At 60.3% G+C, this 57,671-nt stretch carries 51 protein-coding genes and 1 pseudogene (1 of these 52 running past the window's edge); 39 read left to right on the top strand and 13 right to left on the bottom strand.

Annotated features, from left to right (window positions below; all coding sequences use genetic code 11):
- The 7 genes from hmpA to cyoE form a co-directional block, all read left to right on the top strand.
- Positions 1 to 1,158 carry the 3' portion of an NO-inducible flavohemoprotein gene (gene hmpA, locus D8U69_RS21695; protein ID WP_130905198.1) on the top strand. It extends 24 nt beyond the left edge of the window, so the window shows 1,158 of its 1,182 coding nt (coding positions 25–1,182); the start codon falls outside the window, past its left edge; it ends in the stop codon at positions 1,156 to 1,158.
- Between the two features lie 261 nt (positions 1,159 to 1,419).
- Positions 1,420 to 1,929 (top strand): disulfide bond formation protein B, encoded by a 510-nt coding sequence (locus D8U69_RS21690; protein ID WP_130905199.1) that lies wholly within the window; start codon positions 1,420 to 1,422, stop codon positions 1,927 to 1,929.
- Positions 1,930 to 2,734: 805 nt separating this feature from the next.
- A complete protein-coding gene (cyoA, locus tag D8U69_RS21680; protein ID WP_056855101.1) occupies positions 2,735 to 3,670 on the top strand; it encodes a ubiquinol oxidase subunit II in 936 nt (311 codons plus the stop codon).
- A gap of 3 nt (positions 3,671 to 3,673) precedes the next feature.
- Positions 3,674 to 5,704: a cytochrome o ubiquinol oxidase subunit I gene (gene cyoB / locus D8U69_RS21675; RefSeq protein ID WP_056855102.1), complete on the top strand. Its 2,031-nt coding sequence runs from the start codon at positions 3,674 to 3,676 to the stop codon at positions 5,702 to 5,704.
- A 3-nt stretch (positions 5,705 to 5,707) separates the two neighbouring features.
- Positions 5,708 to 6,331, top strand: coding sequence for a cytochrome o ubiquinol oxidase subunit III (locus tag D8U69_RS21670; protein WP_130905200.1), 624 nt, complete (start codon positions 5,708 to 5,710; stop codon positions 6,329 to 6,331).
- Complete coding sequence (gene cyoD / locus D8U69_RS21665) at positions 6,331 to 6,666, top strand: cytochrome o ubiquinol oxidase subunit IV (RefSeq protein WP_007916940.1); 336 nt, start codon at positions 6,331 to 6,333, stop codon at positions 6,664 to 6,666. The genes D8U69_RS21670 and cyoD overlap by 1 nt, the downstream gene beginning before the upstream one ends.
- A gap of 10 nt (positions 6,667 to 6,676) precedes the next feature.
- Positions 6,677 to 7,564, top strand: coding sequence for a heme o synthase (cyoE, locus tag D8U69_RS21660; protein WP_056855104.1), 888 nt, complete (start codon positions 6,677 to 6,679; stop codon positions 7,562 to 7,564).
- A gap of 204 nt (positions 7,565 to 7,768) precedes the next feature.
- Here the strand turns inward: cyoE and D8U69_RS21655 are convergent, their stop codons facing one another.
- Positions 7,769 to 9,187, bottom strand: coding sequence for a PLP-dependent aminotransferase family protein (locus D8U69_RS21655; protein WP_130905201.1), 1,419 nt, complete (start codon positions 9,185 to 9,187; stop codon positions 7,769 to 7,771).
- Between the two features lie 151 nt (positions 9,188 to 9,338).
- Between D8U69_RS21655 and D8U69_RS21650 the strand changes: the two genes are divergently transcribed.
- The 10 genes from D8U69_RS21650 (at position 9,339) to D8U69_RS21605 (ending at position 18,633) form a co-directional block, all read left to right on the top strand.
- Entirely contained in the window at positions 9,339 to 10,439 is a 1,101-nt protein-coding gene (locus D8U69_RS21650) for a hypothetical protein (RefSeq protein ID WP_056855108.1), read from the top strand.
- Between the two features lie 42 nt (positions 10,440 to 10,481).
- Complete coding sequence (locus D8U69_RS21645; protein ID WP_056855109.1) at positions 10,482 to 11,762, top strand: biotin carboxylase; 1,281 nt, start codon at positions 10,482 to 10,484, stop codon at positions 11,760 to 11,762.
- Between the two features lie 61 nt (positions 11,763 to 11,823).
- Positions 11,824 to 12,318 carry a RidA family protein gene (locus D8U69_RS21640; protein ID WP_130908102.1) on the top strand — a complete coding sequence of 165 codons (495 nt, stop codon included), beginning with the start codon at positions 11,824 to 11,826 and terminating at the stop codon, positions 12,316 to 12,318.
- An 84-nt stretch (positions 12,319 to 12,402) separates the two neighbouring features.
- A complete protein-coding gene (locus tag D8U69_RS21635; protein WP_130908101.1) occupies positions 12,403 to 12,888 on the top strand; it encodes a cupin domain-containing protein in 486 nt (161 codons plus the stop codon).
- A 210-nt stretch (positions 12,889 to 13,098) separates the two neighbouring features.
- Positions 13,099 to 13,743: a glutathione transferase gene (gene yfcF, locus D8U69_RS21630; RefSeq protein ID WP_056855112.1), complete on the top strand. Its 645-nt coding sequence runs from the start codon at positions 13,099 to 13,101 to the stop codon at positions 13,741 to 13,743.
- A 32-nt stretch (positions 13,744 to 13,775) separates the two neighbouring features.
- Positions 13,776 to 15,116 (top strand): 4Fe-4S cluster-binding domain-containing protein, encoded by a 1,341-nt coding sequence (locus tag D8U69_RS21625; protein ID WP_130908100.1) that lies wholly within the window; start codon positions 13,776 to 13,778, stop codon positions 15,114 to 15,116.
- Between the two features lie 23 nt (positions 15,117 to 15,139).
- Complete coding sequence (locus tag D8U69_RS21620; protein ID WP_130905205.1) at positions 15,140 to 16,012, top strand: branched-chain amino acid aminotransferase; 873 nt, start codon at positions 15,140 to 15,142, stop codon at positions 16,010 to 16,012.
- A 21-nt stretch (positions 16,013 to 16,033) separates the two neighbouring features.
- On the top strand, positions 16,034 to 16,792 hold the full coding sequence (locus tag D8U69_RS21615) for a TauD/TfdA family dioxygenase (RefSeq protein WP_130908099.1): 759 nt from the start codon (positions 16,034 to 16,036) through the stop codon (positions 16,790 to 16,792).
- Between the two features lie 66 nt (positions 16,793 to 16,858).
- Complete coding sequence (locus D8U69_RS21610; RefSeq protein ID WP_130908098.1) at positions 16,859 to 17,818, top strand: diiron oxygenase; 960 nt, start codon at positions 16,859 to 16,861, stop codon at positions 17,816 to 17,818.
- Positions 17,819 to 17,832: 14 nt separating this feature from the next.
- Positions 17,833 to 18,633 carry an N-acyl homoserine lactonase family protein gene (locus tag D8U69_RS21605; protein ID WP_130905208.1) on the top strand — a complete coding sequence of 267 codons (801 nt, stop codon included), beginning with the start codon at positions 17,833 to 17,835 and terminating at the stop codon, positions 18,631 to 18,633.
- Positions 18,634 to 18,748: 115 nt separating this feature from the next.
- Here D8U69_RS21605 and D8U69_RS21600 read toward each other — a convergent pair whose 3' ends face one another.
- The 4 genes from D8U69_RS21600 to D8U69_RS21585 form a co-directional block, all read right to left on the bottom strand.
- Complete coding sequence (locus D8U69_RS21600; protein ID WP_130905209.1) at positions 18,749 to 20,179, bottom strand: PLP-dependent aminotransferase family protein; 1,431 nt, start codon at positions 20,177 to 20,179, stop codon at positions 18,749 to 18,751.
- A gap of 333 nt (positions 20,180 to 20,512) precedes the next feature.
- Positions 20,513 to 21,217, bottom strand: coding sequence for a hypothetical protein (locus tag D8U69_RS21595; RefSeq protein ID WP_056855119.1), 705 nt, complete (start codon positions 21,215 to 21,217; stop codon positions 20,513 to 20,515).
- Between the two features lie 308 nt (positions 21,218 to 21,525).
- Positions 21,526 to 23,046 carry a HAMP domain-containing sensor histidine kinase gene (locus tag D8U69_RS21590; RefSeq protein WP_130908097.1) on the bottom strand — a complete coding sequence of 507 codons (1,521 nt, stop codon included), beginning with the start codon at positions 23,044 to 23,046 and terminating at the stop codon, positions 21,526 to 21,528.
- Positions 23,043 to 23,762 (bottom strand): response regulator transcription factor, encoded by a 720-nt coding sequence (locus D8U69_RS21585; protein ID WP_130905211.1) that lies wholly within the window; start codon positions 23,760 to 23,762, stop codon positions 23,043 to 23,045. The genes D8U69_RS21590 and D8U69_RS21585 overlap by 4 nt, the downstream gene beginning before the upstream one ends.
- 149 nt (positions 23,763 to 23,911) lie before the next feature.
- Here D8U69_RS21585 and msrB point away from each other — a divergent pair, with 149 nt between their 5' ends.
- Positions 23,912 to 24,430 carry a peptide-methionine (R)-S-oxide reductase MsrB gene (msrB, locus tag D8U69_RS21580; RefSeq protein WP_056855122.1) on the top strand — a complete coding sequence of 173 codons (519 nt, stop codon included), beginning with the start codon at positions 23,912 to 23,914 and terminating at the stop codon, positions 24,428 to 24,430.
- Positions 24,431 to 24,472: 42 nt separating this feature from the next.
- A complete protein-coding gene (gene msrA / locus D8U69_RS21575) occupies positions 24,473 to 25,180 on the top strand; it encodes a peptide-methionine (S)-S-oxide reductase MsrA (RefSeq protein ID WP_056855123.1) in 708 nt (235 codons plus the stop codon).
- A 3-nt stretch (positions 25,181 to 25,183) separates the two neighbouring features.
- Here msrA and D8U69_RS21570 read toward each other — a convergent pair whose 3' ends face one another.
- Positions 25,184 to 26,092, bottom strand: coding sequence for a LysR family transcriptional regulator (locus D8U69_RS21570; RefSeq protein ID WP_056855124.1), 909 nt, complete (start codon positions 26,090 to 26,092; stop codon positions 25,184 to 25,186).
- Positions 26,093 to 26,194: 102 nt separating this feature from the next.
- Here D8U69_RS21570 and D8U69_RS21565 point away from each other — a divergent pair, with 102 nt between their 5' ends.
- Positions 26,195 to 27,385: an aspartate aminotransferase family protein gene (locus tag D8U69_RS21565; RefSeq protein ID WP_130905213.1), complete on the top strand. Its 1,191-nt coding sequence runs from the start codon at positions 26,195 to 26,197 to the stop codon at positions 27,383 to 27,385.
- Positions 27,386 to 27,611: 226 nt separating this feature from the next.
- Here the strand turns inward: D8U69_RS21565 and D8U69_RS21560 are convergent, their stop codons facing one another.
- Complete coding sequence (locus D8U69_RS21560; RefSeq protein ID WP_130908096.1) at positions 27,612 to 28,106, bottom strand: adenylate kinase; 495 nt, start codon at positions 28,104 to 28,106, stop codon at positions 27,612 to 27,614.
- 35 nt (positions 28,107 to 28,141) lie between these two features.
- A complete protein-coding gene (locus D8U69_RS21555; RefSeq protein WP_130908095.1) occupies positions 28,142 to 30,058 on the bottom strand; it encodes an alkaline phosphatase D family protein in 1,917 nt (638 codons plus the stop codon).
- A gap of 106 nt (positions 30,059 to 30,164) precedes the next feature.
- On the opposite strand from D8U69_RS21555, the gene D8U69_RS21550 reads away from it, so the two are divergent.
- The 8 genes from D8U69_RS21550 to D8U69_RS21515 all read left to right on the top strand — a co-directional run bounded on the left by D8U69_RS21550 (position 30,165) and on the right by D8U69_RS21515 (position 36,915).
- Entirely contained in the window at positions 30,165 to 30,428 is a 264-nt protein-coding gene (locus tag D8U69_RS21550; protein WP_130905216.1) for a hypothetical protein, read from the top strand.
- A gap of 107 nt (positions 30,429 to 30,535) precedes the next feature.
- Entirely contained in the window at positions 30,536 to 31,516 is a 981-nt protein-coding gene (locus D8U69_RS21545) for a quinone oxidoreductase (RefSeq protein WP_056855129.1), read from the top strand.
- A gap of 13 nt (positions 31,517 to 31,529) precedes the next feature.
- Complete coding sequence (locus D8U69_RS21540; protein ID WP_130908094.1) at positions 31,530 to 32,378, top strand: TauD/TfdA family dioxygenase; 849 nt, start codon at positions 31,530 to 31,532, stop codon at positions 32,376 to 32,378.
- Positions 32,379 to 32,465: 87 nt separating this feature from the next.
- Positions 32,466 to 33,518 (top strand): 3-keto-5-aminohexanoate cleavage protein, encoded by a 1,053-nt coding sequence (locus tag D8U69_RS21535; RefSeq protein ID WP_056855131.1) that lies wholly within the window; start codon positions 32,466 to 32,468, stop codon positions 33,516 to 33,518.
- Between the two features lie 91 nt (positions 33,519 to 33,609).
- A complete protein-coding gene (locus tag D8U69_RS21530; RefSeq protein WP_130908093.1) occupies positions 33,610 to 34,926 on the top strand; it encodes an MFS transporter in 1,317 nt (438 codons plus the stop codon).
- Positions 34,923 to 35,585, top strand: coding sequence for a DsbA family oxidoreductase (locus tag D8U69_RS21525; protein ID WP_130908092.1), 663 nt, complete (start codon positions 34,923 to 34,925; stop codon positions 35,583 to 35,585). The genes D8U69_RS21530 and D8U69_RS21525 overlap by 4 nt, the downstream gene beginning before the upstream one ends.
- Positions 35,582 to 35,908 carry a Rieske 2Fe-2S domain-containing protein gene (locus D8U69_RS21520; protein WP_056855134.1) on the top strand — a complete coding sequence of 109 codons (327 nt, stop codon included), beginning with the start codon at positions 35,582 to 35,584 and terminating at the stop codon, positions 35,906 to 35,908. Before D8U69_RS21525 ends, D8U69_RS21520 begins: the two co-directional genes overlap by 4 nt.
- Entirely contained in the window at positions 35,905 to 36,915 is a 1,011-nt protein-coding gene (locus tag D8U69_RS21515; RefSeq protein ID WP_056855135.1) for a putative sulfate exporter family transporter, read from the top strand. Before D8U69_RS21520 ends, D8U69_RS21515 begins: the two co-directional genes overlap by 4 nt.
- Before the next feature lie 237 nt (positions 36,916 to 37,152).
- Here D8U69_RS21515 and D8U69_RS21510 read toward each other — a convergent pair whose 3' ends face one another.
- Positions 37,153 to 38,160 (bottom strand): AraC family transcriptional regulator, encoded by a 1,008-nt coding sequence (locus tag D8U69_RS21510; protein ID WP_130908091.1) that lies wholly within the window; start codon positions 38,158 to 38,160, stop codon positions 37,153 to 37,155.
- Between the two features lie 364 nt (positions 38,161 to 38,524).
- Between D8U69_RS21510 and D8U69_RS21505 the strand changes: the two genes are divergently transcribed.
- From D8U69_RS21505 to D8U69_RS21470, 8 genes are all read left to right on the top strand, one after another.
- Positions 38,525 to 39,091, top strand: a complete 567-nt coding sequence (locus tag D8U69_RS21505) for an alpha/beta hydrolase (RefSeq protein ID WP_056855260.1) — start codon at positions 38,525 to 38,527, stop codon at positions 39,089 to 39,091.
- A gap of 137 nt (positions 39,092 to 39,228) precedes the next feature.
- Positions 39,229 to 41,232: a DUF1302 domain-containing protein gene (locus D8U69_RS21500; RefSeq protein ID WP_056855137.1), complete on the top strand. Its 2,004-nt coding sequence runs from the start codon at positions 39,229 to 39,231 to the stop codon at positions 41,230 to 41,232.
- A 41-nt stretch (positions 41,233 to 41,273) separates the two neighbouring features.
- A complete protein-coding gene (locus D8U69_RS21495; protein WP_130908090.1) occupies positions 41,274 to 42,632 on the top strand; it encodes a DUF1329 domain-containing protein in 1,359 nt (452 codons plus the stop codon).
- Positions 42,633 to 42,725: 93 nt separating this feature from the next.
- A complete protein-coding gene (locus tag D8U69_RS21490; RefSeq protein ID WP_130908089.1) occupies positions 42,726 to 43,802 on the top strand; it encodes a YCF48-related protein in 1,077 nt (358 codons plus the stop codon).
- A 16-nt stretch (positions 43,803 to 43,818) separates the two neighbouring features.
- A complete protein-coding gene (locus D8U69_RS21485) occupies positions 43,819 to 46,338 on the top strand; it encodes an MMPL family transporter (RefSeq protein ID WP_130908088.1) in 2,520 nt (839 codons plus the stop codon).
- A gap of 7 nt (positions 46,339 to 46,345) precedes the next feature.
- Positions 46,346 to 48,124 (top strand): acyl-CoA dehydrogenase C-terminal domain-containing protein, encoded by a 1,779-nt coding sequence (locus tag D8U69_RS21480; RefSeq protein WP_130905224.1) that lies wholly within the window; start codon positions 46,346 to 46,348, stop codon positions 48,122 to 48,124.
- 19 nt (positions 48,125 to 48,143) lie between these two features.
- Entirely contained in the window at positions 48,144 to 49,787 is a 1,644-nt protein-coding gene (locus tag D8U69_RS21475) for a fatty acid--CoA ligase (protein ID WP_130908087.1), read from the top strand.
- A gap of 321 nt (positions 49,788 to 50,108) precedes the next feature.
- On the top strand, positions 50,109 to 50,450 hold the full coding sequence (locus D8U69_RS21470) for a potassium channel family protein (protein ID WP_130908086.1): 342 nt from the start codon (positions 50,109 to 50,111) through the stop codon (positions 50,448 to 50,450).
- A gap of 138 nt (positions 50,451 to 50,588) precedes the next feature.
- On the opposite strand, the gene D8U69_RS21460 is transcribed toward D8U69_RS21470, so the two are convergent.
- The 4 genes from D8U69_RS21460 to D8U69_RS21445 are packed head-to-tail and all read right to left on the bottom strand — an operon-like array spanning position 50,589 to position 55,721.
- Positions 50,589 to 50,810, bottom strand: coding sequence for a formate dehydrogenase subunit delta (locus D8U69_RS21460; RefSeq protein WP_056855144.1), 222 nt, complete (start codon positions 50,808 to 50,810; stop codon positions 50,589 to 50,591).
- On the bottom strand, positions 50,807 to 53,689 hold the full coding sequence (gene fdhF / locus D8U69_RS21455; protein ID WP_130908085.1) for a formate dehydrogenase subunit alpha: 2,883 nt from the start codon (positions 53,687 to 53,689) through the stop codon (positions 50,807 to 50,809). The genes D8U69_RS21460 and fdhF overlap by 4 nt, the downstream gene beginning before the upstream one ends.
- A complete protein-coding gene (locus D8U69_RS21450) occupies positions 53,686 to 55,245 on the bottom strand; it encodes a formate dehydrogenase beta subunit (RefSeq protein ID WP_130908084.1) in 1,560 nt (519 codons plus the stop codon). Before D8U69_RS21450 ends, fdhF begins: the two co-directional genes overlap by 4 nt.
- Positions 55,245 to 55,721: a formate dehydrogenase subunit gamma gene (locus D8U69_RS21445; protein WP_056855147.1), complete on the bottom strand. Its 477-nt coding sequence runs from the start codon at positions 55,719 to 55,721 to the stop codon at positions 55,245 to 55,247. Before D8U69_RS21445 ends, D8U69_RS21450 begins: the two co-directional genes overlap by 1 nt.
- Positions 55,722 to 55,752: 31 nt before the next feature.
- Here D8U69_RS21445 and D8U69_RS29520 point away from each other — a divergent pair, with 31 nt between their 5' ends.
- From D8U69_RS29520 to D8U69_RS21435, 3 genes and pseudogenes are all read left to right on the top strand, one after another.
- Complete coding sequence (locus D8U69_RS29520) at positions 55,753 to 55,923, top strand: hypothetical protein (protein ID WP_156386278.1); 171 nt, start codon at positions 55,753 to 55,755, stop codon at positions 55,921 to 55,923.
- Positions 55,924 to 56,269: 346 nt separating this feature from the next.
- Positions 56,270 to 56,757 (top strand): annotated as a pseudogene (locus D8U69_RS21440) (type VI secretion system tube protein Hcp).
- Positions 56,758 to 56,767: 10 nt separating this feature from the next.
- On the top strand, positions 56,768 to 57,671 hold a 904-nt coding region (locus D8U69_RS21435), incomplete at its 3' end, for a hypothetical protein (protein ID WP_130908083.1).

Below are 57,671 nucleotides of genomic sequence, written 5' to 3'. Positions count from 1 at the left end.
ATCGTCAAATCCACTGTGCCGCTGCTGGAAAGCGGTGGCGAAGCGCTGATCACCCACTTCTACCGCATGATGCTGTCCGAGTACCCGCAAGTCCGCCCGCTGTTCAACCAGGCCCACCAGGCCACGGGTGATCAGCCGCGTGCGCTGGCCAACGGTGTGCTGATGTACGCGCGCCATATCGACCAGCTCGACCAATTGGGCGATCTGGTGGCGAAGATCATCAACAAACACGTGGCCTTGCAGATTCTTCCGGAGCACTACCCGATTGTCGGCACCTGCCTGTTGCGCGCAATCGCCGAAGTGCTCGGCGAAGAAATCGCCACGCCGGAAGTGATTGCGGCGTGGGGCGCGGCTTACGGTCAACTGGCGGACATCCTCATCGGTGCTGAAACCAGCATCTACGACCAAAAAGAGCAGGCACCGGGCGGCTGGCGTGGGGCGCGGGAATTCATCGTCGCGGCCAAGGTCGAGGAAAGCGCGGAAATCACCTCGTTCTACTTCGAACCGGTGGACAAAGGTTTGATTCTGGCAGCAGAGCCGGGTCAGTACATCGGCATGAAACTGATCCTCGATGGCGAAGAGATTCGCCGTAACTACTCGCTGTCGGCCCTGGCGAACAAAGGTCAATATCGCATCAGCGTCAAGCGCGAGGCCGGTGGTCGTGCCTCCAACTTCCTGCATGATCAATTGCACGTGGGTTCGACCATTCAGCTGTTCCCGCCATCGGGCGAGTTCACCCTGACCGCCAGCGACAAGCCGTTGGTGCTCATCAGCGGTGGCGTGGGCATCACCCCGACCCTGGCGATGCTCGAAGCGGCGTTGCAGACCGAGCGGCCGGTGCACTTCATCCACTGCGCGCGCAATGGCAGTGTTCACGCCTTCCGTGACTGGATCGACGGGCTGGCCGAGCGTCATCCGCAACTCAAGCGCTTTTACTGCTATGCCGAAGACGACGGCGTGAGCCCGGCGGCGCACAAGGTTGGCTTGCTGAGTCAGGAACAGTTGGGCGAATGGCTGCCGCAGGAACGCGATGTGGATGCTTACTTCCTCGGGCCGAAAGGTTTCATGGCGGCGATCAAACGCCACCTCAAGGCCCTGGGTGTGCCGGAGAAGCAAAGCCGCTACGAGTTCTTCGGGCCGGCTGCGGCACTGGAGTGAGCGTTTTGGCGCGGTGAAGCAATCTCACCGCGTTGCCTTTACCTCGGTTGATCGTTCCCACGCTCTGCGTGGGAACGCCTCCACGGACGCTCTGCGTCCGCTTTATGGGACGCAGAGCGTCCTTTGCTGCGTTCCCAAGCAGAAGATGGGAACGATCAGTTAATCCCTTCTTAACCCGCTTATCGTCTATTCCCCCGGCATCCCCCGGCTCGCGTCCAGCGTGTAGACTGGCGGTTAATCGATATCTTCAAGGGAAACGCGATGAGCGAGGAAACAATGCGGTTGGGGCGTGAACGGCGCTTTCTGGTATTGCTGGGCATCATCTGCCTGGCGCTGATCGGCGGTGCGCTGTACATGCAAATCGTACTGGGCGAGGCGCCATGCCCGCTGTGCATTCTGCAGCGTTATGCGTTGCTGTTGATCGCGATCTTTGCCTTTATCGGTGCAGCCATGCGCAACCGTCGCAGCATCACGGTGTTTGAAACCCTGGTGGTGATTTGCGCCCTGGCAGGCGTCGGCGTAGCGGGGCATCACGTCTATACGCAGTTCTACCCGGCGGTCAGTTGTGGCGTCGATGTGTTGCAGCCGATAGTCGACGACTTGCCCTTGGCGAAGATTTTCCCGCTGGGCTTCCAGGTCGACGGCTTCTGCTCCACGCCGTACCCGCCGATTCTCGGTTTGTCGTTGGCGCAATGGGCTTTGGTTGCCTTTGTGCTGGTGGTGATACTGGTGCCGCTGCTGACCATACGTAACCGCAAAGCGCTGCGCTGAGATTAAAAAAACGCCCCGGTCCTTGCAGAGAGGGCCGGGGCGTTTTTGTGTTTTCGGGGGGTGGCTGAAAAGTCCCTGACAGGGCGCAAGCAGAGGTGCGATACGTGTGCGACATGTTGTCACAGCTTTTGTGTCGCAGTGGCCTTCAAGGCTGCGGATTGGCACGCGGTCCGGCAATGAAATTGGTCTGTTTCGCAGTGTGTCGACTTTGCCCGCCATCCGGCTGGAGCAGGCAGTTTTAACAGGCTCTGGCGATTTGCCAGAGCCCTTGTCATCTGGGGGCTTGGGCCAGATCGAGCGTCGCCGCCAACGCGCTGAAGCTGTCTGAATCGCGGGTGGTAGACCTACAAATTTTGGTGTTTTTGTTGAGAATCAATTTCGATAAGATGCGCCACTTTTACGAATTTGGCGAAGCATTGTTGCGGCTCGGGATATAAATTATTTCGGGATGAGACATGGTTTAAAAAACGCTACATAACTACAATCGCCCGCACTGAATTCCCGGCGCTGCTCACCCTCGCGAGGTGCTTGAGCAGAATCAGGGTGTCGAGAGGCCGGGCGGCTTCATGCGACTCCCAGGTGTCGGTGCCTCCAACTATCCGCACCAAATGGAATTGGTCTGTAACAAGGCCTTTGACCACGAATTCGAATAAGAACTCACCGCTGGCCCAGGATTTGTCGAAACGCGTCTGACGCTCGACGGGCAAGCCCTTATTCAATCCAAGAAAATGCCAACCCTTGGCAGGGTGAAGTGTTGGCGATCAAAACCCAACTGCATTGCGCAAGCTGCTTTAGAGGTCGTGAGATGAGTAAAAACAGGTACCCCAGACTACTAGGCTTATTGCCGCTGCTCGGCACGTTGTTGCTGGGAGGCTGCAACATGACCTTGCTCAATCCCACGGGCCAGGTCGGCCTGGAACAGAAAAACCTGATCATCACCGCAACGCTGCTGATGCTGTTGGTCGTGGTTCCGGTCATCGTCATGACCTTCCTGTTCGCCTGGAAATACCGCGCGTCCAACACCAAGGCGACCTACACGCCTAAATGGAACCACTCCACCAAGATCGAGATCGCGGTGTGGACTGTTCCCGTGTTGATCATCATTGCCCTGGGTTACATCACCTACAAGTCGACCCACGAGCTGGACCCTTATCGTCCGATCGAATCCGACGTGAAGCCTGTGACCATCGAAGTGGTCGCACTGGACTGGAAGTGGCTGTTCATCTACCCGGAACAAGGCATTGCCACGGTCAACAAGATCGTGTTCCCGGCGCACACGCCAATCAACTTCAAGATCACCTCCGACGCCGTGATGAACTCGTTCTTCATCCCGGGCCTGGGTGGCCAGATCTACGCGATGGCGGGCATGCAGACCAAGCTGCACCTGATCGCCGACCGCAACGCTGAAATGGAAGGCATCTCCGCCAACTACAGCGGCGCCGGTTTCACCGGTATGAAATTCAAAGCGATCGCAACTTCCCAGGAAGAATTCGACGCCTGGGTAAGTGAAGTCAAAAAGGCACCTAAACAGCTTGAACAAGCTGAATACGCAGCCCTTTCCAAGCAGAGCCAGAACAACCCAGTCGAGCTCTACTCCTCGGTTACGCCGAACCTGTTCCAGATCATCGTCGACAAGTACGAAGGCATGAAACCGGGTCCTAAGGTGAAGCACGAGAAGAAAGAGAAAGAAGTGGCCGCTACGGACATGAACTCGCATTCAGCTGCCGGGGCAGAGGAGTAAACGATGTTTGGTAAATTAAGTTGGGAAGCGGTCCCGTTCCACGAACCGATCGTGATGGTGACCATCGCCATGATCGCGCTCGGTGGTCTGGCACTGTTCGCTGCAATCACCTACTTCAAGAAGTGGACCTACTTGTGGACCGAGTGGCTGACGTCGGTCGACCACAAGAAAATCGGCGTGATGTACATCATCGTCGCCATGGTCATGCTGCTGCGCGGCTTTGCCGACGCCATCATGATGCGTACCCAGCTGGCCATGGCCACCGAGGGTTCGCCTGGCTACCTGCCACCTGAACACTATGACCAGATCTTCACCGCTCACGGTGTGATCATGATCATCTTCATGGCGATGCCATTCTTCACCGGCCTGATGAACCTTGCAGTGCCGCTGCAGATCGGCGCGCGTGACGTTGCCTTCCCGTTCCTGAACTCCCTGAGTTTCTGGCTGCTGGTATCGGGCGTAGTGCTGATCAACCTGTCCCTGGGCGTCGGCGAATTCGCCAAGACCGGTTGGGTTGCCTATCCGCCGCTGTCGGGCCTGCAATACAGCCCGGGCGTGGGGATGGATTACTACATCTGGGCGCTACAGCTATCCGGGTTAGGTACGACACTGACGGGGGTCAACTTCCTGGCCACCGTGCTGAAAATGCGTACCCCTGGCATGAAGTTGATGGACATGCCGATCTTCACCTGGACCTGCACCTGGGCGAACGTTCTGATCGTGGCTTCGTTCCCGATCCTGACCGCTACCCTGGCACTGCTGACGCTTGACCGTTACATGGATTTCCACATTTTCACCAATGAACTTGGTGGCAATCCAATGATGTACGTCAACCTGTTCTGGGCCTGGGGTCACCCTGAGGTGTACATCCTGATCCTGCCGGCATTCGGCATTTTCTCGGAAGTCATCTCTGCCTTCACCGGCAAGAAACTGTTCGGCCACCACTCGATGATCTACGCCTCGGGCGCGATCTCGGTACTGGGCTTCATGGTTTGGCTGCACCACTTCTTCACCATGGGCTCGGGTGCGAGCGTCAACGCCTTCTTCGGTCTGGCGACGATGCTGATCTCCATCCCGACGGGTGTGAAGCTGTTCAACTGGCTGTTCACCATTTACCAGGGCCGTCTGCGTTTCACCAGCCAAGTGCTGTGGACCCTGGGCTTCATGGTGACCTTCGCCATCGGCGGCATGACCGGCGTACTGCTGGCCATTCCGGGTGCCGACTTCGTTCTGCACAACAGCCTGTTCGTGATCGCGCACTTCCACAACGTGATCATCGGCGGTGCGGTATTCGGTTACATCGCAGGTTTCGCGTTCTACTTCCCGAAAGCGTTCGGCTTCAAGCTGCACGAAGGCTGGGGTAAAGCAGCGTTCTGGTTCTGGATCTCGGGCTTCTTCGTCGCGTTCATGCCGCTCTATGCACTGGGCTTCATGGGCATGACCCGTCGTCTGAACGCCACCACCAACCCTGAGTGGGTGCCGTACCTGTACGTCGCCATGTTCGGTGCGGTGATGATCGCTTTCGGTATCGCCTGCCAACTGATCCAGCTGTACGTCAGTGTGCGTGACCGCAACAAGCCAGAGAACATGTGCGAACACGGTGACCCGTGGAATGCCCACACGCTGGAATGGTCGACCTCGTCGCCACCACCGTTCTACAACTTCGCTGTGCTGCCTAAGGCTGACTGCATCGACCCGTTCACCGAAGCCAAGGAAAACGGCACCGCGTACAAGGCTCCGGCCAAGTACGAGCCGATCCACATGCCGAACAACACCGCGACTGGTGTGGTGATGGGCGCGCTGCTGACCGTGTTTGGTTTTGCCATGATCTGGCACATCTGGTGGCTGGCCATCGCCAGCCTGGTAGGCACTGTCGTCTACTTCGCGATCCACGCTGCACGTGACGACCAGGGCTATATGGTCCCGGTTGAAACGATCGAGCGCATCGAAGCCGAGCAGCACAAGCGTCTGGTAGCGGCAGGGAAAATCCCGGCCACCGCCACCCGTGTTGAAACCTCGTTGGAACAGGCTTAAACCATGTCGAATTTAGTGACCAATGTTGGACACGCCCATGGTGACCATGGGCACGATGACCACCACCACGACTCGGGCGAGATGACCGTATACGGTTTCTGGCTCTACCTGATGACCGACTGCATTCTGTTTGCATCGATCTTTGCGGTATACGCGGTACTGGTTAACAACGTAGCGGGTGGCCCGTCGGGCCACGACATCTTCGAACTGCCATACGTGCTGGGCGAAACCGCTCTGCTGTTGTTCAGTTCGATCACCTACGGCTTCGCCATGCTGGCGTTGTACAAGGGCAACAAGAAGGCGGTACTGACCTGGCTGGGCCTGACCTTCCTGTTGGGTGCAGGCTTTATCGCGATGGAGATCAACGAGTTCCACATCTTGATCTCCGAAGGCTACGGCCCTAGCCGTTCAGGCTTCCTGTCCGCGTTCTTTACCCTGGTCGGTACTCACGGTCTGCACGTCTCCGCCGGTTTGATCTGGATGGCGATCATGATGTATCAGGTGCAGAAAAAGGGCCTGACGTCGACCAACAAGACTCGCCTGAGCTGCCTGAGCCTGTTCTGGCACTTCCTGGACGTGGTCTGGATCTGCGTCTTCACCGTTGTCTACCTGATGGGGACCCTGTAATGGCTAATGCACACTCCCATGACAGCCATGATGCTGGCCACGGCAGCGTCAAGTCGTACGCCATCGGCTTCATCCTGTCGGTGATCCTGACCGTCATCCCGTTCGGTCTGGTGATGTACCCGAGCCTGCCGAAGGCCACCACGCTGGCAATCGTTCTGCTGTTCGCAGTGATCCAGGTGATCGTTCACCTGTATTACTTCCTGCACCTGGACCGTTCCATTGCTCAGCGTAACAACGTGATCGCCTTCGTCTTCACGGCGATTGTAATCGTGCTGCTGGTTGGCCTGTCGCTGTGGATCATGTTCAGCATCCACACGTACATGATGGCGAAGTGAGGTAGACCCGATGTCGCTCAAGCACTTTATCCAAATCACCAAACCGGGGATCATTTTCGGTAACGTGCTTTCTGTGGCAGGCGGGTTTTTCCTGGCCTCGAAAGGGCATGTCGATCTGGCCGTGTTTCTGGCAGCCATGATCGGCACGTCCCTGGTCGTCGCCTCCGGTTGCGTCTTCAACAACTGCATCGACCGCGACATCGACATCAAGATGGAACGCACCAAGAACCGGGTGCTGGTCCAGGGCCTCATCTCCCTGAAACTGGCCCTGATCTATGCGACCGTCCTGGGTGTTCTCGGCGTTGCGTTGTTGTACAAGGTGGCCAACCCGTTGGCCGCTCTGTTCGCCGTCATCGGCTTCGTGATCTACGTCGGCTTCTACAGCCTGTACCTCAAGCGCAAGTCGGTTCACGGCACGCTGGTGGGCAGTCTGTCGGGCGCCATGCCGCCGGTGATCGGCTACGTCGCGGTGAGCAACACCTTCGACATGGCCGCTCTGACCCTGCTGGTGATGTTCAGCCTGTGGCAGATGCCGCATTCCTACGCCATCGCGATCTTCCGCTTCAACGATTACCTGGCCGCATCGATTCCGGTGCTGCCCGTGAAGCGCGGGATCGAAGTGGCCAAGAAGCACATCCTGCTCTACATCCTGGCCTTCCTCGTGGCGACCCTGATGCTGACCTTCAGCGGCTACGCCGGCATGAGCTACCTCGCCGTCGCCGCAGCCATGGGCATGTACTGGTTGTACATGGCCTGGACCGGCTACAAGGCAGTGGATGACACGGTCTGGGCACGCAAGCTGTTCGTGTTCTCGATCTTCACCATTACCGCCTTGAGCGTGATGATGTCCCTGGACTTCAAAGTGCCGGCAGAGCTGTTGCTGACGTACGCGCCTTAAGATTCAGATGCTGTAGCGAAAAGCCCCGCCTTCGAGAGAAGAGCGGGGCTTTTTGTTGGGTGCCTTCTACTGGATCGAGTATCGGATACAGCGCGGACCCTGTGGGAGCGGGCTTGCCCGCGATGGCGATGTGTCAGGCGACAAGAATCTTAGCTGTGACGGCCTCTTCGCGGGCAAGCCCGCTCCCTCGCGGAGGGGGGATGGTTATTTGTATGGCTTATCCAACAACCGGAAAAACCGCTCCCGCACTTGCACGTGATCACTGTGCGCCACGTTGAATCGCAGGAACTGATTGGCGTCCGCCGCTTTGCTGAGCAAGGTCCCCGGTGCCAGTACCAGGTCTATTTCCAGGCCCTTTCTGGCCAGGCATTCGGCTTTGTATCCCTCTGGCAATCGCGTCCAGATGTACAACCCTTCTCCTGGCAGGGACGACACCGAACACCCGGCTTCAGCCAGCCACGCTGCCACCCGGCTGTTCGATTCATAGAGCCGGTCCACGGTGCGGCGCATGTGTTTGGCATAGCTGCCATCGCTGAGCATGGTGCAAATGATCTGCTCGGCCATTTCCGAGGTCATGCCGCCGCAGGCCATTTTCAGGGTCACCATCCGCGCCGCCAGTTGCGGGGAGAGCACCGCGAAGCTGACGCGGCTGTTGGCGGTCAGGGTCTTGGAGAACCCGGAGACGTAAGACACATTGTCCAGCCCGCTCGCAGCCAGGCGAGGGGTTCGGCGTTGCTGCATGTCGCAGTACAAGTCGTCTTCGAGGATGTGGAAGTTGTAGCGGTGACTCAACTCCAGCAAGCGATAAACCTGCGCCGAGGTGAACGAATGCCCGGTCGGGTTGTGCAGCGCGTTGTTGGTCATGTAGAGCACGGGACGGTGGGCGATCAGCAGTTGCTCCAAGGCGTCCAGGTCCATACCGTCGCATTCGCGGCGAATGGTGATGACCTTCGCCCCGTGCCAGGCCAGATTGGTGTGCATCGTGAAATAACACGGATCGTCGAGCAGCACCGTGTCGCCGGGTTTGACCAGCAGGCGCATCAGCATGTCGATGGCCTGGACGGTGTTGGCGGTGGTGATGATCTGCTCTACCGGCGCCTCGATGCCCAGGGTCGCCATCTTCACCCGCAGGGCCTGACGCAGTGGCAGGTAACCGCTGGCGTTACCGTATTCACCCATGCGCAGGGTGGTGGCGCGCAGTGTGCCGCGTACGGCTTTGAGCAGTTCTTCGGCAGGCAGCCACGAGGAGGGCAGAAAACCCGCCCCCGGGCGCAGTGCGCCATTGTCCAGCAGCACGGCGCGGCGGACCACGCTGAGGGTGTCCTGAGGCAGCAGGTCCGGCCCGGCGTTAGCCGGGAGGGTGCTGCTGGAACGGTGCACGTAGTGCCCCGAGCCCTGGCGTGAAACCACCAGGCCCTTGGCTCGCAAGCGGTCCAGGGCGTCGACCACCGTGGATTTGCCCACGTGCATCAAGTCTGAGAGTTCGCGAATCGGGGGCAGCCTGGAGCCGTGGGGCAGGCCGCCCTGGCTGATTGCTACGGTCAATTGATCGACGATCTGCTGCACCAGCGGCACACCCTGCTGGAACTCGATGGCGGCGATCACTGCGCGCTGAGCCTGCATTTTACTGGTCTCTCCGGCAGTAAAGTTCGTTTGATTCTATACGAACTTGCTCTGATCAAGACAAGCATCTCTTTCTACTATCGCTTTGGAGTGTTTATGGATTGTCGACCTTTTGCCGGTCGTTCAGTCAACCAGGTTCAAGAGGTGCTGCATGAGTGTAGAAACAACCGCCGTCGTGGCGAAACCGGTGATCAACCTGCGGTTGTTCACCATTCGAATCATCACGGCCGTGGCGTTGTTCGCGGTGCTGGGCAAGGCCAACGTCTGGCTCGATACCGCCACCAACAGCATTCTGGCCCTCGGCTATCGGGCCTTGTTGCTGCTGTTGCCGCTGACCTTGCTGGTGCTCGGTCGCCGTTCCTTGAGCGTTACGTTGCTGTGCGCCGCCGCCGGCCTGGTGCTGTTGGCGGTCACCAGCAACCAGGGCGTTGTCATGTTTGCCGCGGCGTTGTTTGCCTACGGTATCGCGATTGCCGGTTACCTGATCAAGAGCGAAGCGGCACAGACCAAAGAGGGTGCAGCCTACAACCGCGTGGCCATGAACATGGGCAGCCTGTTGGCGGGTCTGATCCTGCTGTCGCCACTGTTGACCCCGGGCATGTTTTTCTTCGGCGCCGCCGCGTTCGTCCTGTTGTGCCTGCCCATCGCCATGGGCGCGACCTTCACCACCGAAGCCGCGGTGTCTCGCCCGGCCAGCAAGGACGGTAGCGGTTGGGGTAACAAACTGCCGTGGGTCATCGCCGGCATCATCATGGGCATCAAGTTGTTTGGGGTGTTCTCGATCCTGCCGCAAGCAATCCTGCTCAAGACCGGCGAACTGCCGACCTGGTACGGCTTGATGCTGATCCTCAACAGCGCCGTGGTGGTGTTCGCGCAAGTACCGGTCATGAAACTGATCGAGAGCACCGGGCGTTTCAAGGTGCTGACGGTGATCGCCATCATCGTCGGCGGTTTTGCGGTGCTGTCTTCGCCTGCCGCATTCCACGTCGAAACCCTGGCCGGCGCACTGGTCTGGGTGGCGTTGTTGTCCATCGCCGAATGCGCGTTCAGTCATCTCGATTACTTCTCGGTCAAGCAGAACAACATGTTCGTCAAGGAAGTGTCGCTGGGCGTCGGTGCGGGTCTGACCGTGTTGATCATGCGGGTCATGCCACCGCCGTACAACGCGTTGGTGCTGGCCGCCATTGGCGCCGCCGGGATCATGGTCTGGTACGGGCTCAACCGTAAATCAATCGCGTCGCTGCATGACTGAGTCATCGCCGTTTCGGTTTTCACTTTGCAAGTCGGGGGTTTTATGAATACGACTTCGTGCGTAGTAGTGGTGGGGTACAACGGCAGTCGGGTTCACGATATCCAGAAGCTGCGCGATTTGTGCAAGTCGCTGTACAACGCGAGGCTGATCCTGCTGGTCGAGCAGATCCAGCCCCAGGACGAACAGGTCGCTGATCACGTTTGCACTACATCGCTGGCCGAGAAAGACGTGTCGGCCTCGCTTGAACTGGTAGTCGGTTGCCTGAATGCCGATCGCTGGAAGCTGATCGGCGTCCTGCCGTTTTCCGATCGCGGCGTGCTGCTCGGTGCGGCGCTGGCCGACCATTTCGGCCTGCCGGGCATTACCCCGGCCGAGGCACGGGCGGGGTTGGACAAACAGATTTTCCGCCAGCTCGAAGCCTGCGCCACGGTGGCACCCGAGGACTATCGGCCGATCGTTTCGACCCGTATCGAAAGCCTGCCGGAGCTGCGCCAGCGGGTGATTGAGCTGGGTGGCAAAGCTTTCATCAAACCCGCCTGCGAAGGCGCCAGCCGAGGCTGCCGGGTTATCCGGCATCCGTCCGAATGCGACGAAGCCTGGCAGGCCCTCAAGCCCTATCGCGAGGGTGGCATCGTGCTCGAAGAGCTGATCCAGAACGCTCGGGAGTACAGCTGGGACTATGTCGCCGGAAGTACCTGGATCACCGAAAAAACCACCACCGATGGTGCCTACCGTGCCGAGATCCAACAAGTGGTGCCGGCGCCGCTGGCGGCCGATGCCCAGGCTCGGCTGATGGCCGCCGGCCGCCACATGGCTGGGCTGGTGTCGCAGGACAACGGAGCCTGGCACAACGAAGTTTTCCACAGGGCCAACCACCGCACCTCGGCCGTGGAAACCAACATGCGCCCCGGCGGCATGCATATCTGGGATCTGGCGCGTAAGGCGTTCATCGACTTCGACCCGTGGGAGCGCTGGGTCCGCTGGGCGGTGGAAGGTCAGGTCGATAGCCATGATCCAGTCGCGCGCGGCTACTGCGGCATCCGCCTGTTGAGAGCGAACACCAGTGGCCTGCTGCGCGATGTTCCGGACGTCCAGGCCCTCGCCCGGGCGCTGAATATCGAGCTGGTGGAAGCCGTGCTGAGCAAGCGCATCGGTGATTCAGTGAGCGCATTGGTGAAGGACAACTTCTCGTTCATCGGCCACATCGTGTTGTTCAACGAGCGGTACGAGCAGCTCAGCCTGGACCTGTCGCGTCTGGCCGAGGCCATTGAATCAAAGGTCGGGATCACCCCTCTGGCAGCACCGGCCAGGGCAGTGGGGTGAGGCGTGGGGCAAGTGGTAGCGATCGATGTTTCATGCAGTATTGATCAAGAGGGTTCAGTAAATGATTCAACACATGACCTGTGATGAGCGCTTCATCGCTCTGGCGCGGGAATTCGACTATGACATCTACGGCGAGAACACCGTTGGCGGTCATTACGCGCCGTTGATTCGTCACCACGACGAACTGTATATCAGCGGTCTGGTGCCGCGCATGAACGGCAAAATGCACTACACGGGGCGGGTCGGGCGCGACCTCGACATGGCGGATGCGCAAGCGGCCGCGAGCATCAGTGCGATCCGCGGATTGGCTTTGATCGTTGATGCCATTGGCTCGCTGGACAAGATCAAGTCGCTGGTTCGGGTAACGGTGTATGTGAGGTGCACGGAGGATTTCGTCGATCTCAGCGATGTCGCCAATGGTGCGTCGGATGTCTTCAGCCACGTGCTGGGTGATGCCGGTAAACATACACGCACCACGGTCGGTGTTTATCAGTTGCCAAAAAATGCAGCGATCGAAGTTGATATGATCGTGGCGTTGAGACCATCGGCGTTATAAGTGAAGTTGTTCGACTTTACACTGTTGAAATGTTCGCCTAAGGTCGGTTGACTCCATTCGGCAGAATAAGTTGGAAACGGAAAAATGAATAACGTTCAGGGTGCGTTTTTTTCATATAAGGACTTTCGCCAGAGTCTGGATCGGCAACCGATAAAACCCCGGGTATGGAAAGGTGCCGAACTTGCCGATATGCGTCAGGCGCTTGAAGCCAGTGACATCGATATTGTTGCGCTGGCCCACGAAAGTCATATCGACGGTTGCCAATTGACACCCGGCATGGCGGTCTCCATGCAATGGCTGGTGCCGGGGTCAACGCTCGACGGCCATTGCCATGCCTGGTGGCATCTGTTCATCATCCAGTCCGGCAGCGGCGCGTTGTCGCTGGGCGAGGCCGAGCAGGTAGACGTTGGCCCAGGCGATGTATTGCTGGTGCCCGCCTGGACGCAGCATGGCTTCGTCAACTCCAGCGCCACCGAGCCGCTGACCATGCTCAACCTCAGCAACATGCCGCAGATGGCGTTGTTGTCCAACCATGCCGACCACGTTGGCCTGATCCCCCGCCAGCTGTAATTTCCCGTCTGCTGCACACCAGGGAGTCCGCCTACGCTGACTCCCTTTTTCGTTTTTGCGTACCCCAAAAATGCTTGCTGGCGAATAACACGCCACGAATTTCTGTATCGATAGAAACAGATAATTTCTGTATCTGTTCAGCGCTTAATCAACTTACTACGATCGCTTCAAATGCAACGGATTAATGTGTTTAGTGCAAGGGAGCGTTCCATGGAAAGTACCAGCTTAAAACTGTATCTCGGCGCGGATTATGTCAGTGCTTTTGCAATGTCGGCTTATGTGGCGTTAAAGGAAAAACAACTTTCATTTGATCTGGTGACGGTGGATTTGAAAGCCCGTGATAATTACCAGGATCATTATCGTGATCTTTCGCTGACCTGCAAAATTCCGCTGCTGGTTCACGAAGGTTTTGCGCTGTCGGAATCTTCGGCCATTGCCGAATATCTGGAAGAACTCGCTCCAGGTTCAAAAAGCATTTACCCAAAAGACATCAAGCAGCGTGCCCGTGCCCGTCAGCTGCAGGCCTGGCTGCGCAGTGATCTGCTGGTGGTACGCAAAGAGCGTCCGTTTGACCTGGTGTATTTCGGCAAGAAAGACACGCCACTGTCCGACGAAGCCCGGGCCGCTGCCGAGCGCCTGTTGTTCGTGGCCGACCGTTTGCTGGAGGAGGGGGCCGAGCATCTGTTCGGTGACTGGAGCATCGCCGACACCGACCTGGCAATCATGCTCAACCGCCTGGTCGCCAACGGTGACGAGGTGCCTGCGCGATTGGCGGCGTATGTCCGTCGTCAGTGGGATCGCGACAGCGTTCGCGCATGGATGGACCTGGAGCGCAAAGCGCCGGCCGTCGTGTAGCAATCGTCAGGGCAAACACCAGGAGCGCTGCCATGCAAGGAATGTTGGAGCAGGAAAGATACAAACCCTATAACGCACGCACCATTCGCGACACGCCCTATTGGGACAGGTTGACCCCGGCATTGCAGGAAGCCATGAGCGTCGTGGCGCGGGTCATGCCATTTCGCACCAACGACTATGTACTGGGGACGCTGATCGATTGGGACAACATTCCGGACGATCCGATTTTCCGCATGACATTTCCGCACAAGGACATGTTGCTGCCGGAGGAGTACGCCTCGCTCAAGCAGCTGATCGAGTTGGACGATCCCGCGGCGATCAAGCGTCGTATCGAAGCGATCTGGTTGCGCATGAACCCGCACCCGGCCGGGCAACTGACGCACAACAGCGCGACGCTCGACGGAAAAGTCCTCGCGGGCATTCAGCACAAGTACCGTGAGACCGTGTTGTTTTTCCCCGGTGCCGGTCAGACCTGTCACGCCTACTGTACGTTCTGTTTCCGCTGGGCGCAGTTCATCGGCGAGGAAGAACTCAAGTTCAATGCCCGTGAATCCCAGGAGCTTGTGAGCTATCTGCAGCAACACAGCGAAGTTACCGATGTGCTGATCACCGGGGGTGACCCGATGATCATGAACACCCGTTCGCTGGCCGGTTACATCGAGCCATTGCTGGATTTGCCACACCTGAAGAGCATCCGCATCGGCACCAAATCGGTGGCGTATTGGCCGCAGCGCTTCGTCAGCGACAAGGATGCGCCCGAACTGCTGGAGCTGTTCCGGCGCATCGTGGCGGCGGGGAAAAACCTGTCGATCATGGGGCACTACAACCACCCGGTGGAAATCCGTCAGGACATCGCGCGTCAAGCCGTCGAACGCATTCGCAGCACGGGGGCAACGCTGCGCATGCAGGCGCCGGTGATCCGCCACATCAACGAAAACCCGGCCGATTGGGCGGACCTCTGGACCGAAGGCGTACGACTCGGTGCGGTGCCCTATTACATGTTCGTCGAGCGCGACACCGGCCCCAGCCATTACTTCGCGATGCCGCTGGCCAGGGCCTTCGAGATTTTTCAGGCGGCCTATCGCACGGTCTCCGGACTGGCGCGAACCGTGCGCGGGCCGTCCATGAGCACCTTCTACGGCAAGGTGTTGATCAACGGCATCGAAACCGTCGCCGGCGAAAAAGTCTTCGTGCTGCAGTTCCTGCAGGCGCGCGATCCGCAGTGGGTGTTGCGCACTTTTTATGCGCACTTCGATCCGCACGTGACCTGGTTCGACGACCTGCGCCCGGCGTTTGGCGAGCGGGCGTTTTTCTTTCAGAGCGAAGCCCAGGCAAGCCCCGAATTGATACCGGTCCTGCTGCAAACGGCGTAGGACGATTTACAGGAGATAAGGACATGAGCGGTATCCCGTTTGATCAGCGCGAAGGATGGATCTGGCTCGATGGCGAGTTTGTCGAGTGGTCCGAAGCGCGCCTGCATGTACTGACCCACGGCTTGCATTATGCAAGCACGGTGTATGAAGGGGAGCGCGTGTACAACGGAAAAATCTTCAAGCTGCGCGAGCACACCGAACGGCTGTATCGCTCGGCGCAACTGATGGACTTTGCCCTGCCGTTTGAGCCCGCTGAGCTGGAAGCGGCGAGCCACGAACTGCTGCAACGCAACGGTGTGGTCGAAGGTTACCTGCGACCGGTCGCGTGGCGTGGCAGCGAGATGATTTCCACCTCGGCACGTTTCAATCGCGTGCATGTGGCGATCGCTTGCTGGCAATGGCCGAGCTATTTCGACCCGGCGGCACGCATGGCCGGCATTCGCTTGAAAACCGCGATCTGGCGTCGACCGCCACCCAACAGCAGCCCCTTTGAAGCCAAGGCCTCCGGGCACTACCAGATCGCCACGTTGAGCAAGCATGACGCTGAGAACAACGGCTACCACGACGCCTTGATGCTCGACTGGCGCGGGCACGTTGCCGAAGCCACCAGTGCCAATGTGTTTTTCGTCAAGGACCGGACATTGCACACGCCGGTGGCGGACTGTTTCCTCAACGGCATTACCCGGCAGACCGTGATCGAACTGGCGAAGGCGCTGGATTACCAAGTGGTCGAACGGACGATCCTGCCGAGCGACCTGGGCGCCTTCGATGAGTGTTTTCTGACCGGCACTGCCGCTGAAATCACCCCGGTGCAATGCATCGACGAGCAGTCCTACCGACCGGGCAATGCCTGCCGCGATTTGATCGCCGCTTACACCTCAACCGTCAACGCCTGAACAACAGCCAGGAACTTCGCCATGTCAGATCAAGGGATAGTCGCGTCTACACCTTATGTTTCACTGGGCCATCGTCATCAACAATTGTCGGCGCAGGGCTGGGCGGTGCTCACCCCCGGGGAATTTGCTCACGATGTTGTAGGAACACTGCACGAGTTCGGTCAGGTCATTCCGCAGTTCAACGGTCAGGTCGCCTTCGCCATCACCCGCAAACCAGGGTATGAAGCGTTGCCGTACTCCCAGAGCATGAACGGCATCGGCCCGCACACCGAAGCGCCGGTCTATGGCCCGCCGCCCCGTTATCTGGCGTTGCATTGCCATAAACAGGCGACCTGCGGTGGCGGGCACACGGGGCTGGTGGACGGTTATGAATTTCTCAAGTCCCTCGAGCGCTCCGAACCGCAACTGCGCGAATGGCTCGACGACACGCCCGTGGAGTTTGTCGCCACCGCCAAGCCTGGCGAGCCGGCGCAAACCCGAGTCAGGGAGTACATCCTCACCCCGACCGAAGACGGCGATATTTTTCGCTTCAGCTACAACCAGTTTCACTATGGCGACGTGAACCCTTCGAAGGAAGCGTTACAGCAGTCGCAGGTCGCCAACGGCACGTCGCCACTGGCCAGGTTTGCGGCGCTCGGCGAGGCCTACTTTGTCGAGCACAACACCCCGGTGCTGATTCCCGACGGGTGCCTGCTGATTTGGGATAACTGGCGGATGATTCACGCCCGCAGCCGATACACTGACCCGGCGCGCAACCTCACCCGCTACTGGCTGGCCTGATTTTTCCGTCGCCCTTCATTCTTCAGGCGCACCCCTCGCGGGCGCGCTTCTTACAGGTATTGCGTCATGCAAACAGCAATCGAGATTGCCCAAGTCGATCATCAACTGATCGTTCGGCTCAATCAGGCCTGGACCAAACGCGCCACGGTGTGTGCGCCGGACAAAGCCCAGGTCAACGAAGTGTTCGATCCGTCGCGCCCTGATTATCCAGAATGCATGGTGCCGTTTTTCCATCACCCGGCATTCCAGTCCTTGAGTGATGAACTCAAAAGCAGCGTGGTGACCTGGGGCTGGATCGGCTACAACCTGCGCACCGTGACCGCCGAGGAACACGTGGTGAATCCGGCGCTGAGCGTCATCGCCAATCAGTACCTGGGCAAGGACGACTGGCATTTTCGCGAGGCCATGCAACAGACGCTGATCGACGAGCACTACCACACGCTGATGCACCTGCGCGCTATCGAACGAACAAAACTTGACCGCGCACTGGATCAGGATCTGGACTTGCCGCCGTCAGTCACTTACCTGCGCCTGAAAACCTTGTGCGAAGAGCTGCCTGAGCAATGGCAACGGGACTTGGCGGCGATCACGTTCGCGGTGGTGGCCGAGATCAGCGTCAATGCCTACCTCGACCTGCTGGCGGATGACCAGACCATCCAGCCACAAAACCGCCGCGTCGCCGAACTGCATAACCGCGACGAATATGCCCACAGCAAGGTGCTGGCCGAGGTGGCCAAGGTCATGTACGCCAATATGCAGCCAGTCCAGCGGGAGTTCTTCGCACGCAACCTGTCGGTGGCGCTGAGTGCTTTTATCGCCCAGGACTACTCGATGTGGGAGGCGATCCTGACGCAATTGGGCGTCGAGGACGCGGCGTTGATCATTGCCGACACCCGCGAGAGCAACAAGAACGCGACGATCATGCGCGACTACAGTGGCCTGCATAAACTGGCCCGCGATCTGGGCATCAGTGAGCAGATCGACTTTGATTTCCGTCCAACCCTCAAAGCCGCAGCAGCGGCCTGAATCCGGAGGTGTGCATGTCCGTTCCCGAGTACGAAGTGTTCGCCATCCGCGTCGGCGCCAATGCCCAACGCACCGCCCGAGAGAATTTTCTCTACGACGCCTGCTGCGGCGATCCGAATGCGCCGATGCCGCTGGATTATTACTTCTGGGTCATCCGCAACGAGCAACAGGTGATCGTGGTCGACACCTGTTTCCAGCCGGCTACGGCGGATCGCCGCAATCGCCAGATGTATCGCCTGCCGGAAGAATCCCTGCGCCAACTGGACATCGATCCGGCGCAGGTCGAGCACCTGATCCTCACGCATTTGCATTGGGATCATGCCGGCAATCTGGGGTTGTTTCCGAAAGCCACGGTGCATTTGCAGGAGGCTGAATTGCGCTTCTGCACCGGGCCGAAAATGGCCCATCACACGGTGAATAAAACCTACGAAGTCGAGGACGTGATGTCGGCCCTGCCACCGCTGTTCGAAGGGCGGATGCGTTTGCACAACGGCACGGTTGAAGTCATGCCCGGCGTGACCTTGCACGCCGTGGGCGGCCACACGCCGGGCAGTCAGGTGGTGCGGGTCAATACTGCGCGTGGTTGGATTGTGCTGGCGTCGGATGCCGCGCATCTGTGGGTCAACATTCGCCAACGCAGCCCGTTTCCGATCATCGATGACCTGGCGCAAAGCCTTGAAGCGTTCAGTGAAATCGACCGCCTGGCCGACAGCGAAGACCACGTCATCCCCGGCCACGACCCGCTGATCGCCGAGCGCTTCCCGCACTGGAATGATGACCCGCATATCATCAGCCTGCACCAGACCCCGATCTAAAGCTCACCCCTGACCTGTAGGAGCAAGGCTTGCCCGCGATAGCGGTGTGTCAGACACAGCAATGTTGCATGTGCTGACGCCATCGCCGGCAAGCCGTGCTCCTACAGGGGTTGGATCAGCCCTGAAGTTTGAGCAGGTTCCCCAACGTCCCCAGTGCCTCATCGATCCGCGGCGAATACGGCGTCCCACAGCCAATACGCAGAAAATTCCTGAACCGCTTGGCGTTGGAAAAGATATCCCCAGGTGAAATCTGGATGCCGACGTCCAGCGCTTCATGAAAAAGCGCCATGGACGAATACTGCACAGGCAATTCCACCCACAGCAACGTGCCACCCTGCGGATTGGTCACTCGGGTACCCTCGGGAAAGTAGCGCAGGATCGCTGCGCTCATTTGCTGGCGCTGTTGGGTCAGGGTTTTTCTCAAACGTCGCAGATAGCGCTCGTAGGAAGGTGTGCCCATGAACGCACTGACCGCCAGCTGTGACAGCTTCTCGCAGCCGCGGGTCTGGGTGTGCTTGAGCATTTCCACGCGGTCGTGCCACTTCCCCGCACTGATCCAGCCCAGGCGCAGGCCCGGGGCCAGGGTTTTGTTCAGCGAAGCGCAATAGATCACATTGTCGCTGCGGTCCCAGTGCTTGAGGGTGGACAGCGGTTGCTCGGTGTCCACCAGGTCACCGTAGGTGTCGTCCTCGATCAGCACCGTATCGTGCTCGGCGCAGAGTTTCACCAGTCGGGCCTTGTGGCTGTCGGGCATGATGCTGCCCAGCGGATTGTGCAGGTTGGGCATGACGATCAGCGCCTTGATCCGCTCCGGCCCTTGCAGCAAATGTTCAAGGGCCGGCAGATGAATTCCCGCATGGGGCGAAGCGGGGACTTCGAGCACCCGCAGGTTCAGGCTTTCGAGAATTTGCAGCAAGCCGTAGAAGGTTGGCGATTCCACGGCCACGGTATCACCGGGGTGGGTCACGGCACGCAGGGCCAGGTTGATCGCTTCGGTGGCGCCGTTGGTGATGACAATGCGTTCGGCTGTCAGATGGGTCTTGGCGGTCAGCATTCGGCGGGCAAGGACGCTGCGCAGCGTACTGTTGCCGCTGGTCGAACCGGTGGTGTCGAGCAGGTGCTGATCCTGGCGCAAAGTCTTGATCATGTTGTCCTGCAAGGTCTTCAACGGATAGAGCTGAGGTGCGCAATAGGCGCTGGCCAGATTGACCTTGATCGTCGCCCGCTGACTGGCTTTGAGCACCGCTGACACTTGCTCATGGATGCCGACATACACCCCGCTATCCAGCGGCGGGAGCAGGGTGATCGGCGCGGATTGTTTTGGCGTATCCGGCTGGCGAATGTAATTGCCCGAGCGCGGTCGCGCTTCCAGCACGCCATAGTCCTCAAGCTCCCGGCACACCTGCACGGCGGTCGACAGGCTGACGGCGTGTTTTTCCATCATCAGCCGTATCGAAGGCAGGCGCTCGCCGGTTTTCAGGGTGCCGCTACGGATCGCGTCCAGATAATGATTGGCCAGCTGACGGTAGAGAGGGAGCGTGTTCATGATGACCTCGGCAGTCGCACCGCTGAGGTCTTGGGCTGGAAACTGAGTTGACGCTTCCCGCAGACGGACCCGTGGTGCAGAAGGGGGAAGGGAAGTGGTGTTCTGGCGTTGATACTGGAAGAGTAATCGGGGATTCGCCGCAATCGCGGGCAATAAAAAGCCCCGCACGAGGGCGGGGCGCTAAGTGAGTCGCTGAGGTGACTGTGGCGATGGAGCTGGCTTGTGCTTGAGTGCGCTGCACTCACGAAAATCTGTAAGTGCCGTCAAATTCCGGGGGCCGCTGCGCAGCCCGACGCGAGCCAGCTCGCTCGCCACAAATAATGGGGTATCAGGTTATTGAGCGGTGATGCTATAGCCGTCGAACGCCGTCTGCTGTTGCAGGGCGGTGATGATGTTCTTGCGGTTGACCGCTTGTTCGCTGCCGGCATTGTCCAGGAATGTCTCGTTTTCCAGCTCGGCTTCATCGCCTTCGCCAACAAAACTGAAACCGAGGAATTCCAGGGCTTCACGGTCGACGCTCAAACGCGAGCGCGGGGTGCGCAGCGGCAGCGTCACACTCATGCCGTCCTTGCTGATGGTGAACACTTCGACTTCTTTCTTGGCCTTGGCAGCCTTGCTCTTGCCACCGCTCGGGTTGCTGATGGCCTGGTGGGTCTGGTTCAGCACTTTCAGCGCCAGGCCGTAGACAATTTCCTGGAACGCCGGGTCATCCTTGAAGCTGGACAGGATGCGGCTGATCGGGAATTTGCTGCTCAGGTCTTCGAGCGCGGCGATGTCGGCGGCTTCGGCGTCCTTGAGCTGCTTGAGCTGGCCCATCAGTTCGTACGCCTTGTCATCGTCGAAGCTGTCGTGGGCCTGACGGATCGCGGCGCGCAGCTCGCGGATCTGGTCGCTTTCGCGGGTGGACTGGAAAGCGTCCAGCACCATCTCGCTGATGGTTTTGGCCTGGGGCACGTGTTGTGAAAGATTGATGGAGTTTTCGTATTCCGCTTTGGACGACAAGGTGACTACGGATTCAGCGGTATTGGAATCGGACATTGAAATTTCACTACTTTTTTCAGCTTGAATAGGGGCGAGAAAGCACGGGGGCTTTTTCAGGTCGCCTAATCTATTGGACCGGGGCGGCGTTGTCACGGAGCAACGGGCGGTTGGTCGTTTTTTTGCCTTGCTGGATAATCGCGATCCCCTGTAGGAGCGAGCCTGCTCGCGATGTGATCGTTCCCACGCTCTGCGTGGGAATGCAGCCCGGGATGCTCCGCGTCCCTGCCAGAGCCGAACGCGGAGCGTCCGTTGAGGCATTCCCACGCGGAGCGTGGGAACGATCAAAATCGCTGGCAAGCCAATTCTCAAGCCTGCCCCGGTGTATTGAGGTTCATCGAACGCACCGCCAACGCAGTCGCTGTCTCTTCATCAATCGGCAACGAAAACCGAAAGGTCGCCCCGCGTCCCGGCACATCGATCAACTGGATCTCGCGCCCGTGCAATTGCAGGATGCGATGCACGATTCGCAAACCCAACCCGCCATCACGCCGTGCGCCGCCGATATTGAATGGGCGCAGGAACAACCCGTCGCGCAATTGCGGGGCAATCCCCGGTCCTGTATCGCTGACGGTCACTTCGATAAACGAGCCTTGCGGGCGCAAGCCAAGTTCGATTTCGCCACCTTGTGGGGTATGGCGCAGAGCGTTGTCGAACAGGTTGGTCAGCACCCGTTCGATCAAGCCGAGATCCGCGCACGCCACCGAGACGTTCGGGGCAAAGGTGGCCTTCAATTCGACCTCGCGCGCTTCGGCGGTGAGCTCGAACTTCTGGAAAATGTCCTGGGCCAGATCGGTCAGGGAAAACCGCTCCAGCACCGGCTGCACAAAACCATGTTCCAGCCGCACCAGCTCCAGCAGTGATTGCGCCAGCCCACCGACCTTGCGGCTCTGATCCAGCGCAATGCCCAGATAACGGCGGCGATCGGCGGGGGACAGCGTCGCGTCCTTGAGCGACAGGGTTTCCAGATAGCCGTGCAGTGAGGCCAATGGCGTGCGCAAGTCATGGGAGATATTGGCCACCAGTTCACGGCGCTCCTGATCCTGGCGGGTCAGCGAGCGCCACTGCTCGCCGAGGCGTGCCTGCATCTGCCGGAACGTGGCGTCGAGGATGGCAATTTCATCGTGGCTGGCGGTTTTTTCTACGGTAACGGGCAGGGCCGGGGTGACCGGGACGCCGTCAATGTCGAACTGGCTGACGGTTTCGGTCAAACGGCGCAACGGCCGGGTGATCAGGGCAAACGCGGTGAGACCGGCAATCAGGCACAGCAGCGCGACCAAACCGATGGACAGCAGGGCGGTGTTGAGTGCGGCACTGGTGGCACCGCGTTCGGCCAGCCGATCGTGGTCTTCGCCGAGCAGGACCACGTAGAGGTAACCGGCGGGTTTGCCATCGACCTTCAGTGGCGCGGCGCTGAATACTTTGCGGGTATCCACACTGCGCGGATCGTCACCGAGAATCGGCAGTGCATCGCCCCGCAGCAGGCGCTGGATCGGTGCCAGATCAACTTTCTCCCGACGAATCCGGCCCTCGGGCGCGGCGCTGCCAACAATCCTGCCTTCGGTATCGAGCAGGTACACTTCGACACTCGGGTTGACCTGCATCAGCTTGCTGAACAGATCGCGCACCGCATTGGGCATCAGTCCCTGGGTGTCCATCAGCACCGTGTCATTGGCGATGTGTTGCGCCAGGTCGCGGGACAAGCCTTGCACCACTTCCTGTTCATGCATCTGGTTGGAGCGCACCTGCATCCACGCGGACGTGCCGCAGCACACCAGCAACAACACGGCGAACACCAGCGACAGGCGCTGTGTGAGCGTCAACCTCATGGCTGCGGTTCCTCCCCGGTGGCGAATTTGTAGCCACGCCCCCATACCGTGAGGATGCGCACCGGTTGCGCCGGGTCAGTCTCGATCTTGGCGCGCAGGCGATTGATGTGGGTGTTGACCGTGTGCTCGTAGCCTTCGTGGCTGTAGCCCCACACGGCATTGAGCAGGTCCATGCGCGAGAACACCTTGCCGGGCTGACGGGCGAAGAAGTACAGCAAGTCGAACTCACGGGGTGTGAGGTCCAGCCGCCGACCGTCCAGAGCCACTTCGCGGGTGATCGGGTCGATGGCCAGGCCGTCGATGTTCAGGCTGCCGGCGTCCATCTTCAGGTTGCGCGCCATCGCATCGACCCGGCGCAACAGGGCTTTGACCCGCGCCACCAGTTCCAGCATGGAAAACGGCTTGGCCAGGTAATCATCGGCACCCAGTTCGAGGCCGAGGATCCGGTGCACTTCGCTGGAGCGAGCGCTGGTGATGATGATTGGCGTGTAGCGGGCCATGGCCCGGGCGCGGCGGCAGATTTCCAGGCCATCGACACCGGGCAGCATCAGGTCGAGGATCAACGCATCCCAGTTGCCTTGCTGCAACAGGCGCATGCCCTCATTGCCATCGGCACTGTGGACCACCTCGAATTGCTCATCACGCAGATGCAGGCAAATGAGGTCGGCGATGTGCGTATCGTCCTCGACCACGAGGACGCGTTTAGTCTGTTCCATCCAGCTCAATCCTTCGGCGCAATGAGCGCATTGTGCGGGTTTTCCAGCGCCCGAGTTATCACGAATTGTTTAACTTACCGTGAGGATTTGGCGATCACCCAAAGCCTAGGCTGTGTTCCATGAAACACCCCTGGTTTTGGGAGACAAGCATGTTTTCACGACGGCAATTTCTTGTAGCGAGCAGCGGGCTCGGGGTCACGGCCCTGGCGATCGGCCTGTTGCCGAAGTTATCCACAGGCTCGGCGTTGATCAGCGAGGTCAACGCGGCCGAGGCGTTCGAAGTGACCCACACTGATAGCGAATGGCACGCGATCCTCAGCGACGAGCAGTACGAAATCCTTCGCGAAGAAGGTACCGAACGCGCCTACAGCAGCCCGCTGAACAACGAACACCGTGACGGTACGTTCACCTGCGCCGGTTGCGATCTGCCGCTGTTTTCCTCGGCCACCAAGTTCGACAGTCGCACCGGTTGGCCGAGCTTCTGGGCACCACTGGACAAGGCTGTGGCCACTCGACAGGACCGCACTTTCGGCATGGTCCGCGAAGAGGTGCATTGCCGACGTTGCGGCGGGCATTTGGGCCATGTCTTCGATGACGGCCCGAAACCGACAGGCCTGCGTTATTGCATGAACGGACTGGCGATGAAGTTCGTGCCCAAAACCGTCTGATTTTTGCCTGCCTGCCCTTTGAAACATTCAGGAGTTGCTTTCATGAAAAACCTGCTCACCTGGCGTCGTGCGCTGCTGGCCCTGGCCACCGTTAGCGTTATCGGCCCATGCTCGGCGTTCTCCTTGGGTGGTGCCGAAGAAGCGGTGGTGATTGCGCCGCCAGCGCTCGATGAAGTCACTCAGGCCCGCAGCGCAACCGCGGTGTTCGCCGGCGGTTGTTTCTGGGGCGTGCAAGGGGTGTTTCAACACGTCAAAGGGGTGAAGAATGCGGTTTCCGGTTACGCCGGTGGTGCAGCCGACACGGCACAGTACGAGCGCGTCAGCGACGGCAATACCGGCCATGCGGAATCTGTCGAAGTGACGTACGACCCGAGCCAGGTCAGTTACGGCACCTTGCTGCACATCTACTTTTCAGTCGCCCACAACCCGACCGAACTCAACCGCCAGGGGCCGGACACCGGGACTCAGTACCGTTCGGCCATCTTCACCAAAAGCGCCGAGCAGCAAAAAATCGCCCAGGCCTACATTGCCCAGCTCGACGCGGCCAAGTCCTTCAACAAACCGATCGTGACCAAGCTGGAAAGCTACAACGGTTTCTACCCGGCCGAAGAAGAGCATCAGGACTTTCTCACCGAGCACCCGACCTATCCTTACATCGTGATCAATGACCTGCCGAAAGTGGCGCAGCTCAAGCAGCTGTTTCCCGAGCGTTATCAGGAAAAACCGGTGCTGGTGAAGGAGGGGAGGTAAGCGTCAGGAGTGCTTGCCCCACTTCTGTACCGCGAATTCAACGAAACGGCGCAATTTCGGCAAACGGTGGCGATCCTGCGGGTAAACCAGATGCATCGGACGGCTGGGCGGGCAGTAATCCGGCATCAATGCCAGCAGGTTTCCTTGCCGCAGGTCTTCTTCGACCAGCGCGTCGGGCATCATCACGATGCCCATACCCGTCAGCGCCGCCTGATGCAGGCCGGCCGAACTGTTGATCAGCATCGGCCCGCTGACTCCCACGCTGACTTCGCCATCAGGTCCGGCCAGACGCCATTCCTTTTGCACCGACTGCCAGTCATCCCCGGCCGGATAGGCAAACGACAGACAATCGTGCTGTCGCAGGTCTTCAGGTGTTTGCGGTGTGCCCCGGCGGGCCAGATATTGCGGCGAGGCGCACATGGTCAGGGTGTAGTCGATCAGCGGGCGGGCGATCAGGTTTGAGGGTTCCAGTGCGCCGAGTCGAAACGCCACATCCAGGCCGTTCTCCAGAAGGTCCGGACGGCGGTTGGTCAGCACCACATCAAGCTTCACCCGCGGGTTTTGCAGGCTGAACTCACTCAGCGCCGGTGCCAGCCGCTCGGTGCCGAAGGTCAAGGGAGCGGTGATGCGCAAGATGCCGCTCGGTTCGTCGAGGGCCTGTTCTGCAAGCCGCTCGGAATCCGCCACCAGTCCCAACACTTCCAGACAACGCTGGTAATACGCGGCACCGAATTCGGTCAGGCGCTGACGCCGCGTGGTGCGGTGCATCAGGCGCACACCCAGACGCTGTTCCAGTGCCTTGAGGTGATTGCCGACCATGGTCGTGGACATTTCGCACTGAAAAGCCGCGGCGGTCATGCTGCCGGTTTCCACCACTTTCACGTAAACACTCATTGCCTGGAATAAATCCATTATCAAGCTCGGCTTTTAAATGATTGAAGTTTTGAGGCGTTTATCCAGCTCAGGTGGCTAACCATACTGCAAAAACACCGACCCTTGCTGGAGCTTGATGTCATGACCGCCGCTTGCCTGATGAGCACTTACCAACCCTTGGCCCTGAGTTTCAACAAAGGCCTGGGCACACGCCTGTGGGATCAGGCCGGTCGTGAGTATCTGGATGCGGTGGCCGGGGTGGCGGTGACCAACGTTGGCCATTCCCACCCGAAAATCGTTGCCGCCATCAGTGAACAAGCCGGATTGCTGCTGCATACGTCCAACCTCTACAGCATCGACTGGCAACAACGGCTGGCGCAAAAATTGACGCGGCTGGCAGGGATGGACCGGGCGTTCTTCAACAACTCCGGGGCCGAGGCCAACGAGACGGCGCTGAAAATCGCCCGGTTGCATGGTTGGCACAAAGGCATCGAGCAACCGTTGGTGGTGGTCATGGAGAACGCTTTCCATGGTCGGACCCTCGGCACGTTGTCCGCCAGTGATGGCCCGGCCGTGCGTCTGGGCTTCAACAAATTGCCGGGTGATTTTGTCAAGGTGCCGTTCGGCGACCTGCAAGCGCTCGACCAGGTGCAGCAAGCGCATGGCTCGCGGATCGTGGCGATCCTGATGGAGCCGATCCAGGGCGAAAGCGGCGTACAATTGGCGCCGCCCGGTTACCTCAAGGCGCTGCGCGAACGGTGCAACCGGCGTTCATGGTTGCTGATGCTCGACGAAATCCAGACCGGGATCGGTCGTACCGGACAGTGGTTCGCCTTTCAGCACGAAGGCATCGTGCCGGACGTCATGACCCTGGCCAAAGGCCTCGGCAACGGCGTGCCCATCGGTGCCTGTCTGGCCCGTGGCAGGGCCGCAGAGCTCTTTACCCCGGGCAGCCACGGCAGCACGTTCGGCGGCAATCCGCTGGCCTGCCGCGTCGGTTGCACCGTGCTGGATATTGTCGAAGAACAAGGGCTGCTGGAGAACGCCCGGCTTCAAGGGGAGCATTTGCTCGAAAGATTGCGCACAGAATTGGCGGGCCATCCGAACGTCGCGCAGATCCGCGGTCAGGGCCTGATGATCGGCATCGAACTGAAACAACCGATCCGCGACCTGAGCCTGATCGCCGCCCGGGACCACGGCTTGCTGATCAACGTCACACGCGGACAAATCATCCGCCTGCTGCCACCGTTGACCATCGATGAGCGGGAGGTGGAGATGATTGTCAGGGGCGTGAGTCGGGCGATTTCGCAAGTGTTCGAGCGATTTGAGTAATCGTTCAGCGTTGGCTTTGGAGCTTAAAAGATAAGTCGTTTCATCGAACACTTCGGGACTGTCCAGAGTTTTCTTGTTCCTCTTCCTACGATTCAGCAACCACTGGAGAACTCGCATCACCCGCTCCTCATTCAGATAGACGCTGAGTATCGAATGCCCTGACAAGAGACGCTTCTGTAAGAGCTGTAGTCCCGTTCCGATTTGGAGAAAGACGCTGAAAGAATGATCAATGCGGGTTTCGAACCGCACTGAGGAAGTCCGTGATTTCAGTCTGAGTGGTCAACTGGATTCGGAAACCGGCAAATCCGTCCAGCAACCGCTGATGCGCCACAAACCCACTGGACCCATCACGTATTCGATAGCTTGCGGCCCACTCCAGCAACGCCATCGATCGCTCGTCGTCGTTGACTTCGCGCTGGCGGATATTGGCGAGGCAAACCTCATCTTCAATGCACAACCAGATCAGCGCTGTTGCGCGGTGCAGCAGTTCGCTGATGATCCAGCCATAAACCCCTTCGATCACCCAGCAGGGATCATCGGCGACGATGCGCGCCATGCTCAGGGCTTCGGCGCGGGGGCGGGGGATGCTGTGTTCATCGGATAGCCAGTGAATCTGATCGAGATCGACCCATGGCACGCACAATTGCTCGGCGAGCCGTTGCGCCAGCCAGCTCTTGCCGGAACCTGAGTTACCGATGATCAGGGTTCGGGTGAGGTCCATGAGCGACACCAAATGAAATGGAAATCAGCCGGTTTTCAATCTTCTGTCTCGGGAGCCACCATGCGTGTCTTTGGGGAGCCATTGGCGTTGTGCTGATAAATTTCCTGCGGCTGTCCTTGTTCATTGAAGAACACCTGGCCGATGCCGGCGCAATTCCACAGTCGTTCACCTGCTTCAGCATGCTCCGGAACGTGCGGCACGATGCGCATGCGCCGACGTTTGGTCAGCCAGTTCAGCGGTGAGCGCGGTGAATACAGCCAGCGGTTGAGGCGGTCGAACCATTCCAGCAACGTGGGCGGAAATTCATTCTTGATGCCGCTGCTGGTGATCTGCCAGATACGCGGCCCAGCCTTGCGATGGCGAATCAGCACTTCGTAGACGAAGGAATAATGCACATCGCCCGACAGCACCACGTAATTACCCGGTGTGCGCGAGTGGCGGAAAATGTTCAGGATCACCTGGGCCGCGCCGCGATGGGCCATCCAGTTTTCCGCGTCCACCAGCAGCGGATAGCCGAACCAGCTGAACACCCGTTGTACCGTCTCGATCAGTTTCACGCCGAACACTGGCGCCGGTGAAACGATGATCGCCGACGGATGATCCAGCAGCTCCTGTTGCAGTTCGCTGAGGGCCTCCCAGTCGAGCAGGCCCGAGGGTTGCTTGAGGTTCATCTCGCTGCGCCAGCGTCGGGTGCGGGTGTCGAGCACGACCATGGCTGGCGTGGTGGGCAGCACGTAATGCCAATGCTGGAAACGCAACAGTTCATCGATCAACCGGTCCTGGACGTCGCTGTCGAGATAGCGGTCTTGCCCGGTGTCGCTGAATGCGCAGGCCTTCTCGACGACATCGACAAAGGCGTCCGGATTGTTGCCCCAGCCCTGGCACAGCATGTAGGCGATCAGCGCATTACCGATGATGCGTCTGGAGAACGGATGGCCGTAGGCCGTTTCTTCCCATTGCGCAGAGAGGTTCCAGTCATCGGTGATGTCGTGGTCGTCGAAAATCATCAGCGTCTGCACGTGCGCCAATGCCCGCGCAACGCGGCCCAGACCAGCCTTGAAACCGTCGATGCGCACCTGTTCCAGCGCATAGCGTTCACGACGTTCCTTGATCAGTTTTGGCGGCTTTGGCGCGATCAGCGACCATGGGGTCGGCGACCAGACCAGCAGGTACATGGCCATGACTTCGGCGAACGTCACCAGATGATTGTCGGCACTGCTGCTGGTGAAAATCGGCTTGCGCGCACCGCCGAAAAAGCGATCGCGCAGGGTTTCGTTGCTCTTGAGTGCCGGCAGCAAATCGGCGCGGTGGTAGTAGCACGCCGCGTGGCCGTACAGCTCGGCGCTGTCGCTGACCACGGCACCTTGCAGATGCTCGCCGAACAAACCCAAGCGCTCGATAAGGCCATGAATCGCCCGCAGCATCGGCCCGGCGACATCGTCGGCGTACACCTGATCGCCACTCATCATCAGCAGCGCCGGACGATCCTTGGCTTCGTGTGCTTGCGCCAACAGGTTGTCGACGCACAGCAAGCCGTCGGTCGCCGGGTGATGGGGCTTGCGGCAGGAACCGTGCAGCAACTGATCGATGCGCGAGCGCAGGACGAAGTTCGGACAATCCGCCTCGCTGTAAAGCAAATGCGGCGCCCAATCGGCGATGCCTTTGCCGTCTTCCAGCAGCAGGTCGTATTCGATACGTTGATCAAAGGGCAGGGCAGCGTCCAATGACACATCGATCAAATGCACGAAGGCGTGCGTGCCCACCGCAATCACCGTGCAATGCCCGGCGTCGAGACGGATATCGGCAACGCCCTGCAAACGCAGGGTCAGTTCCAGCGCACGGGACCCCACCAGCCACATCACCAGTCGTGTGGGCTCCAGCCGCCGCAGCAGCGGGCCGGCGAGGACCGGGGGCAGGGATTGAGCGTCGGGCAGGGGCAGCGTTGCGGACATCCGGGGTCAAGACTCTTGAGGGCTCAGAGGCGGGCGATGATAGCGCAGGTGGCGGCGGGACAGGCTATTGTGGGTGTCAGAACATCTCGATTGGAAAGGGTCTGCCATGAACAACCGTATCCTGCCGGCACTGGCCATTTTGCTGCTGGTGCAATCCCCGGCCCATGCCATCAACGACAAGTACCGCCAGCAGCTGGAGAAGTCCGGTTGCACCCAGGTGAGCGAGTTGCAGGGCTGCGATATCCACAAGACCAAGGCGGAAAACGCCAAGGCCGGATTCAGCAACCCGGCCGTGCCTGCCGCTGGCGAAAAGACCAAGGAACCGAGCACTGGCACCCAGGAGGGAGCCGCCCCGCCTGTCACCAAATGAAAAGCCATTGTCGTCTGATGAGAAGCGTCTCAACAGGCCTGGTCCTACAGTCCAATCAGCGCAATTCGATGCAACACGCCCATATTGCAGATTGGAGAATAAGAAAAATGGCTAAAGCCGTACGCTTTTACGAAACCGGTGGTCCTGAAGTCCTGCGTTATGAGGACGTTGAAGTCGGCGACCCCGGTCCGGGCCAGGTGCGTCTGCGTCATGTGGCGGTCGGCCTGAACTATGCCGACACCTACTTTCGCAATGGCACTTACCCGATCCCGATGCCCAATGGCATGGGGGTTGAGGCGTCCGGCGTGGTCCAGGCCATCGGCGAGGGGGTGACCAATGTCCAGGTGGGGGATCGCGTCACTTACACCGGTTTCCTCAACACCCTCGGCGCCTACAGCACCGAGCGCCTGATTCCGGCCGCGCCGCTGATCAAGTTGCCGGAAACCATCAGTTTTGAAACCGCTGCCGCCATGACCATGCGCGGCCTGACGTCTTCGTACCTGATGCGCCGCATCTACGACTTCAAGGAAGGCGATAGCATTCTGCTGCATGCCGCTGCCGGTGGTGTGGGCCTGATCGTTTCGCAGTGGGCCAAACTGCTGGGCCTGAACGTGATCGGCACGGTCTCGACCGAGCAAAAGGCTGAAATCGCCCGGGCTCACGGTTGCGACCATACGATCAATTACAGCCATGAAGACGTTGCCGCTCGCGTTCGCGAACTGACCGACGGTGTGGGCGTCAACGTGGTGTTCGACAGCGTTGGCAAGAACACCTTCATGGGTTCGCTGGATTCGTTGAAACCCCGTGGCCTGATGGTCTGCGTGGGTACGGCGTCCGGGCCGATCCCGGCCTTCGACCCGGTGATGCTGGCGATGAAAGGTTCGCTGTTCCTGACCCGCCCGGCCCTGGCCAACTACATCAGCGACCCGGCGGAAAAGGCCGAGCTGGCCGGTGAGTTGTTCGACCATGTCGGCAGCGGCCGGATCAAGATCGAGATCAACCAGCACTACGCCTTGCAGGATGCGGTGCAGGCGCACCGTGATCTTGAATCGCGCAAGACTACCGGCTCGTCGATTTTCGTCATTTAAGGAGCTGCCAGCCATGAAAGTCGAACAATTGACCTGCAGCATCGGTGCCGAGCTGACCGGCGTAAACCTGGCCGACGCGGTGCACGACGACGGTCTGTTTGCCGAAATCCGTGCCCAGCTGCTCAAGCATCGAGTGGTGTTCATGCGCGATCAGGACATCAGTCGCGCCGAGCACGTGGCTTTTGCCCGGCGCTTCGGAGAACTGGAAGATCATCCGGTGGCCGGCAGTGATCCGGAGCATCCCGGGCTGGTGCAGATCTACAAGAACCCCGACCAGCCGATGGACCGCTACGAAAACGCCTGGCACACCGATGCCACCTGGCGCGACGCCCCGCCGATGGGTTGCGTGCTGCGCTGCGTGGAGTGCCCGCCGGTGGGCGGCGATACCATGTGGGCCAACATGGTTCTGGCTTACGAAAATCTGCCGGATGATGTGAAAGTGAAGATCGCCGACCTGCGCGCCCGTCACAGCATCGAAGCCAGTTTCGGCGCGGCCATGCCGATCGAGAAGCGCCTTGCGCTGAAGGCGATGTACCCGGACGCCGAGCACCCGGTGGTGCGCACACATCCGGAAACCGGCGAAAAGGTGCTGTTCGTCAATGCCTTCACCACTCACTTGAGCAATTACCACACCCCTGACCGGGTGCGTTTTGGCCAGGACGCCAACCCTGGTGCGGGCGAGTTGCTGCGTTACCTGATCAGTCAGGCATATATCCCTGAGTATCAAGTGCGCTGGCGCTGGAAGCCCAACAGCATCGCCATCTGGGACAACCGCAGTACCCAGCATTACGCCGTCATGGATTACCCGCCGTGCCATCGCAAGATGGAGCGCGCCGGGATCATCGGCGACAAGACTTACTGATCCACCGCCTCTGCATTCGCTCTCGTAAACACGCCTGCCCGGCGCGACCCCGGGTGGGCGGGACAATCATAAGAACTGGAGTAAACCATGCAATTCTTCGACGATTCCCTGCACCCCGAAAACATGGAAAAAGTGGTTATCACCGTGGCCCCGTACGGCCCGGAGTGGATGCCCGAAGATTTCCCGGAAGACATCCCGCTGACCATGGACGAGCAAATCCACAAAGCGGTCGAGTGCTATGAAGCCGGCGCCACGGTCCTGCACTTGCACGTGCGGGAACTGGACGGCAAAGGGTCCAAGCGCCTGTCGAAGTTCAACGAACTGATCGCCGGTGTGCGTGCCGCCGTGCCGGACATGATCATTCAGGTCGGCGGCTCGATTTCCTTCGCCCCGGAAAGCGACGGTGAAGCGGCCAAGTGGCTGTCCGACGACACCCGCCACATGCTGGCCGAGCTGACGCCGAAACCGGATCAGGTCACGGTGGCGATCAACACCACCCAGATGAACATCATGGAACTGCTGTATCCGGAATACCTGGAAGGCACTTCCCTGGCCAACCCCCTGTATCAGGCTGCCTACAGCGAAATGACCGTGCCGGCAGGTCCGGCCTGGGTCGCCGAACACCTCAAGCGCCTGATGGCCAATGGTATTCAGCCGCACTTCCAGTTGACCGGCATGCACGCCATGGAAACCCTCGAGCGCCTGGTGCGCCGTGGTGTCTACAAAGGCCCGCTGAACCTGACCTGGATCGGCATCGGCGGTGGTTTCGACGGGCCGAACCCGTTCAACTTCTTCAACTTCATCCACCGCGCGCCGGACGGTTGCACCCTGACCTCCGAATCGCTGCTCAAGAACGTCATGCCGTTCAACACCATGTCGATGGCCATGGGCATGCACCCGCGCGTGGGCAACGAAGACACTATCATTGATCACAAGGGCGAGCGTTTCGGCTCGGTGGCGCAGATCAAGCAAACCGTGCGCATTGCCCACGAACTGGGTCGCGAAATCGCCACGGGCAAAGAAGCCCGTGAGATCTATCGCATCGGTGTGCAGTACGACAGCATCGAGGAAACCCTGTTGGCCAACGGCATGGCGCCCAACCGCAAGGCCGGGCAGAAAGGCGTGCCGCAACGCGGCTGACCGACACGGCGAGCGAGCGGCCGTGACCGCTCGCTCGACGCACTGCTACACGCTTGATAACAACAATAAAACAAAGCTTTGAGGAGGCTGCATGGCCTTTCACCCAATCGCCGACGATGACGACTCCGGTGGAGTCGTTGTTGCGCGTAAATATGCCTGGATCGTCTTTGCCCTGACGTTCGGCCTGTTGATTTCCGATTACATGTCGCGCCAGGTACTGAACGCGGTGTTCCCGCTGCTGAAAAGCGAGTGGGCGCTGAGCGACGGCCAACTCGGCCTGCTCAGTGGCATCGTTGCGCTGATGGTCGGGCTGCTGACGTTTCCGCTGTCGCTGATGGCCGACCGTTTCGGCCGGGTCAAGAGCCTGGCGCTGATGGCGATGCTCTGGAGTCTCGCGACCCTTGGCTGCGCATTGGCCCAGGATTACCAGCAGATGTTCATCGCGCGTTTCATGGTCGGCGTCGGCGAGGCAGCCTATGGCAGCGTCGGCATCGCCGTGGTGATTTCGGTGTTTCCGAAACACATGCGTGCCACCCTGGCCAGTGCCTTCATGGCCGGTGGCATGTTCGGCTCGGTGCTGGGCATGGCGCTGGGCGGGGCCATCGCCGCCAAACTGGGCTGGCGCTGGTCGTTTGCCGGCATGGCGCTGTTCGGCCTGGTGCTGGCGATGCTTTATCCGCTGATCGTCAAGGAAGCACGCATTGCGCCGCAACGCGCCGCCAAGGCTGTCGCGGTGGTCAAGCGGCCGTTGCGCACGTTGTGGTCCAGCCGTTCGGTGGTGGCAACTTACGTCGCCAGCGGCTTGCAATTGTTCGTCGGTGGCACGGTGATGGTGTGGATTCCCAGCTACCTCAATCGCTACTACGACATGCCCACCGACAAGGCTGGCGGCATGGCGGCGATCATCGTGTTGTGCAGCGGCGCGGGGATGATCCTGTGCGGCATGCTCAGCGATCGCCTGTGCCGTCACTCACCGGAGCGCAAGGTCAGCCTGGCCATCGGTTTTTGCCTGGGCAGTTGCCTGTTGCTGTCAGCAGCATTTGCCTTGCAAGCAGGGCCGTTGCAACTGGCGCTGATCTGCCTGGGCATGTTGATCGCCACCGGCACCACCGGCCCATGCGGCGCGATGGTTGCCAACCTGACGCATTACTCGGTCCACGGCACGGCGTTCGCCACGCTGACCCTGGCCAACAACATGCTGGGCCTGGCACCGGGGCCGTTCATCACCGGCCGGGTGTCCGATCTCATCGGTTTGCACGCCGCGTTTCAACTGGTGCCGCTGGTCAGCCTCGCGGCAGCAGCGGTGTTCTTTTATGCCAAGTGTCATTACCACAAAGATATTGCCCGCCTTCAGGGTCAGAGCGTGCCTGACCCCGTTCGTGAAGCCGGGATAGAGGTGAAGTTGTGAGTCGTCGTTTACGTATTGATGTGTTTTTCGATTTCATCTGCCCCTGGTGCCTGATCGGCAAACGCCAACTGGAGCATGCACTGGTGCAGTTCCGCAGTCGTCATCCGGATGTGCAGATCACCACGGCGTGGCACGGTGTGCAGTTGCTGCCGCAGTTGCCGGTGGAGGGTGAGCCATTCGCCGATTTCTACCGCAAGCGCTTGGGCAATGCCGACGCCATGACCATGCGCCAGGCCCAGGTACAGGAGGCTGCCAGGGCGGTTGGACTGGCGATTGATCTGAGCCGCATCGAAACGATGCCCAACACTGCCGACGCCCATCGCTTGTTCCAGCGTGCCACGGCGCTGGGCAATGCGGCTCAGCGTGAAATGTTGCTTGAACGCCTGTTCGCCGGCTATTTCCAGAGACGCGAAAACCTCGGTGATCGCGAGACCCTGCTCGCCATTGCCCGCTCTTGCGGCCTTGACCCGGACACCCTGGTCGACTGTCTGAAAGGAGACGCCACACCGTTTGCAGCGCCACCGGAGGCGACCAGTGGTGTGCCGAGTTTCCAGTTCGACCAGCGCGTGACCGTCATCGGTGCACAACCGGCCCAGGCGCTGCTCGGGGCGATGAACGAAGCCCTCAAGCACAGTGAGCGCGAGCGGCAGCCGGCATGACCCGACGCATTCCCGTACCTGCTGGCAAACACCCGCAGGCCGGTGGCCGTGCGCTGTTCGAATTCGAAGACAAAAGCCTGGCGTTGTTCAACGTCGACGGGCAGTTGTTTGCCATCGACGACAGCTGTCCGCATCAGGGCGCCTCGTTGTGCGGCGGGCGCCTTGAGGGCTGCGTGATTCAGTGTTGCGCCCATGGCCTGCGATTCGATCTGCGCAGCGGCTACATGCTCAATTCCACGTTGGTCAAAGTCACCCACTACCCGGTCGAGATCATCGACGACCAGGCGTTTATCGTCATCACTTGCGAGGAGTCCGCGCCATGAGCGCCATCGCTCTCACCCGTATCCACAGTCGCACGCGCGAACTGGCGCCGGGGCTTATCGTCAGCCTGATCGTGGCGGCCGCCGCGTCGTTCCTGTCCGAGCATTACGGTGCGCCGGTCATGCTGTTTGCCTTGCTGCTGGGCATGGCCCTGAATTTTCTGGCCGATGACGGCCCGTGCAAGGCCGGTGTCGAGTTCACCGCCCGTACAGTGCTGCGCATCGGGGTCGCACTGCTGGGCATGCGCATCACCCTGGAGCAAATGGCGGCGCTGGGCTGGAAGCCGATTGCGCTGGTGGTGATTCTGGTGGTGGTGACCATTGGTGTGTCAGTGATCGCGGCCAAGGCGTTGGGCTTCCAGCGCCTGTTCGGCATGCTGACCGGTGGGGCGACGGCGATCTGTGGTGCTTCGGCGGCGTTGGCGCTGGCGGCGGCGCTACCCAACCATCCGCAAAAGGAGCGCGCTACGTTATTCACGGTGATTGGTGTCTCGGCGTTGTCGACCCTGGCAATGATTGTCTACCCGATGATTGCCAACTGGCTGGAGTTGTCGCCGCAGGTGGCAGGTGTATTCCTCGGCGCGACCATTCACGATGTCGCGCAAGTGGTCGGCGCCGGTTACAGCATGTCCACCGAAACCGGTGACACGGCCACGGTGGTCAAACTGATGCGCGTGGCGATGCTGCTGCCGGTGATCGTCACCGCCGCGATGATCACCCGCATGCAGGGCGCCGACCCGACCGGCAAGCGCCCGCCATTGCTGCCGTGGTTTGCCGTCGGTTTCCTGATCCTGGCCTGCATCAACAGCACCGGCTGGGTGGCGCCGGCGGTGCAGGGTTCGGTCAATGAATTGTCGCGCTGGTGCCTGGTGGTTTCCATCAGTGCCCTGGGCATGAAGACCCGCTTGAAGGAGCTGGCAGCGGTCGGGATCAAGCCGATTTTGCTGATGGTGGGGGAGACAGTATTCCTCGTCGTGCTGGTGTTGTTGCTGCTGCGCTGGGGTTTCTAGGATTCACACAGAGCGCTCGATGCAACCAGCCACGAAACCCGTAGGAGCAAGGCTTGCCCGCGATAGCGCCGGGTCAGGCGCCATTGATGCCGGATGTGCCGGCCTCATCGCGGGCAAGCCTTGCTCCTACAGGGAGAGGGTTGTTTATCGAGTTTTCGGACAGCCACAGAGAAATGAATGCTGATTTCGCTCTTTGCGGCGACCGTGCCAGCGGTCGCCGTTTTTTTTTGCCTGCTGTCAGGACGGTTTCTGTTTCTGCGCCCGCCACGTCGCCGGCGGCATGCCGAACTGGCTGATGAACCACCGCGTGAACGAACTTGCCATCGAATAGCCGAGCATGTCGGCAATACGGCTCAGCGAGTAGTTCGGGTTGTCCAGATAACGCAGCACCAGATCGCGGCGCACATCGTTGATCACGTCGTTGAACGCACAGCCGTCGTCCTTGAGGCGACGTTGCAGGGTGCGCACGTTCATGCCCTGGCTCTGCGCGACTTGCTCGATGGTCGCGCGGCCCATGGGCAGCAGCAGGTAAATGGCTTTGCGCACTTCGAACAGCATCGAGGTGCCATCGTGGCTTTGCAAAGAATCGAGATAACTTTGGGCGTAGCGGGCCATGGCCGGGTCGGCGTTGGGGTTGGTCATGTCGAGGCTGGCATCTGAGCAGACGATGCCGTTGAACTCACTGCCGAATTCCAGGGTGCAGCCGAACAGCCGGCGATGCAGTTGCAGGTTGTCCGGTGCCTTGTGCATGAAGTTGACGCTGTACGGGTGCCAGTGCGAACCGAGCAGCGCCGCGCACAAGCGGAACATCACACCGATGGCCAGCTCGGTGGCCTGGCGGCTGGGCATCGGCGTTTCGGTGACGACTTCTTCGCGGATGATCACCATCTTGCCGGCCTCTTCAATGAAGATCGCCAGCGAATCGTTCATCAGGTGCCGGTAATGCACCACCACCTGCAAGGCATCGCGCAACGTGCGCTGATGGCTGAGCAACAGGCTGACCACGCCGAAGTCCGAAAGCTGGCGCGACTCGGCCATGCTCAAGCCGAACGTCTGGCAACCACTGGCGGCGGCCGAGTCTTCCAGCAAGCGTACGGCGGCGTCGATCGGAATGCGATGCTCGGGGGCTTGCAATTGCGCCCTGCTCAGGCCGACGGCGGCCAACACATCGCGCGGGTTGAATCCCAGGTACTGGGTGACCTCCAGGTAGTTGGTCAGTACAGCAGCGCGAACAAGCTTGGGCATGCGTAGGTCTTCCCTGGGCCGATGGCTTCTTTTTCTGATGGGCGGGCGTGGCGACTATATCCAGCGCATCGACCGTTGAACAGTTGTCTTGTTGGCGATGGACATCACGCTGGCGGGCGTTGAATCAGCGCTGCTTGCGCGAGCAATCCAGGCTCATCCGTTGATTACAGTGACCCTGCGCCAACCTGTGGGGTTATTCGACCAGCGGTCGAGGCGATAAAGTGTCGGACAATTTGTCATCAAAAGAAAAGTGCCTGACGTCCAATGTAAAGCGCCTCGAGTGGGCGCTCTTTAATGTCGACCCTACAAAAAGCCTCTGGCGAAAACAGCCAGTCGAGATATCGAGAAAGCGAAGGTGTTGACCGTGGACAAATTGCAAACTGCCGCCACCGTTCTGATCGTACCGGGCCTGCGCGAGCACGTTGCCGAGCATTGGCAAACGTTGCTGCAAGCCAAGCTCGCCAAGGTACGTAGCGTCCCGCCGCTGGAGACCGACAAGCTCGATTGCGGTGCTCGCGTACGGGCTATCCAGCACGAACTGGAGCAGATCGACGGCCCGGTGATTCTGGTAGCCCACAGTGCCGGCGTGCTGATGGTCGCGCATTGGGCGGCGCAGTACAGCCGTCCAATCAAGGGCGCATTGCTGGCCGCGCCACCGGACCTCGATGCAGTCTGGCCGGCCAACTATCCCTCTTCGGAAACACTCAGCAATCAAGGCTGGAATCCTCTGCCACAAGGCCCGCTGCCATTCCGCAGCATCGTGGCCGGCAGCACCAACGATCACCTGGCCAGTTTTTCCGCCGTGACCCGCATGGCTGAAAACTGGGGCGCCGAATTGCTCGATCTGGGCGATGTCGGCCATCTCAATCCGGCCGCAGGATTTGGCCACTGGGCGCAAGCCGAGGCACTGATCCTGCGATTGGACCAATAAAACAGGACCGCTAATACAGGAACCGGCAGGCATCACGTCAGCTGGCATTTGCCCTCACTCCTGAAAACGCAGACCCGAAGAGGAATGCGCGAGGGCGGCTGCGCTTAAAACAAATACAAAAAGGCGGAGACAACGCAATGCACAACAACAAGAGTCACGGGTTCACCGCATCACGCTACACATTGCTGGCCTCGGCCATTCTCGCGGCAACGGTGCCGATGGCCCATGCGGCCGAGATCGAGACAGGTAACCCGGACTGGACCGTTCGCCTGGATAACACCGTCAAGTACAACTATGGCGTGCGCACCGAAAGTGCCGACAAACGCATGTTGGCTACGCCAAACAACAACGACGGCGATTACAACTTTCGCAAGGCCGGCACCAACATCACCAACCGCGTCGACCTGTTGACCGAGATGGACGTGGTCTACCAGAACCACATGGGCTTTCGCGTCAGTGCTGCCAGCTGGTACGACAAGGCGTACGAAAACACCGGTTCCAATTCCAACCCGTTCGTCAACGGCAACGGTTCGACCTCGGGCCTGATCGCCAACGACCCGCGCCTGGCGGGTGTCACCCGGGACAACGTCGGCACCGGCAGCCCGCACCTGAGCAACTACGCGCAGCGCTACTACACCGGCCCGTCCGGCGAAATCCTCGATGCCTTCGTGTTTTACAGCACCGAAGTGGGCGAGGAGTCGATACTCAGCGTCAAGGCTGGCCAGCACAACGTGTTCTGGGGCGAGACCATTCTCAACCCGGTGCACTCGGTCAGTTACGGCCAGTCGGGCCTCGACCTGGCCAAACTCGCCGCATCGCCGGGCACCGAAGCCAAGGAACTGTTCGTCCCGCGCAACCAGCTGTCGATGTCGTTCACCGTCAACCCGGAGTTGACCGTCGGCGCCCAGTACTTCCTCGATTGGGATGAGGCGCGCCTGCCGGAAGCGGGCACTTACTACGGCGGTTCCGACCTGGTCGGTTTCGGTGCGCAATCGTTCCTGCTCGGCAACACCAACGCTGTGGTTCCGGGCAGCCCGCTTGGTTGTGGCCTGGCGCCGTGCAACGGTTTGACCAACGTCCGTCGCGGTCATGACCTGACGCCGGACAAGCGCGGTGACTGGGGCGTCATGGCCAAGTGGTCGCCAGCCTGGCTGGACGGCACCCTCGGCGTTTACTACCGCGAAACATCGGAGATCCTGCCGCAAGCCTGGCTGGACGCCCGTGGCCTGACCTCGGCCAACCCCAACGGCACCCGCCCGGCCGGTCAAGTGCCTGCGGTGATCAACACCCTCAACTCGCTGAACACCGCCACCTATCAGATGGCCTACGCCGACAACATCAAGATCGTCGGCCTGAGCCTGTCCAAGGATGTCGGCGGTGTGAGTGTGGGGTCGGACCTGAACATTCGCCACAACATGCCGCTGGCCAGTATTCCGGCGATCGTCAGCACCAACAGCCCGTTGGGCCTGGGCCAGGGTCTTGGCTTGCTGCCGGCGCGAACTGCTGCCACGGGTGTGATTTATGACACGCCGGAAAAGGGCGACAGCATGGCTGCCACCGGCGACACCCTGCATTGGACGATCAATGGCCTGATGACCATTGCCGATACGCCGCTGTTCGATTCGGCAACCCTGCTCGGCGAGTTGTATTACAGCAACCTGCTCAAGCTCGATAGCAAGAACGAGGCGCTCTACAAAGGCAAGGACAGCTATCGCGGCATCGACGCACCGACCCGGGACAACTGGGGCATCGCGGTCAACTTCACCCCGACCTGGTACCAGGTGTTCCCCGGTGTTGACCTCAACGCGCCGATGTCCGTCAACGTCGGCCTCGATGGCGTGTCACCGGTCTCCGGTGGCGGTGCCAAAGACACCGGCAACTACGCCGTCGGCCTCGGTGCCGTTGTGTACAACAAATACTTTGTCGACCTGAAGTACGTGGACTCCTTCGGCAAAACCGACAAGTGCAATGTCAGCGGCGTAAGCACCGGCCCGACCGGTGGCGACGGCTCTACGCCGAACGCTTTCAGCGGCAACGAAAACTACGCCTGTTACGCCGGTGGCTACTCGGCCTTCTCCGGAGGTGGCGCAACGACTGAGGACCGTGGCGCCGTTTACCTGACGATGAAAACCACTTTTTGATTCACCACTGATTTGCTCAATGCAAGCAGGAGAATAACAAGATGAAATTCGCACAAACCGTGTTGGCCGTTTCGCTGGCCATGGTCCTGACCGCTCAGGCACAGGCCGCTGTTTCAACCCAGGAAGCCGCCAAGCTGGGCAGCAGCCTGACGCTGGTCGGCGCTGAAAAGGCCGGGAACGCTGATGGTTCCATTCCGGCCTACAACGGTGGCCTGACCACGCCACCGGCCAGTTTCAAATCCGGTGACAGCATGCGCCCGGACCCGTTTGCCAGCGAAAAACCGCTGCTGGTGATCGACGGCAAGAACGTCGATCAGTACAAGAACCTGCTCAGCGCCACCACCGTTGAACTGGCCAAGCGCTTCCCGACGTTCCGTGTCGATGTGTTCCCCACTCACCGTACCGTCTCGCTGCCACAGGCCATTCTGGACAACGGCGTGAAGAACGCCAGCGGTGCCAAGTCCCTGGAAAACGGCCTGGCCATCGACAACGTGCTGCCGGGCGTACCGTTCCCGATCCCTCAGTCGGGCAACGAAGCGATGTGGAACTTCCTGTTGCGTTATCAGGGCGTGAGCATCAACTCCAAGTACGACTCCTGGAACGTCGACTCCGCGGGTGTGCCGAGCCTGGCGACCACCGGGCAGGCGTTCATTTCCTACCCGATCTACGAAAACCTCTCGCAGCCGATCAGCAGCGCCGACGTGTACTACCAGATGAAACTGTCGTACACCGGCCCCGCGCGCCGAGCAGGCGAAGCGGTGATGCTCAAGGACGCCGCCAACCCGCTGCAACAACCACGCCGCGCCTGGCAATACCTGCCGGGTCAGCGTCGGGTGAAACTGGCGCCGAACCTGGCTTACGACACACCGAACCCGGGCACCGCCGGTGCGGGCACCTACGATGACGTGTTCGTGTTCAACGGGGCGCTGGATCGCTACGACTGGAAGCTGGTGGGCAAGCAGGAAATGATCGTGCCCTACAACACCTACAAGCTGACCTACGCCCAGGATCCGAAGTCGCTGACCACCGCCAACCACCTCGCGCCGGACTTCGTGCGCTGGGAAAAACACCGTGTATGGGTGGTCGAAGGCACGCTCAAGGCCGGTGCCCGGCACATCTACGCCAAGCGCCGCTTCTACCTCGACGAAGACAGCTGGAGCGCTCTGGCCTCTGACCAGTACGACGCCCGTGGTCAACTCTATCGCGGCTCCTTCGCCTTCCTCAGCCAGAGCTACGACAAGCAGGTGCCGGACTCCACGCCGTTCATGATCTACGACCTGGTGGGCGGTTCCTACAACATCAACGGCGTCGTCGGCCCGTACGGCGGCATCAAGTACATCGAGCCGCTCTCCAAGGCGCAGTGGTCGTCGGAATCCCTGGCCGGCGCCGGCATTCGCTAAGCCTGTGGGAGCGAGCAGGCTCGCTCCCACAACAGCATGAACGTCGGGCACACGCCTGTGTGTCCCGACGCGGCTTTCCGAAGAGGACGCGGTATGTGTTCGTATAAAAACTGCTTGCAGCTGGCGTTGGGCATAGTGCTCGGCGTATTACAGGGCGTCACCCACGCCACCGATTATGTCGACGTGCTGGACCTGCCCGCCAGGGTCAGCGCCTTGGCCATCAACAGCCCGTTGTCCGGCATGGCCCGCGCCGGTGAGCGCGTGATTGCCGTCGGCCAGCGCGGCCATATTCTGTTTTCCGACGATGCCGGCCAGCATTGGCAGCAGGCCGCCGTGCCCGTCAGTGCCGATCTCACGGCGGTGAATTTTCCGACCACCACCCAAGGCTGGGCGGTGGGCAATGACGGCGTGGTGCTGCACAGCAGCGACGCCGGCGCGACCTGGCACAAGCAGCTCGACGGCCGCCAGATCGGCGACATCCTGGTCAAGCACTACACGGCACTGGCCAGTGCCGAACCGGCCAACGAGCAGTGGCCATTGCTGGTGGCCGAGGGCGAGCGACTGGTCGAGCAAGGCGCGGACAAACCGCTGCTCGATGTCTGGTTTGCCAATGACAAAGTCGGTTATGTGGTCGGCGTGTTCAACCTGATCCTGCGCACCGAAGACGCTGGCCAGAGCTGGACGCCCTATCAGGATCGCACCGACAACCCGCAAGGTTTCCACCTCAACGCCATCGCTTCGACTGGCGACGCGTTGTACATCGCGGGCGAACAAGGCCTGTTGCTCAAATGGGATGACAACGGCCAACGCTTCGCTGCTGTGCCAACGCCGTATCAAGGCAGCTTCTTCGGTGTGCTCGGCAAGCCGGGCGAAGTGCTCGTCTATGGCTTGCGCGGCAACGTCCTGCGCAGCACCGATGGCGGCCACAACTGGAGCGCCCTCGACAGCGGCCTGCGCGTGAGCATTACCGCTGGGCTGATCGATGCCCGTGGCAATTACCGCCTGTTCACCCAGGGCGGGCAGATGCTGGTCAGCCAGGGCACGGGCGCGCAATTGCGCCTGCTGCGCCAACCGGTGCCGACACCGGTCGCCGGTGCCACCCAGTCCGTCGCTGGCGCGTTGGTGGTCGCGGGCAGCCGTGGCGCCCAGACGCTAGCCCTCGAACCCTAAGAGCGAGAACCCAGACATGGGCAATATCAAACAAGACGCCATGCCGGTCATCCGCGAGCTGCGGGATTTCGATCGACACTCCGGCAACCTCCTCGAACGGCTGGTGTTCAACTACCGCCCGCTGTTCATGCTGCTGATGGCGCTGGCCACCGTGGTGCTGGGCTTCATGGCCGTGACCCGCCTTGAACTGCGCCCCAGCTTCGAAAAAATGATTCCGCAGAGCCAGCCGTACATCCAGAACTTCCTGGAAAACCGCCAGTCATTGCGCGGCCTGGGCAACTCGGTGCGGGTGGTGGTCGAGAACACCCAAGGCGATATTTTCGACCCCGCGTACCTCGACGTGCTCAAGCAGGTCAACGACCAGTTGTTCCTCACCGAAGGCGTCGACCGCGCGTGGATGAAATCGCTGTGGAGCCCGGCGGTACGCTGGACCGAAGTCACCGAGGACGGTTTCCAGGGTGGCCCGGTGATGCCCGATACCTATTCCGGACAGCCGGAGCAAATCGAGCAGTTGCGCCAGAACATCTCCCGCGCCGGCATCGTCGGCAGCCTGGTCGCCAGCGACTTCAAGTCGAGCATGTTGATCGTACCGCTGTTGGACAAAGCCGCCGCGGGTGGCCAACCGATCAACTACCACGCGTTCTCGCAGATGCTCGAAGAGCAGTTGCGCGACAAGATCGAATTCGCCGGCGACAGCGCCGCGCGTAAATCCGGGGAGGAGGGCAAGGGCCAGTACAAGGTGCGGGTGATCGGCTTCGCCAAATTGATGGGCGACCTGATCGACGGCCTGATCCAGGTGATGATGTTCTTCGGCCTGGCCGTGATCACCTCGCTGGCGATCATCTACGCCTACACCCGTTGCGTGCGCAGCACCTTGCTGGTAGTCGGCTGTTCGCTGATCGCGGTGGTCTGGCAACTGGGCATCGTCGCCTGGCTCGGTTATGCCATCGATCCGTATTCGGTGCTGGTGCCGTTCCTGATCTTCGCCATCGGCGTGTCCCACGCCGCGCAGAAGATGAACGGCATCATGCAGGACATCGCCCGTGGCACCCACAAACTGATCGCCGCGCGCTACACCTTCCGCCGTCTGTTCATTGCCGGTGTCACCGCGTTGCTGGCCGACGCGGTGGGTTTTGCGGTGTTGATGCTGATCGACATTCCGGTGATCCAGGACCTGGCGATCACCGCCAGCATCGGTGTCGCGGTGCTGATCTTCACCTCGCTGTTGCTGATGCCGGTGGCGCTGTCCTACGTGGGCGTTGGCGCCAAGGCGGCCGAGCGCGCCCTGAAAATCGACAACCGCGCCGAACACCACAAGGGCTTCGGCAAACTGTGGGACCTGCTCGACCGCTTCACCACGGCCAAGTGGGCGACCGGCGCGGTACTGGTCGCGGTGCTGATGGGCATTGGCGGCTTCATGGTCAGCCTCAACCTGAAGATCGGTGACCTCGAAAGCGGTGCGCCGGAGCTGCGTGCCGACTCGCGCTACAACCGCGACAACGCCTACATCACCCAGCATTACGCGCTGTCCAGCGACCTGTTCGCGGTGATGATCAAGACCGCGCCGGAAGGCTGCCTGAACTACAAGACCCTGGTGCTCGCCGATCGCCTGGCCTGGGAGCTGCAACAGTACCCGGGCGTGCAGGCGACGACGTCGCTGGTCAACGCCGTGCGGCAGATCACCGCCGGCACCTATGAAGGCAACCCCAAGCTCAACAGCATCCAGCGCAACCAGGACGTGCTCAACTACGCCGCGCAGCAGGCCTCGGTCAACTCGCCGGAGCTGTTCAACAACAACTGCTCGCTGATGCCGGTGATCACCTTCCTCAAGGATCACAAGGCAGAAACCCTGGACGCCGTGGTGGCGATTGCCGACAAGTTCGCCAAGGAAAACAGCACAGAAGATCGGCAGTTCCTGCTGGCGGCCGGCAGCGCCGGCATCGAAGCGGCGACCAACATCGTCGTACGCGAAGCCAATCGCACCATGCTGCTGTACGTCTACGCGGCGGTGACGCTGTTCTGCCTGATCACCTTCCGCAGCTGGCGCGCCACGCTGGTGGCGCTGTTGCCGCTGGTGCTGACCTCGATCCTCTGTGAAGCGCTGATGGTCGCCATGGGCATCGGCGTCAAGGTCGCGACCCTGCCGGTGATCGCCCTTGGCGTGGGCATCGGCGTCGACTACGCCTTGTACCTGCTCAGCGTGCAATTGCACTTCCAGCGCCAGGGCTTGCCGCTGTCCCAAGCCTATCGCAATGCGGTGTCCTTCACCGGCCGTGTGGTCGGGCTGGTGGGCATCACCCTCGCGGCGGGCGTGGTGTGCTGGGTCTGGTCACCGATCAAGTTCCAGGCCGACATGGGCATCCTGCTGACCTTCATGTTCCTGTGGAACATGCTCGGCGCGCTGATCCTGATCCCGGCCCTGTCGTACTTCCTGCTGCGCGAACGGGTGCCGCAAACCGCGCCTGTCATGCCGGCCGAAACCACCGAAACCACTGAACGTCCCGGCATGCCCAATGCCCTGACCACTTCCGAGTAAGCCAACAATGTCTGAATACAAAGCTCCCCTGCGCGACATGCGCTTCGTACTCAACGAGGTTTTCCAGGTATCCCGGCTGTGGGCCAAGTTGCCTGGCCTGGCCGACGTGATCGATGAACAAACCGCTGCCGCGATCCTCGAAGAGGCCGGCAAGATCAGTGGTGAAGTGGTGGCGCCGTTGAACCGCGCCAGCGACGAACAGGGCTGCACCTGGAACAACGGCGCAGTCGGCGCAGCGGACGGATTCGCCGAGGCCTATCAGGCGTTTGCCGAGGGTGGTTGGGTCGGCGTCGGCGGTGATCCGCAGTTCGGCGGCATGGGCATGCCCAAGGCGATTTCGGCGCAGGTCGAAGAGATGGTCAACTCAGCCAGCCTGTCGTTCGGTCTGTACCCGATGCTCACGGCCGGTGCCTGCCTGTCGATCAACGCCCACGCCAGCGAAGCGCTGAAAACCAAATACCTGCCGAACATGTACGCCGGCACCTGGACCGGTTCGATGTGTCTGACCGAAGCCCATGCCGGCACGGATCTGGGGCTGATCCGCACCCGCGCCGAGCCGCAGGCTGACGGCAGCTACAAGGTCAGCGGCAGCAAGATTTTCATCACCGGCGGCGACCACGACCTGACCGAGAACATCATCCATTTGGTGCTTGCACGCCTGCCCGATGCGCCGGCAGGACCGAAAGGCATCTCGCTGTTCCTGGTGCCCAAGGTGCTGGTCAACGACGACGGGTCATTGGGCGAACGCAACGCGCTGTCCTGTGGTTCCATCGAACACAAGATGGGCATCAAGGCTTCCGCCACGTGCGTGATGAACTTCGATGGCGCGACAGGCTGGATTGTCGACGCACCGAACAAAGGCCTGGCAGCGATGTTCACCATGATGAATTACGAGCGCCTGGGCGTGGGCATTCAAGGCCTGGCGCAGGGCGAGCGTTCGTACCAGAACGCCGTCACATACGCCCGTGATCGCCTGCAAAGTCGTGCACCGACCGGGGCGCAATTCAAGGAAAAATCCGCCGACCCGATCATCGTCCACCCCGATGTGCGCCGCATGCTGCTGACCATGAAAGCGCTGAACGAAGGCGGTCGCGCATTCTCCAGCTACGTGGCCCTGCAACTGGACACCGCCAAATACAGCGCAGATGAAGCCACCCGTAACCGCGCCCAGGAACTGGTGGCCCTGCTGACGCCGGTGGCCAAGGCATTCCTCACCGACATGGGCCTGGAAACCACCTTGCACGGCCAAATGGTGTTCGGCGGCCACGGCTACATCCGCGAGTGGGGCCAGGAGCAACTGGTGCGTGACGTGCGCATCACCCAGATCTATGAAGGCACCAACGGCATCCAGTCCCTTGACCTCGCCGGGCGCAAGATCGTCGGCAGCGGCGGGGCGCTGTACCGGTTGTTCGCCTCGGAAATCCGCAACTTCACTGCCAACGCCTGCGCCGATCTCAAGGAGTTCACCCAGCCACTGAACGCCGCCGTCGACACCCTCGATGAACTCACCGCATGGCTGCTGGACCGGGCGCAAAGCAACCCGAATGAAATCGGCGCGGCCTCGGTCGAGTACCTGCACGTGTTCGGCTACACCGCGTACGCCTATATGTGGGCGCGGATGGCCAAGGCGGCCATGAGCACCCATTCCACTGACGACTTCTACGTCAGCAAACTGGCCACCGCGCGCTTCTACTTTGCCCGCGTGCTGCCGCGTATCCACTCGCTGAGCGCATCGGCCAAGGCCGGCAGCGAATGCCTGTTTGCGATGCAAGCCGAGCAGTTCTGAAAGGACAAGGAACCCCGACATGATGGCGACAAAAATAATTCCACCCGCCGAAGGCGCTTACGCCTACCCCTTGCTGATCAAGCAATTGCTGCTGTCCGGCGTGCGCTATGAACCGGGCCGGGAGATCGTCTACGCCGACAAACTGCGCTACACCTACCTGACGCTCAACGAGCGTATCCGCCGCCTGGCCAATGCGTTGACGGCGGCCGGGGTCAAGGCGGGCGACACCGTGGCGCTGCTCGATTGGGACAGCCACCGCTATCTGGAGTGCTTCTTCGCCGTGCCGATGATCGGCGCGGTGCTGCACACGGTGAACATTCGCCTGTCACCGGAGCAGGTGCTGTTCACCATGAACCACGCCGAGGATGACGTGGTGCTGGTGCATGATGATTTCTTGCCGCTGGTCGAACAAATCCACGGTCGACTGCAAACCGTAAGAGGCTACCTGCAACTCACCGATGACGAAGCGACTGCCACCTCGTTGCCGGTGCTGGGTGAATACGAATGCATGCTGTCCGAGGCATCCGACCAATGCGACTTCCCCGACTTCGACGAGAACTCGGTGGCGACCCTGTTCTACACCACCGGCACCACCGGCGACCCGAAAGGCGTGTACTTCACCCATCGCCAATTGGTCCTGCATACCCTGAATGCCGTCGGCACCCTGGGCGTGTACCAAGGCCAGCCGCTGCTGCGCTCCGACGACGTATACATGCCGATCACGCCGATGTTCCACGTGCATGCGTGGGGCGTGCCGTATGTCGCAACGCTGATGGGCATCAAACAGGTTTACCCCGGCCGCTACGAACCCAATAGCCTGGTGCGCTTGTACCGCGAAGAGAAGGTCACGTTCTCCCACTGCGTGCCGACCATTTTGCAGATGATCCTCAACTGCGAGGAAGGCAAGGCGACCCGTTTCAACGGCTGGAAAATGCTCCTCGGTGGCAGTGCCCTGACCCTCGGCATCGCCAGCGAAGCCAGCGCCAAAGGCATGCATGTGCACGCCGGTTACGGCATGTCGGAAACCTGCCCATTGCTGTGCCTGACTTACCTGCGTGATGAAGACCTCGCGCTGTCACGCGAAGCGCAGTTGCCGATCCGCATCAAGACCGGCACGACGGTGCCCATGGTCGACCTGAAAATCATCGACGCCAACGGCAACGACGTCGCCCACGACGGCGAATCCCTGGGTGAAATCGTGGTCCGGGCCCCGTGGCTGACCCAAGGCTATCTGAAGGAGCCGGCAAAAGGCGCCGAGCTCTGGGAAAACGGTTGGCTGCACACCGGCGACATGGCCTCCATCGACACGCTCGGTTGCGTGGAAATCAAGGACCGTATCAAGGACGTGATCAAGACCGGCGGCGAGTGGATCAGCTCCCTGGAACTGGAAAGCCTGATCAGTGAACACCCGGCGGTGATGTCGGTCGCGGTGGTGGGTATCGTCGATGAACAATGGGGCGAGCGTCCCATGGCCATGGTCGTCAGCGAGCCGGGGCAATACCTGGATCGCAAGATGCTGGAAACTCACTTGCAAGCTTTCGTCGACGGCGGCCGTATCAACAAATGGGCAATCCCCAAGCAGTTCAAGTTCGTCGCCGAAATCCCCAAGACCAGCGTCGGCAAGATCAACAAGAAACTGATCCGCGAAAGCGAAGCGAACTAAGCGCTACATCCTCGGCCGTGGCATGGTCGAGGGCATGCGTTGTTGCGGCGGGATAATCCTGCCGCTGCCTCGTTGGCGGACGGCCGCGCCTGATCGTCCTGACGGCTGTCGTGGCAGGACGAACCGCTGATGGCCACGGCCACGGCGAACAGGAGAGGCGCGAGCAAGTGCTTGGACATGGGGATTTTCCAGTGCCGGGTCATTGCAGCTTAATCGCTGTTACGCGCCTGCCACGTTCCGTTGGTCCGGCTTCCGGTTGGCGATTCTTGTGCCAAGCTGTTCGGATGCCAATCCGCCTGCCGCCGCCAGGAAACCCAGCACATGAAACTCATCCACACGTCGCACATCCGTCGAGAGTTCTACAAAGCCGTCGGCTACTCCCTTCGAATCGTCTGGCCGATTCTGTCCACCATGCTGGTGGTCATCGTTATATTCGGCCTGATCATCAGCTACCTGGAAGGCTGGGATCCGTTCGACGGCATCTATTTCGGTTTCGTGACGGGCTTGACCATCGGCTATGGCGAATTGGTGCCGAAACTGCCGTTGTCGCGGCTATTGGCAGTATTGCTGGGCTTCAATGGCGTGCTGCTGACGGCGATTTTTGCGGCAATCAGTGTCAGGGCGATTGAAATTGCCGTGCGTGTGACAGGCGCAGACAAGTAATGGGTCAACCCACCCCTGTGGGAGCGGGCTTGCCCGCGATGGCGTCAGTCCAGTCGACATTAATGTTGAATGTGATGGCCTCATCGCGGGCAAGCCCGCTCCCACAGGTTTTGCAGTCAATTTCCAGGGATCGGCAGGCTAAGCCTCCCAACCAGCCCCACTCACCGCGGCCTGCACCAGCGGGTGCAAGTCCGCGCCCTTATGCTCCGTCTGCCAGGCCAACAACTCCTTGCGCATGCTCGGCGCCCAGAACATCTGCAGATGATTACGCACACTGAGCACGGCCTGCTCCTGGTCCGGTTGAGTGGCGAAGTACTGGGCGATCTGGTTGGCCATCTTGATCAGGTTGTCGGTGCTCATCGGCGTACCTCCGCTTTATCGCCACGGGCCTTGCGGCGGTCCTTGAGCAAGCGGTCCTGTTCGTCGCTGAATGCCTGGAAGCGTTTTTGCCACTCCGAAGGGTGATAAACGCGGCTGACTTCGACGGCCGTAACCTTGTACTCCGGACAGTTGGTGGCCCAGTCGGAGTTGTCGGTTGTGATCACGTTGGCCCCTGATTCGGGGAAGTGGAACGTGGTGTACACCACGCCCGGCGCAACCCGTTCGGTGATCCGCGCACGCAGCACCGTCTGCCCGGCGCGGCTGCCGATGCCGACCCAGTCACCTTCGTTGATGCCACGGCTCTCGGCGTCGGTCGGGTGGATTTCCAGGCGGTCTTCATCATGCCAGGCAACGTTCTCTGTGCGCCGGGTCTGGGCGCCGACGTTGTACTGGCTGAGGATGCGCCCGGTGGTCAGCAGCAGCGGATAACGCGTGTTGACCTTCTCTTCGGTAGGCACATAACCGGTGAGCATGAAGCGCCCCTTGCCGCGCACGAACTGCTCGATGTGCATGGTCGGCGTACCGTCAGGTGCCGCGGCGTTGCATGGCCATTGCAGGCTGCCGTGGCGCTCGAGTTCGGCGTAGCTGACGTTGGTGAAGGTCGGCGTCAGGCTGGCGATTTCATCCATGATTTCTGACGGATGCCGGTAATTCATCGGGTAGCCCAACGCGTTGGCCAGCGCCACAGTGCCTTCCCAGTCGGCCTTGCCACCCAACGGCTCCATGACTTTGCGCACCCGCGAAATGCGCCGTTCGGCGTTGGTGAAAGTGCCGTCTTTTTCCAGGAACGAACTGCCCGGCAGGAACACGTGGGCGAACTTGGCGGTTTCGTTGAGGAAAATGTCCTGCACCACCACGCATTCCATGGCCGACAGCGCCGCGGTGACGTGTTGAGTATTCGGATCGCTCTGGGCGATGTCCTCGCCCTGGCAATACAAACCCTTGAAACTGCCGCCCAGCGCGGCCTCGAACATGTTGGGGATACGCAGGCCCGGGTCGGGTTGCAGGGTGACGTTCCACGCCTGTTCGAACTGGGTGCGCACTTCCACGTTGGAGACATGCCGGTAACCAGGCAGTTCGTGGGGGAACGAGCCCATGTCACAAGAGCCCTGCACGTTGTTCTGCCCGCGCAACGGGTTCACGCCTACACCTTCGCGACCGATGTTGCCGGTGGCCATGGCCAGGTTGGCGATGCCCATCACCGCGGTGCTGCCCTGGCTGTGCTCGGTCACCCCCAGGCCGTAATAGATCGCCGCGTTGCCGCCTGTGGCATACAGGCGCGCTGCGGCACGAATGTCGGCCGCGGGCACGCCGCAGATGGCGCCCAGTACTTCTGGCGAGTTGTCCGGGCGGCTGACGAATTCGCGCCAATTGGCAAAATCGCTGTCTTCGCAACGGGCGTCGATGAAGGCCTGATTGAGCAGCCCTTCAGTGACGATCACGTGGGCCAAGGCATTGAGCATGGCGACGTTGGTGCCCGGGCGCAGCGCCAAGTGCAACTCGGCGCGGGCATGCACCGAGTCCACCAGATCAATGCGCCGTGGATCGATCACAATCAGCCGTGCGCCTTCACGCAGGCGACGCTTGAGTTGGGAGGCGAATACCGGGTGGGCGTCGCTGGGGTTGGCGCCCATCACCAGGATCACATCGGCTTGCATCACCGAATCGAAACTCTGGGTACCGGCGGACTCGCCAAGGGTTTGTTTCAGGCCATAGCCAGTCGGCGAGTGACAGACCCGAGCACAGGTGTCGACGTTGTTATTGCCGAACGCGGCGCGCACCAGTTTTTGCACCAGGTAGGTTTCTTCGTTGGTGCAGCGGCTGGAGGTGATGCCACCGATGGAATCGCGGCCGTATTTTTGCTGCAACCGACGGAATTCGCTGGCGGCGTAGGTCACCGCCTCATCCCAGCTGACTTCCTGCCACGGGTCGTTGATGTGTTTGCGGATCATCGGCTTGGTGATGCGATCCGGGTGGGTCGCGTAACCCCAGGCAAAGCGGCCCTTGACGCAGGAATGGCCGTGGTTGGCCTGGCCGTTCTTGTCCGGAACCATGCGCACCAACTGGTCGCCTTTCATCTCGGCGCGGAACGAGCAGCCCACGCCGCAATAGGCACAAGTAGTGATCACGCTGTGTTCGGGCTGGCCCATTTCGACCACGCTTTTTTCCATCAGCGTCGCAGTAGGGCAGGCTTGTACACAGGCGCCGCAGGACACGCATTCCGAATCGAGGAAGTTATCCCCACCGGCAGCGGCCACCCGGGATTCAAACCCGCGCCCGGTAATCGTCAGGGCGAAGGTGCCCTGGGTTTCTTCGCAGGCGCGCACGCAGCGGTTGCAGACGATGCACTTGCTCGGGTCATAGTCGAAGTAGGGGTTGGAGGTGTCCTTCACGTCCTCCAGATGGTTCTCGCCTTCATAGCCGTAACGCACTTCCCGCAGACCAACCTGGCCGGCCACGGTTTGCAGCTCGCAATTGCCGTTGGCCGAGCAGGTCAGGCAGTCCAGCGGGTGATCGGAGATGTACAACTCCATGACATTGCGCCGCAGCGTCGCAAGCTTCGGCGTCTGGGTGTGCACGCTCATGCCTTCAGTGACCGGCGTGGTGCAGGACGCCGGGTAACCGCGCATGCCGTCGATCTCCACCAGGCACATGCGGCACGAGCCGAAGGCTTCCAGGCTGTCGGTGGCGCAGAGTTTGGGAATGGTGGTGCCGAGCATTGCAGCGGCGCGCATCACCGAGGTGCCTTCGGGCACGCTGATGCTGCGACCGTCGATATTCAAGGTGACTTGCACCTGGCTGTCGCGGGCCGGCGTGCCCAGATCGATATCGGTTTTCGGGTCGAAGAGAGTGATCATTGCTCGGCCTCCGAGGGCTGCAAGCCGAAGTCGGCGGGGAAGTACTTGAGGGCGCTGGCCACCGGGAAGGGGGCCATGCCGCCCAAGGCGCACAGCGAACCGTATTGCATCGTGTCGCACAGGTCCTTGAGGATGATCACCTGCTCATCGCGACCGCTCTGGTCCGGCGCGGCCAGCAGGCGGTCGATCACCTCGACACCGCGAGTCGAGCCGATGCGGCATGGCGTGCATTTGCCGCAGGATTCCTCGGCGCAGAACTCCATCGCGAAACGCGCCATCTGGGCCATGTCCAGGGTGTCGTCCGCCACCACCACACCCCCGTGACCGAGCATCGCGCCAATGGCGGCGAAGGCTTCGTAATCCAGCGGCGTATCGAATTGCGACGGTGGCACCCAGGCGCCGAGCGGCCCGCCCACCTGCGCAGCCTTCAGCGACCGACCACTGGCGGTACCGCCACCGTAATCTTCAACCAACTCCCGCAGGGTCAGGCCAAAAGCCCGTTCCACCAGTCCACCGTGACGAATATTGCCCGCCAGCTGAAAAGGCATGGTGCCCAGGGAACGGCCCATGCCGTAATCGCGATAGAACTGCGCACCCTTGGCCAGAATCAGCGGCACCGAAGCCAACGTCAGCACGTTGTGCACCAGCGTCGGCTGACCGAACAGGCCCTTCAACGCCGGAATCGGCGGCTTGGCGCGCACGACCCCGCGCTTGCCTTCCAGAGAGTCCAGCAGCGCGGTTTCCTCACCGCAGATATACGCACCGGCACCGACCCGCACTTCCATATCGAAAGCCTGACCGCTGCCGCCGACATTGGCGCCGAGGTAACCGTTCGCCCGGGCGATCTCCAGTGCGCTGCGTAAGGTCACCACGGCATCCGGATATTCCGAGCGCACGTAGATGTAGCCGTAAGTGGCGCCGACGCACAGGCCGGCAATGGCCATGCCTTCGATCAGCAGGAACGGGTCGCCTTCCATCAACATGCGGTCGGCAAAGGTGCCGGAGTCGCCTTCGTCGGCGTTGCACACGATGTACTTCTGCGCCGCTTCCGTCGCACGCACCGTGCGCCATTTGATCCCGGCGGGGAAAGCCGCGCCGCCACGGCCACGCAGGCCTGAGTCGAACACTGCCGTGGCAGTTTGCTCGCCGCCGATGGCGACGGCCCGGTTCAAACCTTCGAAACCGCCGTGGGCACAGTAATCGTCCAGCGACAGTGGCCGGGTGATGCCGGCGCGGGCGAACAACAGGCGTTGTTGAGTCTTCAGATAAGGCAATTTTTCCACCAGGCCCAAGGCCAGTGGATGCTTTGAAGGTTCGTCTTTTAATGAATCGAGCACAGAGGGCACATCGTCAGCGGTCAAAGGGCCGAAGCCGATACGACCTTGCGGGGTGTCCATTTCCAGCAACGGTTCCAACCAGTACAGGCCACGGGAACTGGTGCGCTGCAACGCCAGCGGCAGATTGCGTTCCTGGGCTTGAGTGATCAGGGCCGTGGAGACCTCGTCGGCACCCACAGCACGGGCCAGCGAATCACAGGGCAGATAAAGAGTCGGCATCACGCGTCCTCCCGGCAAGCGTCGAGCAAGGCATCCAGACGCTCGGCGCTCAGCCGCGCATGCACCCGGCCATCCAGCTCCAGAGCCGGCGAACAGGCGCATGCCCCAAGGCAATACACCGGCCGCAAACTGATGCTGCCATCGGCGCTGCTGCCGTGGTCATCCAGTTGCAGACGCTCACGCAACTGCGCCGCCAACTGCTCGGCGCCACGGCTCTTGCACGACTCGGCCCGGCACAGCCGCAGGATATGCCGCGCGGGCGGCGCAGTACGGAAGTCATGGTAAAAACTGATCACCCCACGCACCTCGGCCTGGCTCAGGTTCAGGGCATGGGCAATCTCGGGGACGGCGACATCGGGGACGTACCCAATACGCTCCTGAATATCATGAAGAATGGGCAACAGCGCACCCGCAGAGCCCTTGTGGCGCTCCAGCAAACTGTTGACCACCGGCAGGTGCAACATCTCATCAGGCATTCAGCAATCCTCACGGTCACGGACAAACCAGATGGCTGTCGGTCGTCCGAAAGTGTCGGCTGCGGCACTCACACCACGTCACGGTATCGTGGCAATTCAGGCCGTTGGCCAGGGCACCCTGAGCGGGCATCTTGTTGTGCCCGGCACGGTCTTCGCCGCACCTCGACTGGGCATAAAAGGCAGCTTGCCACGCCGCTATTGAATGACCTGCACCAAAGCGACGTGTTTGGTTCTGCCTACGACCTCTTATTGAGTCTAGATGAGAGTGGCGCGGGGGCATTGACCCATGGACGTGCGCGCCTGATGTCTATCGGGCGCGCACGCCAAATGTAGGAGCGAGCCTGCTCGCGATAGCGCCAGCCGAACCACCACCAACCTCGAAGAAAAAGGTAGTGACGCCGGAAACATCCTACATCCCGCGAGCCATTACAAAATAGGAAAGGTCCGAATCGTCAGTTTAACGATATCCGAATGAGCGAATACTCGTTCCGAAATACGTAAATTCTCTCCTGTAAGTTTGATAAACAACTACTGCAAGGAACGGTCACATGGCGTTCGACGCTTACGTCAAAATCGAAGGTATTCCAGGCGAAGCGCTTGATGACCAACACAAGGACTGGATAGAAATTACCGGGTACAGTTTCAGCACTCACCAGGAAGCCTCGTCTACTCCAGTTCCGCAGGCGGTGCCTCATCGGGGCGCACGACCGTTAGCGACTTCACATTCACCAAGAATCTGGACAAGTCCAGTTGCAAGCTCATAGAGGCCAGTTGCGCAGGGGACCATCTAAAAGAAGTCGTCCTGACCCTGCATCGCGCTGGAGGCGAGAAGCAGAAGTACTTCGAAGTTGTGCTGGAAGAAGTCATCATTTCAAGTTACGCACAAGCCGCAAATGAAGGTGTACCTACCGAAAGCATCAGCTTGAATTATGGGCGGATTAAAACGATCTATATCCAGCAAAAAAGAACGGACGGTGCTGGCGGAGGTAATGTGGCGGGTGGTTGGGATCGCATCAGCAACAAAAAATACTGCTGAGGTGCCATCCATGTCAGAGACCTATAGTTTTATAAATTCAAGAATGCAACCTTATTCCTATTTGAAATCGACCTTGCAGCTTGGCAAGAACTCGATGTCAAAATTCGATGTGTTGAATGCACATGTTGTCAATTCGGTGGTACTGCCAGGCGAGCTGGTAATCGTAGGTGATAATTCAACACCGTCGTGTACGGCTGAAGAAGCGTTCTACATGAAGAAGGCCTTTGAAATCCACTTGGCACTCATGGTCAATGGAATGCAAAGTGATGGATTTCTATTAGAGAATCATGAACTCATAACAAGAGCGCTTGGGTATTCATCTATTGGAATAGGTAGCGTTGGCAGTGCTTGGAGTAAGCACCTTGATGGTATCAAGCAAACTCTTGAAGAGATCGAAGCGGCTCATCGTTATCACATTAGAAGTGGGACGGCTCAGGCTCGAAATGATTTCTTGACGAAGCGCGAGCTGTTATTTAAACAGCTCGATGATCAGCTGAAAGGTTTTGCCAAATATGGCTCAGGCTTACGCAATCAAGGCTCGATACGAAATATGATTGAGATGTCCAAGCAAAGCTATTTACATTCAGGAGTGATAGCAGGTTACGCAGAAACTATTAGCGGCGTGGCGAGAGTTTCGAATATCCTGAAAAAGGGTACGTACTTAGGTGTCGGTTTGAGTGTAACTGCTGCTGGGGCCTCTATCTACGCTGCATGTACGACTGGGCGCGAAACGGAATGCAGGAAGGCAAAATATGTTGAGGGTAGTAAGTTGTCTGGAAGTATTATTGTTGGGACCTTCGGAGGAACTATAGCGAGCGGTGCGGCTGCGATGGGTTGCGTTGCTGTACTTGGCTTAGCCACCGGAGGCCCTGGCGTCTTAGCTTGTGCAATTATTGGGGGTGGGTTAGGGGGAT

It is taken from the genome of Pseudomonas sp. Sample_16 (assembly GCF_004307665.1).
In the GTDB taxonomy this organism is placed as follows: Bacteria; Pseudomonadota; Gammaproteobacteria; order Pseudomonadales; family Pseudomonadaceae; genus Aquipseudomonas.
This window is presented reverse-complemented; position numbering and strand designations above follow the sequence as displayed.

Bases quoted from the DNA above. Each gene is read 5' to 3' on its own strand.
- D8U69_RS21690 (WP_130905199.1), top strand. From the start codon at position 1,420: ATGAGCGAGGAAACAATGCGGTTGGGGCGTGAACGGCGCTTTCTGGTA.
- cyoA (WP_056855101.1), top strand. From the start codon at position 2,735: ATGAGTAAAAACAGGTACCCCAGACTACTAGGCTTATTGCCGCTGCTC.
- cyoB (WP_056855102.1), top strand. From the start codon at position 3,674: ATGTTTGGTAAATTAAGTTGGGAAGCGGTCCCGTTCCACGAACCGATC.
- D8U69_RS21670 (WP_130905200.1), top strand. From the start codon at position 5,708: ATGTCGAATTTAGTGACCAATGTTGGACACGCCCATGGTGACCATGGG.
- cyoD (WP_007916940.1), top strand. From the start codon at position 6,331: ATGGCTAATGCACACTCCCATGACAGCCATGATGCTGGCCACGGCAGC.
- cyoE (WP_056855104.1), top strand. From the start codon at position 6,677: ATGTCGCTCAAGCACTTTATCCAAATCACCAAACCGGGGATCATTTTC.
- D8U69_RS21655 (WP_130905201.1), bottom strand. From the start codon at position 9,187: ATGCAGGCTCAGCGCGCAGTGATCGCCGCCATCGAGTTCCAGCAGGGT.
- D8U69_RS21650 (WP_056855108.1), top strand. From the start codon at position 9,339: ATGAGTGTAGAAACAACCGCCGTCGTGGCGAAACCGGTGATCAACCTG.
- D8U69_RS21645 (WP_056855109.1), top strand. From the start codon at position 10,482: ATGAATACGACTTCGTGCGTAGTAGTGGTGGGGTACAACGGCAGTCGG.
- D8U69_RS21640 (WP_130908102.1), top strand. From the start codon at position 11,824: ATGATTCAACACATGACCTGTGATGAGCGCTTCATCGCTCTGGCGCGG.
- D8U69_RS21635 (WP_130908101.1), top strand. From the start codon at position 12,403: ATGAATAACGTTCAGGGTGCGTTTTTTTCATATAAGGACTTTCGCCAG.
- yfcF (WP_056855112.1), top strand. From the start codon at position 13,099: ATGGAAAGTACCAGCTTAAAACTGTATCTCGGCGCGGATTATGTCAGT.
- D8U69_RS21625 (WP_130908100.1), top strand. From the start codon at position 13,776: ATGCAAGGAATGTTGGAGCAGGAAAGATACAAACCCTATAACGCACGC.
- D8U69_RS21620 (WP_130905205.1), top strand. From the start codon at position 15,140: ATGAGCGGTATCCCGTTTGATCAGCGCGAAGGATGGATCTGGCTCGAT.
- D8U69_RS21615 (WP_130908099.1), top strand. From the start codon at position 16,034: ATGTCAGATCAAGGGATAGTCGCGTCTACACCTTATGTTTCACTGGGC.
- D8U69_RS21610 (WP_130908098.1), top strand. From the start codon at position 16,859: ATGCAAACAGCAATCGAGATTGCCCAAGTCGATCATCAACTGATCGTT.
- D8U69_RS21605 (WP_130905208.1), top strand. From the start codon at position 17,833: ATGTCCGTTCCCGAGTACGAAGTGTTCGCCATCCGCGTCGGCGCCAAT.
- D8U69_RS21600 (WP_130905209.1), bottom strand. From the start codon at position 20,179: ATGAACACGCTCCCTCTCTACCGTCAGCTGGCCAATCATTATCTGGAC.
- D8U69_RS21595 (WP_056855119.1), bottom strand. From the start codon at position 21,217: ATGTCCGATTCCAATACCGCTGAATCCGTAGTCACCTTGTCGTCCAAA.
- D8U69_RS21590 (WP_130908097.1), bottom strand. From the start codon at position 23,046: ATGAGGTTGACGCTCACACAGCGCCTGTCGCTGGTGTTCGCCGTGTTG.
- D8U69_RS21585 (WP_130905211.1), bottom strand. From the start codon at position 23,762: ATGGAACAGACTAAACGCGTCCTCGTGGTCGAGGACGATACGCACATC.
- msrB (WP_056855122.1), top strand. From the start codon at position 23,912: ATGTTTTCACGACGGCAATTTCTTGTAGCGAGCAGCGGGCTCGGGGTC.
- msrA (WP_056855123.1), top strand. From the start codon at position 24,473: ATGAAAAACCTGCTCACCTGGCGTCGTGCGCTGCTGGCCCTGGCCACC.
- D8U69_RS21570 (WP_056855124.1), bottom strand. From the start codon at position 26,092: ATGGATTTATTCCAGGCAATGAGTGTTTACGTGAAAGTGGTGGAAACC.
- D8U69_RS21565 (WP_130905213.1), top strand. From the start codon at position 26,195: ATGACCGCCGCTTGCCTGATGAGCACTTACCAACCCTTGGCCCTGAGT.
- D8U69_RS21560 (WP_130908096.1), bottom strand. From the start codon at position 28,106: ATGGACCTCACCCGAACCCTGATCATCGGTAACTCAGGTTCCGGCAAG.
- D8U69_RS21555 (WP_130908095.1), bottom strand. From the start codon at position 30,058: ATGTCCGCAACGCTGCCCCTGCCCGACGCTCAATCCCTGCCCCCGGTC.
- D8U69_RS21550 (WP_130905216.1), top strand. From the start codon at position 30,165: ATGAACAACCGTATCCTGCCGGCACTGGCCATTTTGCTGCTGGTGCAA.
- D8U69_RS21545 (WP_056855129.1), top strand. From the start codon at position 30,536: ATGGCTAAAGCCGTACGCTTTTACGAAACCGGTGGTCCTGAAGTCCTG.
- D8U69_RS21540 (WP_130908094.1), top strand. From the start codon at position 31,530: ATGAAAGTCGAACAATTGACCTGCAGCATCGGTGCCGAGCTGACCGGC.
- D8U69_RS21535 (WP_056855131.1), top strand. From the start codon at position 32,466: ATGCAATTCTTCGACGATTCCCTGCACCCCGAAAACATGGAAAAAGTG.
- D8U69_RS21530 (WP_130908093.1), top strand. From the start codon at position 33,610: ATGGCCTTTCACCCAATCGCCGACGATGACGACTCCGGTGGAGTCGTT.
- D8U69_RS21520 (WP_056855134.1), top strand. From the start codon at position 35,582: ATGACCCGACGCATTCCCGTACCTGCTGGCAAACACCCGCAGGCCGGT.
- D8U69_RS21515 (WP_056855135.1), top strand. From the start codon at position 35,905: ATGAGCGCCATCGCTCTCACCCGTATCCACAGTCGCACGCGCGAACTG.
- D8U69_RS21510 (WP_130908091.1), bottom strand. From the start codon at position 38,160: ATGCCCAAGCTTGTTCGCGCTGCTGTACTGACCAACTACCTGGAGGTC.
- D8U69_RS21500 (WP_056855137.1), top strand. From the start codon at position 39,229: ATGCACAACAACAAGAGTCACGGGTTCACCGCATCACGCTACACATTG.
- D8U69_RS21495 (WP_130908090.1), top strand. From the start codon at position 41,274: ATGAAATTCGCACAAACCGTGTTGGCCGTTTCGCTGGCCATGGTCCTG.
- D8U69_RS21490 (WP_130908089.1), top strand. From the start codon at position 42,726: ATGTGTTCGTATAAAAACTGCTTGCAGCTGGCGTTGGGCATAGTGCTC.
- D8U69_RS21485 (WP_130908088.1), top strand. From the start codon at position 43,819: ATGGGCAATATCAAACAAGACGCCATGCCGGTCATCCGCGAGCTGCGG.
- D8U69_RS21480 (WP_130905224.1), top strand. From the start codon at position 46,346: ATGTCTGAATACAAAGCTCCCCTGCGCGACATGCGCTTCGTACTCAAC.
- D8U69_RS21475 (WP_130908087.1), top strand. From the start codon at position 48,144: ATGATGGCGACAAAAATAATTCCACCCGCCGAAGGCGCTTACGCCTAC.
- D8U69_RS21470 (WP_130908086.1), top strand. From the start codon at position 50,109: ATGAAACTCATCCACACGTCGCACATCCGTCGAGAGTTCTACAAAGCC.
- D8U69_RS21460 (WP_056855144.1), bottom strand. From the start codon at position 50,810: ATGAGCACCGACAACCTGATCAAGATGGCCAACCAGATCGCCCAGTAC.
- fdhF (WP_130908085.1), bottom strand. From the start codon at position 53,689: ATGATCACTCTCTTCGACCCGAAAACCGATATCGATCTGGGCACGCCG.
- D8U69_RS21450 (WP_130908084.1), bottom strand. From the start codon at position 55,245: ATGCCGACTCTTTATCTGCCCTGTGATTCGCTGGCCCGTGCTGTGGGT.
- D8U69_RS21445 (WP_056855147.1), bottom strand. From the start codon at position 55,721: ATGCCTGATGAGATGTTGCACCTGCCGGTGGTCAACAGTTTGCTGGAG.
- D8U69_RS29520 (WP_156386278.1), top strand. From the start codon at position 55,753: ATGGCTGTCGGTCGTCCGAAAGTGTCGGCTGCGGCACTCACACCACGT.